We start from the raw sequence: 57,671 nt of genomic DNA on the forward strand, positions 1-57,671 counted from the left end.
GGTAGATCCGTCCGGAAGAACAATTTGACTGGACATTTGAGGTGAACCATTGGCTCGCGAGTCTTTCAGCATGTTCATGTCAGCCTCGCTTGCTTTGCGGGTTCCACCTGGATGAGTGTGATAGATAACTCGGCTGTTCTGTCCGACCGGAACCATGACACCTCGGGCTCCGCCTGAGTACAGCCAGTAAGTTCCACCGCCGCCAGCCTTGCCGGATCCAGCCCTGTAAACAAGAGCAAACTCTACACCGTGTTCTGTGCTTAGGGCCGCCATCTCGTTAGGGCTGAGTCTCCCCGGAACCTGAGCGCCCTTTGGTCCTGGGAGGGAGTCTCCCGTGGACGTGCCGCCGCGCTTGCCTGTCTCTGCGAGGGTAACCCGAGAGGCGCCCGAAGTATTCGTAGTGCTTGCCTTGCCCGATGTGCTCCCCGATCTGGCTGGCCTTGCGCCGCCGGTTGACGTCGTGTGGCTCTCGCCGGCCTGCGCTCCGCCCCGCCACGTCTCGTGGAGCGCTTCGCTGTCGTGGCGTGCTTCGGTGAGGGCGCGTTCGGACGTGGCCTCGATCTCTCTGGCCTGCCGCGCTGCCGCCACTTCGCTGTCGCGGCCGGCGGAGTAGATCTCGTCTTCGGCCGTTCGTGGGACCCAGCCGTTGCAGGCAAAGCCCGTAAGTCCGCAGGCCCACTGGCTCATGCCGTACACGGTGTTACGGACAAGGTTGCCTGATCCTGGGCCGACGGCGCCGCCGACCATGCCGCCGCCCCCGCCGCCGTCGAAGATGGATTTGAGGCCGCTGGGATCGCTGAGGGTGGTGGGGTTGTTGTCGGCGTAGGCGTAGCCGCCGGTGGCGAGCGGGTCGTCCGGGGAGAAGATCGGGTCGGTGGAGGTGAACCGTCCGGTGGACGGTTCGTAGTCGCGGGCGCCGAGGTGGACGAGCCCGGTGGTGTGCTCGACGCCGCCGACGAAGCCGCGGTTGGTTGGCCAGGTGATGCCGGTGGTGCGGGGGTTGCCGTAGGGGTCGACGCGGCGCCGGATGCTGGTGAGGCTGTTCGCGTTGATGGCGATGCTGCCGGTACCGTGCGGGTCGGTGGCCAGCCAGGTGAGGCCGCCGGATGTGGTGCGGGCGGCAACGCCGCCGTAGTAGCGGGTGGCTGTGGTCGTGCCGCTCTGCACGCGCAGGTCGAAGCCGGGCAGGAAGACGGTGGTGCCCTGCGGGTCGGTGGCGACAAGTTGGTTACCGTCGGAGTCATAGATGTAGCTGCTGGTGCCGGCGGCTTCCGTGATGGTTTTGAGGAGGCCCTCGTTGTCCCAGGCGAGGGTCTGGTTCGTTCCGGCGGCGATGGTCCGGGTCTGGGTGCCGCCGCTGGCGGTGTAGGTGTAGGTGTCACTGCCGGTGGCCGCGCCGGTGCTGTCGACCCTGGTGATGGCGTGCGGCCGGACGCTCGACGTGCCGGAGGCTGGGTAGACGTAGGTGCGCGTGGTGTCGCCGGTTGCCGCGTGCTTGGTTTCGGTGGTGCGGTTGCCGGTGCTCTGTTGATAGCGGTAGCTGGTCCAGTAGGGGTCGGCGCCGCCGATGGCGGTCTGTGCCGGGGTGGTCTGGCAGGTGGTGGCGGTGGTGGTCCAGGCCTCGGTCAGCTCGCGCAGGCCGTCGTACTGGAAGCATTCGTTGGCCACGATGCTGCTGGCGCTGGTCTCCTTGGCGGAGGTGATGTTGCCGGCGTTGTCGTAGGTGTAGGTCTGTTTGAGCCGCTCGTCCCAGTTGGTGGTCACGGTCTGGTTCTGTGACTCCACGAGCGTGCCGGTCAGCCGTCCGCTGGCTTGTTCGATGGTGGCGGTGTTGCGGATCTTCTTGGTGCCGGAGCCGAGGACCTGCTGGTAGGCCGGGCCCCAGCCGTAGTAGCTGGTGTCGGCGACGTACGTGTCCAGGCCGGACATGCCGAGTGTGCGGCCCGTGGTGTCGTAGCTGTAGGTAACCGTTTCTTGTGGCAGGCCGCCGGCCGCCGGATAGGTCGTGGAGGCCGGGGAGCCATCGACGTTGTAGGTCGAGCTCACGGTGTAGCTGCCGCCGGGGACTGTGGAGGTCAGCGGCAGGGTGGTGGTCACGCTCAGCGGGCGGCCCTGGGCGTCGTAGCTGTCGATCTGGCTGGTGTAGCTGTCGGCGTCGACGTATCGGGTGGACTTGGTCAGCGCGCCCTTGCGGATGGTGTCGTAGACCCAGTCCGCGCGTTTGAAGCCTGTGGTGGTGCTGTTGTAGACGCCGATGAGGCGGTCGAGGTCGTCGTAGGCGTAGGCGAGTTTGATGCTGCGTCCGTCGACGCTGCTGGTCATCCGGCCGGCGGCGTCGAACGTGTAGGAGCTGGCGCCGGCATCGGGGTCGGTTGTCGCCGTGATCTGGCCGAGCCGGTCGTAGGTGGTGGTCCACTGGTTGCCGGCCGCATCGGTGACCTTGGTGAGCTGTCCGAGGTGGTCGTAGCTGTAGGTGGTGGCCTGGGAGGCGCCGCCCACCGATCCGGTCGTGTACTGGCGCAGCTCGACCGTTTGGCCGAAGACGTCGTACGTCGTCTTCGACGGCGTGCCACCTGACGGTGGGACAACGGTGGTGCTGTTGCCGTCGTAGGCGGCTGTGGTCTGCCACCTCAGCGCGTCCGCCGAGTACAGCCCGGTGGCGGTGGGCCGTTCCAGAGCGTCGAACGTGGTGCGGGTCTGCTGCTGGACGTCGGCGTTGCTGAATCCGGCCAGCGTGGTTGCCGGGGCGGTGGTCGCGTCCCAGAAGGTTGTCTGTTGCCGGGCCAGGCCGCGGGCGTCGTACTGCGCGTCGGTGACGATCCGGCCGCCGTTGGCCTGCGCCGCTGGGGTTTGGGTCTGCCGCTGGCGCAGCCAGCCGTCGTACAGCAGCACCGAGGTCACCTGGTTGCCGGCCGGGTTGAGCGTTTTGGCGGTGACAGTGCTTGGCGTGGTGCTGCTCAATGCATACGCGTACTGCGCGTCGGGGGTCGCGGTCGTCGGGCGGCCCGGCGCCCATGCCTTGGTCAGTCTCCCGAGCGCGTCGTACTGGGCGGTGGTGGTCTGGTTGTTGGCGTCCAGCATCGTTGTGGTCGTGCCGTGGCCGGGCTCAACGGTGGTGGTCTGGACGTGGCCGAGCGGGTTGGTGACGGTCGTTGCGGTCACCGGCCCGCCGGTGGCGGGGGTGTAGCGGATCATGCTCTTGTGCTCGAGCGCGTCGAAGCTGTCCTGCGGCCGGCCATACTGGTCGTAGGTCGACCGGCCCTGCTTCGTCCAGCTCAGGGCGGTGCCGGTGACGGCGGTCAGGGCGTTGGTCTGGGTTGGCAGGCCCTGCGACGGCGGGGTTCCGGCGGCGCCGCCGTCGTAGAGCACTTGGGTGCCGGCCAGGTAGTTGCCGTCGTGCGGGCCGGTGGCGCAGTCCGTGGTCGTCGACTGCTTCGGGAAGGACAGCAGGTAGGCGCTGGTGTTGTAGGCGTAGTCGGTGTGCGTGCAGACGTCGTCCGTGCTGCTGGCGACGTCGCCCCAGCTGTTGACGTCGCTGGGCATGCCGTAGCCGTCGAAGGTGGTGTCCTGCTGCGTCCACCGCCATGACGACGTCGCCGCGATCCAGGTGGAGGTTTTGGTCTGGTTCTCCCGGACCATGTCGGCGTAGACGGTGGCGGCCGGGGTGGTGTAGGCGGCCCGGGAAGCGGTCGGCGTGATCGTGTAGCGGTGCACGCTGGCGTGGTCGACGGCGCCGTTGTTCAGCGCGTACTCGGTACGGGTCTGGCCGTTGAGCGCGCGGTGGTCCTGGGTGCGGCCGGTCCACTGCTGGCTCAGCGCGGTCGTGCAGGTCTGGATGGTCAGTTGCTGGGCGTGGATGGCGTTGCCGCCGGCGTCCAGGCATTTGCCGGAGTTGGGGTTCTTCAGCGTGCCGTCGGCTTGGGCGGTCCATTGCTGGGCGGTGGTCTGGTTGCAAGTGTGCAGTTGCACGACCGTGCCGTTGGCGGTGCCGCTGTTGAGCACGTCGAGGCACTTGCCGCTGTTCGGGTTCTTGACGCTGCCGTCGCGTTGCGGCTGCCACACGTCGCCGGGGTTGTTGTCCACGGTGCCACAGGGCTGGTTCTGGATCTGGGCGTTCTCGGTGGTGGACGCCGCAGTGGCGCAGCGCACGTTCTGGGTGAGCATGAGCTCGCTGCGGTCGGTGGGCATCCAGATCTGGTTCCACCGGCCGGTGCAGTCCCACAGGTTCGGGGTGCCGCTGTTGTTCAGGTTGTAGCTGCTGATGTCCAGGCAGCGGCCGGAGTCGGGGTTCTTCAGCGTGCCGTCGGGCTGGCGCAGCCACCGCTGGGCGACGCCGCCGTTGCAGGTCCACAACCAGACCGTGCTGCCGTTGGTGCCGCCGTGGGTGTCGAGGCATTTGCCGGTGGCAGGGTTCTTCAGTGCCTGGGTTCCGTCGGTGAGCCGTACCCACTGCTGGAACGCCCCGCCGTAGCATCCGATGGTCTGCAGCGCCGCGCCGTCCTCGCTGTGCCCGTTGACGATGTCCAGGCAGAGCGCTCCGGTGGTGTTCGTGCCCCCACCGGCCAGGCCGATCGGGATCTCCGAGGCTTGCTGCAGCGGCTCGATGGTGAACGCCGAGCGTTGGTTGTACAGCGTCTGGGTGTCGTCGCCGCTCTTCTTCGCATCCCCGGCCAGACCCCGGTGGTAGATCGTTTTGGTGACGGTCTGCTGGCCGGTGACAGTGCCGTGGGTGACGGTGACGGTGGGGTAGCCGCGCCAGTCGGCCCAGGCGGTGTGTGCGACGTTGGCGATGTCGACGTCGTCGTGCGCCCAGAGCGAGGTGTCGCTGGAGCCGTCGGTGGCGTAGTCGTAGGACCAGGTCTCGTCCGGCGAGCCGCCGGTGGCGTCGGAATCCGTCACCGACAGCACCACGTACTTGTTGAAGTAGCCCCACCCGGCCGCCGCGGCCGGCGGCTTGTACCACATGGGGAAGCAGCGGGACGGGTTGCCGTCGCCGTAGATCTTCGGCCAGCCGTTGATGCACTGCGGTCCTGAGTAGGTGACCGTGGTGGTCCCGCCGACACCGTTGTAGACGTGCTTGATCCGGAAGTGGTTGAACTTCGCCATCGAGGCGGTGTAGTCGGTGCGGTTCGGTTTGGCTTCCCCGTCGAAACGGACCTGCGGTTCGGCCAGGGTGGCGCCGTCGGTGGCGTACCCGGTGTGGGTCAGGCCGACCAGCCACAGGTTCGGTTTGGTCTCGTTGTCCGGGTCGACGGCGAAGGTCTGCTCGAGATCCCACTTGTCGACGTTGCGGTAGGCGCCTGGCCCGGTCGACACCTGGGTGCGGACGGCGGACAGCCGGACGTGGGAGAAGTGCACCGGTGCGGTGATGTCGACGCCGGAGGGGCACGCCGCGCCCGGGTTCGCCGGGTCGTAGTTGCAGAATTGGTCGATCGGCGAGTCGGCGTAGCCCTGGCTGGACGGGTCGGTCGGTGGCCAGGTGGGGCAGTTGTTCCAGCACCGCTCGGCGTAGTCGAACGACACCTTCATCGGCGCGGTCGCGGAGGCCTCGGAGCCGGCGCGGGTGCCGTACTCGATCCGGTCCAGCGTCGCGGACAGGTCGTACGGCTGCATCAGGACGTTGGCGACCTTGTACTGGCCCTGGAACCTTGTGTAGAAGTACGTCATCGAGTTGCCGCGCGGATCCACGACATAGTCGAGGTTCCACCGCCACGCCTGCTGGCACAGCGACGCCGAGTCGGTGTTGCACGGCTCGCCGGTGTTGTTGCCGAACACCGGTTCCCGCAGCACCGACTTGGTATCCGCGGTGTCACCGAGGTACCGGTGCTGCCGGCCGAAGAAGTACTGGACACCGTCCAGGTCGGTGACCTTCCAGTACTCGCCGTTACGCGCGTCGTTGTGCGCCGCGGTACTGTCGGTCAGGTTCTCGATGCGCAGCTTGTCGTCACTGCTGGCGTGCCAGACCCCGCTACCGTCCTGGACCAGCTTCACCGCGTGGCCGCCGAGCACCAGCGTCACCGCACCGGCGTTCACCCAGCAGTTGTCGGGAGTCGTACCGCCGTCGTCGGTGCAGGCCCGAAACGACCGCTCCACGTAGCCCGCACCGTCGAGCTGCCAGCCCTCGCCGACAACCGACGCCTGCCCGGTCTTCGCCGCCGTCTGCGCATCCACGCTGCCCGACGAATACCTGAAGGCCACCTGCGGCTCGGGACCTCCCAACCCGTCCGGGGCCGTCACCGGGTAGTGCAAGGTGAAGTCGCCAGCAGCAGTGCCAGACGCCCAGGAGTAGGACAGGGACAGATCCGTGGCCGTCCAGTCCTCCGCCGAAGAGCCCGATCCGGACGTGAGGGCAAACACGGTCGAGGACGTGGACGCCGACCCGACCACGGCACGGTCCGCGGTGAGTGTCTTGGCCGCCTCGTCGTTGGTCGCGTCGACCGGGGTCTGCACCTGGCACTCCGGCAGTTGCGGCGTGCTCAGCGCGCAGTCGGGCAACGAAACCAGATGCAGCCGCAGCCCGTAATCACCGCCGTAGGCAAACGCGAACTGCCCATAGTCCACCGACAGCCCTACCGTGGTACGGCCCGCCCAGCCGTCCCGGCGCGCCACCGACAACACCACCCCAGGCACCGCGACAGCCGCGGCGGTCTGCCGATCCGCCACCGTCACCCGCACCGGCACCACCGCCAGCGCCGACGTCGCCGCCAACTCCGCCCTCGTGCGCGGCGCCGCGTCGGCCGACACCTGACCAAACACCCGTACCGGCAGACCGCCCGCCGCGAAGGTGCCACCGCTGGTGTCACCGTCCGCAGAGCCACCCACCGGCCATGCCGACGGCGGCGCATCGCCCGTGGCGTACCGGCCGAAGTCCGACGGCGGGGGCGCCTTCACCGGCACCTTCGACACCGGCACCGACATGCCTGGCGCCGCCTGAGCCTTCCCATCGCCGGGATTCGGCGCCGCCTCGGCGGGCACCGATACCAGGTTGGCAACCACCAGCGCCGCGACGGTCGCCGCAGCGACTACACCGACCCAGCGGGATGAAAAGCGAACCCGGATACGTGCAGCGGACATCGAAACCCCTGGCCTTGAGAGATGTCGAATTGCCAGCGCACGTTATGCGCGGAAGCAGGGACTCGAACAGACGTCTCGCGCATCGATCACCGGATGTAATCAGCCCGATTGCGCAGAAATTGACGCACCGAGCCATCAAATTACACTTGCCAGTGACCTAGATCACTGGAAGCAAGTACGAATCGTGGCGAGCAAATTGCCTGCCACTGCGTCCGGCGTCCCGATCCACCGGTTAGTCCCGACAATCCTCGGCCGTCCCGTTTCAGCCCGCCTGACCGACCAATGGCGTCCCGTACCATCAAGCGTTCCCGACCCATCAATGAGGTAAGGGTGCAGTATTACAGGGTTCGGCAGATTGATTCCGCTTTTGGAGATCCGAAGAACGGCCAGACCACAATTCGGCTCTTGCTTCTTTCGTCGTCATCGTCCCGACTGGGGATCGCGACAGGTTTCGGGCCAAATTCCCCCGTTCATGCCCATACGCCGGGTGCGCTCGCGCTCCCGCTCACCGCGCCGATCCGGCTGCGAGTCCCAGAATTCCTCGAACTCTTTGGCCATCTCCTGCTGGCGGACGACGCCACCGATACAACTTGTGAAGCGGATGCGTCTCGAGGAAGCCATCGACGGTTGGCGAACCCGCCTGCTCGCCACCGCCGGTCGCCACCATCGCCGCGGCGTGCGGGTACCGTCGGCGTGACCAACTCGCATGGGAGCCACGCGGGCGTCACAGCGAATACCACCGGGCCATCGGGTACGCCGAGTCCTGCTGTGCGCCCAATCCTGCCGCCGACGCGACCGGAGCTGCGTGCCTGCTCGCTGTGATCGGTGCCGAGCTCGTCGCCGCAGACGGGTTTGGTCTCGGTACGATGTGGACGGTCAGAGCTTGACGTTGCCGGCGCCCTTGAGGGGTTTCGTGAGCGTCCGGTTGTCGAAGGTTGTCGCGTAGCAGCGGGCGGACCGGTCGCCGTTGTCCCATGATTCGCGGTCCGTGGGCCACCAAACGCTGCGGATCTGACGGTGGTTGGCCAGCTGTGATCTGGTCATGCCGAGGTACTTCGCGACCACCGGATCGCAGTCCGCGCCGAAGACGACGTGCATCAGGTCGGTGGTGTCCGGGTATGCCCGCGGACCGGTGACGACGATGCCCGCGAATTCGAGTTGGTGGGCGGAGGTGCACGGCGCCGGCAGCAGACCGTGCACGGGGCGGAGATCGTCCGGCTCCTCCGGCCAGATCGAACAGCCCTCGGCCAACGGTGGCGTGTCGCCGCTCAGCGCCGCCTTGAGCGAGCCCTCACGCTCGATCATTTCCGCATCTTGATCGAAGGTGTTCGCCTCGATCAGGTCGCAGTGGAAGAACCGGGCGCCGGCGGACCACTGCTCGCCCGACGGCGGCAATACCCGGAGCCGGACCCGGCCGGTATGCCGGTCGCCGCCGAGAAACGCCGCGCTGGCCGCGTCGCAGGCCGTGTACGCCTCGCTCAGGTCAACGCCGGCGGCCGGCTGCTCGTACCGTGCGGCTGGACCCGTCAGCTCACCGACCTGGATGGTTTCCGTGATATGCCGCACGTCGCAGGAGTCGACGAGCCGCATGTCCGCGGGCCTGAGATATGACATCCGCCGGCTCGAGACCTCCGGCGCGTAGCAGTCCCCGACGCGGGGCTGCCTGAATCGCGGCGCCGGCGAGGACGACGGCACCCCACCTCCACCGGCCTGGCCACCGTCCGGCGAACCGGTGCAGCCGGCGGCCAGCACAACCATCAGCGACGCGAGGATCGACAACAACGCCCGGGCGGGGCTGGGGATGGTCACGAGTCGCCACTGTCGTCCGCTGCTGGACCGATCGATGAACACTGGTCCCGGGCACGCACCTCATCGGCGACGACGGGCCGGGGCAACGCGGCCCCGACCTCGCCGGCATGATCGGGCCACGGTCCACAGCCCCGGCCTGGCGCATGCCGCCACGGCACCGGCTGGCGCTCACGCGGAACGGTGGTCGCCCAGGTCCACAATCGGTGCCTGCTGGTTGTGGGCGTCGACCGGCGGTACGGAACCTGGAGGCGAACCTGCACGAGTGCGTGCCTTCCGGTCGCCGGGGCTGCCGCACCCGCACTGGCGGCGCGCCGGTGCGGGTGGCTGGCGTTCAGGGACGGTGATCTTCGGCTTCGTCGCGGTGCCGGAGGGCTGCGGACGGACCACGAAATCGTCGGCCGGCACGATCACGGTCTCCTCGCCGGTCTCGAGCACCAGCATCGGCACACTGTCGGGTACGTCGTACTCCTCCCGTTCGGGGAAGGTCGGCATCCGGGCGGAGATGCGGACCGGGCCCGCCACAGCGATCTCCACCTGCGGCTTGGCCACCCGCACGTGCGTGCGCCGCCCGCGCTCCGAGTGGACGATACCCGTCAACCGCAGTTCGGCCAGCGCGTCGCGGACCGCGTCCCGGCCTGTGCCGTACTCCTTGGCGAGATAGCCCTCGCTCGGCAGGTCCGCGCCAGCGGGGAACTCACCGCTGGCGATGCGCGCGGCGATGTCCTCGGCGATCTGGCGATATTTCGTCACCCCGGAATACTTCTTCGCCTGCATGGCCCTAACCTACATCATTAGGGCCATGTGGCCCTAATGATGTCCTACGTTTTGGGATATGGCGCGGTAGCATGCTGCGGGACCCAGCCGGTGATCTGCGCCTGCAGGGTGGCGGCGAGGCCGGCGTCCGGCGTCGAGGCGGCGGCCACCTGCGCGTAGAAGCCCATCATGCGGCGCAGCACCCCGATGTTGTCGTGGTACTCGGCGAGCATCTCGGTGCGCCGTAGGGTGCATGGCCAGGGCTCACCGCAGCCGCCGCACCGCCATGTCGCGCGCTGCAGGGCATGCCGCAGACCCGTCCGGCGATCCCGCCGGAGCCGCGGGGTGAGCATCATGACGGTACCCCCGTGCCGCAGCCTACCGCCCGGTTGTCAGACCGCAGGTCGCCGGTGCGGTGGGTCCGTCCCCGCCGGCCGCGGCCGGCGGGGAATGCTCGGGGGTGCCGGACGTGTGGCGGCGGCGATGGCTGGCGGGTGGGCCGGCGCGGCTGCCGGACGCTTCGGGTCCGGTCCCGCCGGGCCGGCGGGGTCGCCCGGCCCGGCGCAGGCCCGCGCCGCTGCTCGGTGGCCGGCCGGGCCTGGATGGTGTTCCCGGTGCCGGGCGGTCGCTGAACGCGGTTCGGTGTCATCGGCCGGACCGGACCTGGTCGGGTGTGTAGCGGCTGCCGGCCGTGGCGGCGGCCAGGACGGCCAGGATGGCGTCGCGCAGGCCGGGCGCGGTGGCGATAGTGGCGCGCGAGGCGGTGGTGTGGTCACTGCCGTCGATGTCCATGACGGCGGCGCCGGCCTCGCGGGCGATGACGGCGCCGGCGGCCATGTCCCAGGCCCGGTTGCCGAAGGTGATCGACGCGTCGACGGTGCCGTCGGCGACGAACGCCAGGTCCACCGCCGAGGAGCCAAGCAAGCGGACGCGTTGTGCGTGGTCTGCGAGATGGGCGTGCAGCCGCAGCGACACGCGGTTGCGCTCGTCGGCATGGGCCCCGGCGCCGGCGTCGCCGATGGTGACCATCGCCTGGCTGAGGTCGGTGACAGCGGACGGGCGGATCGGCGTGCCATCGCGCCACGCGCCCAGCCCGGACGCGGCCCAATACCGCCGCCCGAGGTACTGCAGATGGATCACGCCGATGCGCGGGGTGAGCCCGTCGACGAGCGCAAGTGAGATGCCGCACAGCGGCAGGTTCCGGATGAAGTTGGCGGTGCCGTCGACCGGGTGGAGGATCCATCGGGTCGCGGTGTCGTCGGCGTCGCCGCCGAGTTCTTCGCCGAGGAAGCCGATGTGCGGGGTAGCCGCGCGGAGCGCGTCGCGGATCCGCTGTTCAACGGCCAACTCGACGTCGCTGACCATGTCGCGGACGCCCTTGGCATGGACCTGCGCTGGCCGCCCGTCGGACAGCAGCTGTTCCGCGTCGCCGACGACCTGTCGGGCAATGACCAGCAGGTCCTGCAGTTCGGTGGTCGTGTAGTGCATCAACGCTCCCTGGGAGTGGCCGGCGCGGTCAGCGCCGGGTTGCGGAACCTGCCCGGCTGTGCCGCCATCACGATCACCGCCGACATCGACACCTCAGTCCTGCTCGAGTTCTGCCGCGCCCGCGCGGGCGGCGCCGTGCGGATCCAGATCGGTGGTGAGGTGGGAGATGGCGTAGGGCTGCTGATGTGTCGGGCGGCCGGTGCAGACGCCCGGCCGGGGTAGTCAGGGCGGTGCAGCCGCCGGTGCGATGCCCATGGCCGCGCAGGATGGCGGCCTGGCGCTGGCACAGCATGCTGAACCGGTGCCAGATGCCGTCTCCGGTGCCGGCCATGTCGTTGCGGGTCGGCGACCACACCAGCCGCGCCCGGACGGTCTGGTCGTGGATTGCCGGGGCCTGGCCGACCGCGAGCCCGGCGGCGAGGACAGCCACGCCGGTGAGCGCGATCGCGGTGCGGCCGCGGTGTGCGGTTCATGCGGCCACGGCGGGTCGGCTGGTGACCAGGACCAGGTGTGTGCCAGGGTCGGCGTCCGGCGTGGCCTGCAGGCCGGCCAGCCCGGCCGCGCCAGCCGGGCTGGCCAGGACATTCGCGGCGGCGAGCCGGTCGGCCGCGGCGCGCAGCGACCGGTCGCTCACGCCGTACACGCGCCCGTGGCGCAGGTGCACGGCGGTGAGCGCGGCGCGGCCGTGGGCCGCCGACCAGCGGGCCAGCGGCCGGTTGACGCGGGTTGCGGTGACCGCCGACCGGGGCAGGTCGCGGTAGCTGTTGGGCCAGCTGGCCAGGATCGCGTTGGCCCCGGACGCGGTAACCGCGAACAGCGGCGACGGCCAGCCGCGCGCGTCGAGGGCCGCCGCAGCCGCGACGGCCGTCAGGCCCCCGCCGGTCGGTACCCACACCGCGGTCGGCGGCTCGGCCAGCTGGCCAACGGCCCGGACGAGGGCCACGGTCAACGCACGCAACGCGACGTCGTGGTACGGGCCATCGAGGTTGCCGTCCGCGATCCCGCTCGCCCCGGCCCGGCGCCGGCTGTCCGCGATCGCGTCTTCGTAGCCGCCGTCCGCGTCGACGACCTCGGCGCCGAACGCGCGGGCGGCCTCGCCGTGCTCCCCCGGCCACCGGGCCGGTTGCACGACCGTGGCGCGCAGCCCGTTCCGCCACGCCGCATGGGCCACCGCGAGCCCGTACCCGCCGCCAGAGGCGACCGTGACCCGCCGGGCACCGTCGCGGGCCACGGCTGCGACCACCGCCTCGGCCATCGGCAGAGTGTGGCTGCCGGCGTAGTTGTCGGCCAGCTCGGCCACGACCACCTGCTGGTCCGCGCGGATGCCCGGCGCCGGCCGCAGGGCGGGTGCTATGGCGGTCATCGCGGACCCGCCCTGTGTGCTGCGGCGGACACCGTCGGTTCCGGACTGTTGGCAGTGGCAAGCCCAGCATCGGCCGCCGCGTCGAACGGGTCAGGCAGGCGGCCAACGGTGCGCCAGGTCGGATCGCCGTCGGGCACGAAGCCGCCACCGGCCAGGCCGGCGTCGAGGCCAGGCACGTGCAGCGGACCCCAGATCAGGACGATGTCCTGGCCGGTGCCGAACACGGCATCCAGCGCCGTCGTGTTGCGGTCGTCGATCAGGACCTGCACGGCGGGGTCCAGTATCCGCAGCTGCTGGAGCTGCTGGCCGACGTCCGCCGTAGCGGCCGAGCGCAGCATCAGCGCGGCGCGTGCCCGGTAGCGGGCCGGGCCGTCGCGGTCGCCGTCGGGCCAGTCGACCGCCCGCAACTGGGCGTCGGCCTTGTCCCGCATCGCCGCCGTACCGACCCGGCGAGTGATCTGCAGGTAGGTCAGGTCGTGGATCTGCCAGTGCGGCGGGTACCCGAGCCCTTCGACCTGGCCGATCCATCCCAGGTCCCGCACCCGCACCAGGTCGAGCTCCCGATACCGGGTCAGGTTGGCCACGACCGCCTGCTCGTCCGGTGCGGCGTCCGCGGTGTCGGCGTCGCCCAGCAGCGCTGAGCCTTCGCTGTGCACGACCGCCCCGTCACCGGTCAGCGCGTCGATCAGGGCACGCAGCCCGGCGAAGTAGGCGGGTTCACCGACGTGCATGGTGCTGATCAGGGTGATGCGCCGGCCGGTGTCCGGGTGGACGTAGCACTGGACCTGCGTTTGCAGCTGGTCCTGGCCGTGGCCGGTCAGGCGCAAGGGCGTGGCCATGCGGGTGTGCTCCTTCGGAATGGTTGCGGATCGGGTGGGACTTCAGCGGTGGCGCCGGCAGCGGGCCGCGGCCTCGTCGCGCCGGCGTGCGTGGCAGGCGGGCGGCGGGGTGGGGCGACGCCGGGTGCCTGGTCGAGGTCGCAGCGGCAGTAGGGCTGGCGGTGGTACCAGACGGTGATCAACGCGGCCAGGAATCCCGTCACGGCGTCGTGGCCGGGTTCGTCCGGCAACGGCAGATGGAGATCCGCGGCGACGGCTCCGGCCTCGTCCAGCCGCCCACACGCAGCGAGCACGCCGAACCGCTGCATCGTCACCGTCGTCGACGAGGACGAGCCGGGGTCGTGGCGGCGAGTCCATTCCTGCCGTGCCGCGGTGGCCTGGCGTACGGCGTCGGCGCACCCGCCGACGCGGTGCCGCTGCTGCACGAGGTCCATCCGGGCAAACAGGTGGGCATGGACGTCGCCGAGGTCGAGATGCAGCTGGATCAGCTGCCGCAGTAGCGACTCGACCTCCGCGAACCGGGCCGCAGCCGGCCCGGCGGTGCCGCCGATCGCAGCCGCAACCGGGCCGCCCGCCGTACCCGCAGCCAGGACCATCACCAACCCGGCGGTGATGGCGCGCGGGAGCCAGCGCACGCGGCCCGGCCGCGGCAGGCCCAGGCCCGCCTGGCGCCGCACCGCCGGGACGAGATCGATGGTCCGCATCAGCTGTCCTTGCGGGCCGCAGCGGCCCACGTGCCGGCGCGCTTCGGGTCTTCGACCAGTTCCGCCGCCGGCTCCGCGGTTGGGTCCGGGTGCCATTGGTGGGCCCAGACCACACCTGGTGCCACGACGGTCAGCCCGTCCAGGAAGCGCCGGACACCGGCCTGGTCGCGTGGCTTGCCGGGGGTCGCGGTCCGGTTCCGGTAGACCTCGGTCGCGGCGCTCGTCGCGGCGCTGCCGGCCGGGAATGTTTCGGCCGCGCCGTGGGAGATGGCGACGTAGCTGCCGCGCGGCAGCGCGGCGACCAGCTGCCCGACCGCGTCGTACGCCTGGGCGTCGTCGGGCACGAAGTGCAGGACCGCGATGAGCAGCAGCCCGACCGGCTGTGTGAAATCGAGCATCGACCGGACACCGGGATCCGCGAGGAGCTGCTGCGGTTGGCGCAGGTCGCCGCCCACCGCGACGGCACGCGGGTTGCCCTCCAGCAGCTGGGCGCCTTCCGCGACGGCGACCGGGTCGATGTCGACGTACACCACCCGCGCATCCGGCACGGTGGTCTGCGCGATCTCGTGGACGTTGCCGACGGTCGGCAGCCCCGAGCCGATGTCGAGGAATTGCCGTACCCCGGCGGCGGCCAGGTACCGGACCGCCCGGCCGAGCAGTGCCCGGTTGAGCCGGGCGACCATGGGCACATCCGGTAGCTGGGCGATGACCGCCTTGGCCGCGTCACGGTCGGCGCCGAAGTTGTGCGCGCCGCCCAGGTAGTAGTCGTACATCCGGGACGCGGTCGCCGCCGGGCCTGGTTCCAGCCCGCCGGTCCAGCTGCGATCATTCATCGGCGTGCCGCCCGCGAACGGTGACTGCGCGGCCGGTCGACGGCCGGCGCTGGGGCCTCGTGCTGATGCAGGCCGGTGGGAATCATGGGCGTCGCTCCCGGAACGTGTCGCGGATCAGAGGTTCGGCGTCGGTATCACCCCGCAGGGTGGCTGGGGGCGGTCCTGGCCGCCGCGGACGCGGCGGCCAGGACCGGGGATGCTGCTACTGCTGCACGAGGTGGAGCTTGAGCCGGTCCACGATTCGGGCGCGGGCTGCGGCGTCGGCGGTGTCGGCCGGTGCCGGCTGGTCCTGTGCGTAGGGTTGCGGTTGCGCGGGGTGCAGGATGGTGGACCAGACCCACGCCCGCAGCGGCGGGTAGGTGAGGTCGGTGTACACCGACGGTTCGCTGCAGGGGTTGGTCTCGCTGGTTTCGCGGCTACTGGTACCGACCACAGCCCACCCGGTGCCGGCCTGCTGCAGGGCGGGGCCGCCGCTGTCGCCGAAGCAGGTGCCCTTGGAAACGCAGAACTCACCGATGCCGATCGGACCATCGGCGCACGCCGCCGCGGGCAGCCGGACGGCGTCGCGCTGCTGCAGCAGCCGTGCGGGCTCGGCACCCGGCGCCGGCGGGAACTCGTCCAGTCCCCACCCGGTCAGCAGCACCGGCCCGCCCTCGGGCACCGCGACCGTGGCCAGCTGCGCCACCGGCCCCGGCACCGGCGAGGTCAGCTTGACCAGGGCGTAATCGGACACCGGCTTGGCGGGCCAGTTCGTGCCCCACGCCCAACCCGGCGGCAGATAGACCTGCTCGCCGGTAACCAGAACCCCGCCGCTGGTCCGGTCGAGGCTGCCGACCCGCGCGGTCACCGCAGCGCCCGGCACCGCCACCGGCACCGGCACCGGCACCTGTTCGCTGGCGCAATGCCCCGCGACCAGCATCCACTGCCGGGTGACCATCACGCCGGTGCAGAAGCCGGTCCCCAAGCCGGGGAACACGACCTGGACGGCGGTCTCCGCGGCGTACAACCTCGGCGCTGGCGAACCGCCGACGATCGCGGCGGCGGGCCCGGCCGGGAAGACCACTGCGGCCATGGCGGCGACGATCGCGGCGAGCACCGCCAGGATCATCGGCCGTCGGACTTGTCTCAACGTCTCTCCTCGTGGATCGAAGGTGCGGGATGGTGCGGCCCGGCCCCCGTGCGGGTGCCGGGTTGCTGGTGGCGGCGGTGCCGGGTTGTGGCCGCCGGGGAGCGGGGGCAACGTGGGTTACCCGAGCCGGCGCCGCGGTTGCAGCCGCCCTCGGACGGCGGGGTCGATGCCGGGCGGCAGCAGCACGCTGTGCAGCTGGGGCAGTTGGTTGCGCAGCCTGGTTCCCCGGTCACTGGCGGGGCCTGGCTCGAGCGGGAGCGGCTGCCAGCGGACCGTCCGCACGAGCCGGACCTGGGCCTGGCTGGGCACCGCGGCCGGCACCGCTGCCACGGCCGCGACAGGCCCGACTGGCCGGCCGGGACGAGCGGCGGCGGGAGCGGCTGGGCCGGATCGCGTGGCTGGTGGCGGCCCTCCCGTGCTTGCCGGGGCCGGGCCGACGCCGGCGAGGACGGCCACGGCGAACGCCGATGGGATGCGGTGCCGCACGACGCGTCGCGTGCTCGGATGCGAGCCGGCGTGGTGTGCCAGCCGTACCGGGCGGCTGATTCGCCGGAGCGCGCCGCGGTGGCGGATAGGGCGGCGGGTCACGCGAGGTGCTCCAGGGCGTCGTCGAGCCGGTTGATGACCGTGGTCGTGGCGGCCAGCGGCAGCGCCGTGTCGCCGAGGGTGGCGTCGGCGAGCGCGGCTGCCGCGGTGCGCAGCTGCTGCCAGCCCGTCGCCCACCGCTGGGCTGGCAGGCCGTTGCAGGGGCCGTCCCCGAGCTCGTCACCGCCGCCGGCGGCGTAGGCGGCGAGCAGGCCGGTCCAGTCCGGTCGCATCCCGCCGGGGCCGGTCCACTCGATATGCAGCGTGGCGAGGTCGAGCAGGACCGGCGCGAGGGCCGCGCGGGACCAGCCGACGATGGTCCAGCCGTCCGTGGTGCGCAGCATCCGGCTCGGGTGGAGCTGGCCGTGGCACAGACCCACCGGCTGCCGGTCGGCGCAGGCCGCCCGCCGCTGCGCCAGGCTGGCCAGCGCGAACAGCCGCTGCCGCAGCTGCCCGTACAGCCGCTGGCCGCGCTCGGCGAGCTCATCGAGATGGTGCAGGGCCAGGTGCGGCAACTCGGCGAGCTGCGCGCTGCCGACCACCGGCAGCGTGCCGGTGTCCACCACAGCGCTACCGGCGCGGTGCATCCACGCGATCAGCGCGGCGGCCTCGGGAAGCGGCAGCGGCACGGTGCCCGGATCGGGCTGGCCGAGGTCAACCATGACCAGCCCGTGCCAGCCGCCGGTCACCGTGTCAGCAACCACGCCCGGGACCGGCAGCCCGGCCGCGTGCAGCGCCCGCAGCAGCGGGCCCTCGGCGCAGGCGCTCCTGGTATGCCGGGTCCGCTTCACGATCACAGTGCCGTCGGCATGCTGGTAGCGGCAGGTGACGCTGCGCGCATCGGCCCGCCCTACGTCGGCGCCCGATGCGATGTGCCGGGCGGCCGCCTCGGCACCGAACACCACGCCGAGGACCGCCTCGTCGATCAGGTCGGCCCCAGCCGTGCCGCCAGTCAGCCTGAACCGGGTCACCGGCCGGTCTCCGCGTCAAGCCCAGCCAGCAGCAGAGTGCGCCACAGCGCTGCCGCCGGCATTACCGCCGCGATGGCGGGGGCTGGGTTCAGCCAGCCGTCCCGGTCGTCACGATCCGCAGTGCCGCCGCGCCCGGGGAGCGGGGCCAGGGCGGTGGACCGGGTGGCCGGGTGACCGGCCCGGGAGACCGCCCCGTCTCTGCCCAGGGCGGTCTCCCGGGCGGTGGCGCCGCGGCGGTCAGCGGGGGACGCGCCCAGCCGCACCGCGGGAGTGGATGCTCGTTGACGTCGCGATGACGGCATCGCCTGATCCGCCCGGAAGCGCCGCTGCGGCGACCGGATGTTGCGGTCCAGGCTGGTCCAGGTCGCCGGTGATGCCGCCGGCACCGGCATCACCACAGCACCGCCGCCGGCTGGGTTGCGCCAACCGTCCCGGTCGTGGCTGCGCGGCGAGGCGGCCGTGTCCCCAGCTGTCCTGATGCTGCCGTTGTGGAAGATCATCGTTGCTCCTGCTGGTGCGGTGGTTCGGCAGCTGGCGTGTCCAGCAACAGGGTCGTCGGCGCCGCGGCCGGCGAGGCCGGCAACGTAGGCAGCGGTGGAGGCTGGGATCGGTGCTGCGGCGGCGAGTTCGCCCCGGGCGTGGACCGTGGCTACGACAACGCAGTAGCCGGTACGCGGTTCCAGGCCGGTGATGCGGTCGCCGGTCGCGGCCAGCCTGGTGCCGGGCTGCGGGGCGCTGCCCGGTGGTGATGGCCATGCCGTGCTGAGCGTCGTCGGGCCGGAGCCTCTTGCCGGCGGTGGCGTTCGGCGGGCGTGCGGGATGCGGCGGGTCATCGCGGCCGCCATCCGGCGACCGATGGGTCGGCGCGATCGAAGTCGTGGTCGAGGTGGTGGACGCAGACGCGTTGGTGGCGCAACACCGCCGTCGCGATCGATGCCATAAGCTCGAGATACGTCTCGGCGCGTGGTTCGCTGCCACCGGGATGCTCCGGGTCGGCGGCAGCCACCACCGCCTGCGCTTCGCCGACCCGGCCGCAGGCGTGCAGCAGCGTCGCCAGCTGCCACACCATCGGGACCGACGCCTCCTCCGCCGGGTCATGACGGGTGGTCCACTGCTGCCACACCACGGTGGCCTCCCGGACGGCTTCGCCGCAGCGGCCCGCCATGTGCCACTGCACCGCCAGATCCATCTGGGCCAGGTGCTGCGCGTCGATGTCGCCGCGGTCCCGATGCCGCCGGATCAGCAGGCGGCGCAGCTCGTCCGCCTCCTGGAACCGGCCGCGGCGCGCCAGGACCAGCGCCAGGACCTCGGTCGCGGTGACCGTGGCCGGGTCGTCGCCGCCGTGCAGCCGCTCAGCCGCCGTTCGGGCGTATCTCGCCCAGGCGATCGCGTCAGGCACCCGGTCGAGGGCCGGCTTGGCCAGGGTGGCGTACAGCATCGCGGCGGCGATCACGTCACCGTCAGGGCCGGCCGTGGCCGGATCGAGCGTGCGCAGCGGGTCGGCCAGCGCCGCGGCGGCGTGCCCGGGTTCGCCGGCCTCGTCCAGGGCACGGGCAAACGCCAGGACGCTGTCCCATTCCACCGGCGGTTCCGCGGTCACCGGCCACCCCGCGCGTCCGGGTACGGCGTGGCAGCCACGCCCTCGCCTGCCGGTTGGACAATCGCCTGGTCGAGACGACGGGCGCAGACCTGTTGGTGGTGCCGCACACTCAGAGCCAGCGTCGCCGCCAACAGGCGGTACACGTCATACCCGGCGTCGCCGGGCTCCGGCGGCTGCAGGCCGACCGCGGCGGCGATCGTTGCCGCCTCGGCGAACCGGCCGCACGCCAGCAGCATCGCGTTGAGCGGCAGCGCCACGGGGAGCGAGCAGCGGTCCGTCGGCTCGTGGTAGACGATCCACTGCTGCCACACGGCCATGGCGTCGCGCACCGCATCGCCGCACCGCCCGGCTGCATGCTGCTGCTGCGCCAGGCCCATCCGGGCCAGCAGATGCGCATCGATGTCGCCACGGTCGAGGTGCAGCTGGACAAGCTCGCGGCGCAGCTGGTCCGCCTCGCTCACCTCGCCGCGGATATACAGCAGCCGCGCGAGGACCTCGGTAGCCGCGACCGCGACCTCGTCACCGGCGCCGTGCACGGCGTGCGCCGCCCGGCGGGCGTACCGGGCCCAGGCGATGCCGTCCGGGACCAGCCCCGGGACCGGATCGACCATGTGCGCGTACAACACGGCAGCGGCGATCACCCGCTCATCCGGGCCGGTCGTGGCCGGGTCCAGCGGGCTGAGCAGACCGGCCGCCAGCGCGGCGGCGTCCGCGTCCTCACCGGCGTCCGCCAGGGTGTAGGCCAGGTCGACGATGCTGTCCCACGCGGCCGGTTCCGGCATGCTCATCGGACGGGCTCGCTGTTCGCCGGGCCGTACCGGGCAACCTGCCCGGACGGCGGTGTCGGCGCGGGCAGGCGGTGCAGCGGCCACCAGGCCAGGCCGCCGGGCAGTGTGCGCTGCCGCTCGGCGACCCATCCGCAGGCGCGCAGCAGCCGGACCAGATCCCCGTCGAATGCTGCGGTGTGCGCCGCGGCACGGGCGGCGTCGAGATGGTGGTGGTACCGGGCGAACAGCGCCAGGGCCCGGCGTCCGGCGGGCACACCGGTGCCGGCCACGGCGAGGATCAGCAGCAGCTGCCCGGCGGTGCCGGCGGGGACCGTGCTGTGCAGGGCGTCCTCCAGCTGCGCCCACCGGCGGGCGTAGCCGGGGTCCACGACGGCGCGGCGGGTTGCTGCCACCCGGGACAGGCCTGCCGGGGCGGTGGTCCAGGCCAGCACGCCGCCGCGGTCCTCGAGCACCAGCGCGCCGCCGGTGGCCACCGCGGACTCCACCAGCAGCGCCACGTCCCCGGTCAGCGGCTGGACGGTCCCGCCGGGAGTGAGCCAGCCGGTGACGAGCGGATGCTCCGCGAGGGTGTCGGTGAGGCTGTCCGCCGCGATCCAGGCCCACGCCGGCCCGTCGCGCACCACATGGACCTGCGCCGTCGTGGTCACCATGCCGCACCGTCCCGGCCGGTGCCCGGGAGCCGCCGCAGCCACTGCAGGGCCAGCCCGGGCGCGGCCTGGTCCACGTGGTCGGGCCGGTACCCGGCGGCGGTCAGCAGCCGGTGACCGGCCAGGTCGGTGGCAGCCGCCCACCCCGCCGCGTGGGCCGCGTCGAGGCCGGCATGGTACGCGTCGAGCACCTGCCGTGCCACGCCCCGGCGGCGGTGGCCCGGGACAGTGCCGACCGCGAGCAGGTACGCCGCCGGGCCGGCGGCCGTTGCGGCGGCAATGCTCGGCCGCCGCGACACGCCCAGCGCTGCGGTGGCGAGGGTGTTCGCGCCCGCCTCCAGCACCGCGTCGTCGATGGCATCCTCAGCGTCCAGGTCGGCGGGCAGCCAGATCGCCGCGCCCGCGCCGCTGGCGTGCACGTCCACCGCCCCGTGGATGATCGCCCAGCCGGCCAGCACGGCGAGGCCACGACGCAGCGCCGCCCGGCGGGCGTCGTGGTCCGCTCCGAGCAGCACCGCGACGGGAGATGCGGCGACTGCGGCGGCCGCGAGGACACCGGCGACGGCTGCGGCCTCCGCGGCCGTCGCGACGCGGCGGACACCGATGTGCAGCGCTGCGGCGGCGGTGGGGCGAGGACGGTCAGCGACCGGGTCGCGCGCGCCGGCCCGCGGGACGGATCGCGTCGGCACATCGGACATGGCTGCTCCAGATCGTGGGAACATCGGCTGCGGTCGCCCGGTGGCGGGCAGCCCCGGCCGGGCGCCGGGGCCGGTGCGCTGAGCCGGTGGCCCCGGCCGGTGCTTCGCGGCGCATGCCCGCACCGCCGCACGGCCGGGCCGGACCGGCATAGGGATGGAGGGAACGGGTCGGTGTGTGGTCATCGCGGTGGCCGCCCCGACGGCTGGCCCGGCGGCGGGTCCGGCTGCCCCCGATACGCCTGGCCGTCGTATGCCGGGTCGTGGCCGGGCAGGCGGCGCACGGTGCCCCGGTCGAGCAGGTGCACGTCGGTGGTGCTGGCGCGGACGGGGGCCGGATCGGTGGCGGTGAGCAGCACCGTGGTGCCGGTGGTGGCGAGGGTGGGCAGGAGCGTGTCGATGTCGGCGGCAAGGGCGGCGGCGAGTCCTTCGGTGGGCTCGTCGAGCAGCAGCACCCGGGGCTGGGTGAGCAGGGCGCGGGCGACGGCGAGCATCTGCTGTTCGCCGCCGGACAGCTGCCGGGCCTGATGCCGCAGGCGTGCGGCGAGGGCGGGGAACAGCTGCAGCATCGTCTCGGCGGTGTGCGGGCCGGGCCGGGCGGCGATGGTGAGGTGTTCGGCGACGGTGAGCGTGGCGAACACCCGGCGGCCTTGCGGGACGAGGCCGAGTCCGGCCCGGGACCGGCGGGCCGCGGAGTGGCCGGTGATGTCGCGGCCGTTGAGGGTGATCCGGCCGGCGGCCGGGCGCAGGAGTCCGGCGATGGTGTGGATGAGGGTGGTTTTCCCGGCGCCGTTGGCCCCGGCGACCGCGCAGACCTGCCCGGCGGTGACGGTGAGGGTGAGCTGGTGCAGGACGGTGCCGCCGTGGTAGCCGGCGGTGAGCTGCTCGACGGTCAGCATCCGGGCACGCTCCGGTCGGGCCTTGGGTAGGCGGCGGCGACCTGGGGGTGCTGCCACAGCGTGTCCGGGGTGGCGGTGTGCAGGTGCCGGCCCTGGTGCAGGGCGGTGACCGTGCCGCACACGGCGGCGACGAGGTCGAGGTGGTGCTCCACCAGCAGCACCGTCACCGCTTCGGGCAGCGTGGCGAGCTGGTCGGTGAGCAGGTCGCGGTCGGCGCCGGTGAGGCCGGCGGCGGGTTCGTCGAGCAGCAGCAGCGCCGGCCGGGTGGCCAGTACCGCGGCGAGTTCGAGGAGCCGCCGCTGCCCGTGCGACAGCGCCCCGGCTGGGGTGTGGGCGTGCGGGGCGAGCCCGGCCGTGTCGAGGGCGGCCATCGCCGTCGCGCGCAACCGGCGGTACCGGCGGCCGGGCCACTCGGGCCGCCGCTGGTGGCCACGGTCGTGGGGCCAGAGCGCGGCGACCATGTTGTCGACGGTGGACAGGCTGGGCAGGACGGCGGGGGTTTGGTGGGTGCGGCCGATCCCGGCGCGGGCCCGGCGGTGCACCGGCCAGCCGGTGATCACCTGGCCGGCGTAGCGGATCTGCCCGCTGGCGGGGTGCAGGGTGCCGGCGATGAGGTTGAGCAGGGTGGTCTTGCCGGCGCCGTTGGCGCCGATCAGGCCGTGCCGGGACCCGGCCGCAATCTGCAGGTCCAGATGGTCGACGGTGGCCAGTGCCCCGTAGCGGTGGGTCAGCCCGGCAAGGTCCAGGGCCGGTGCGGCGTGGCCGGCGCTGCCCGCGGCGGTCACGGCCGGGCCTCGATCCGGGCGGCAGCCGCGGCGGCGCGGGCGCGGCCACGGGCGCGCAGGGCACGGACCTGGCCCGGGACCCGGCGTACGGCGGAGACGGCGCCGTCGGGCAGCAGGAACACGCACAGCAGATACAGGCCGCCGACCAGCGCTGGGCCGTGCCCGGCGAGCGGCCCGCCGGCCACGTCCCGGGCGCCGATGATCACGGCCATGCCGAGGACGGTGCCGGTGATGCTGCGCCCGCCGACCGCCCCGGCCAGCAGCGCGATCGCGGCGACGTCGAACCCGGCGTCGGCTGGGGTGATCGCGTGCTGGACGGTGACCAGCAGCCCGCCGCCGACCCCGGCCAGCGCCCCGGCGGCCAGGTGGGTCGTGTAGTGGTAGCGGGTGGTGGGGTGGCCGGAGGCCTGCATCCGCGGCTCGTGGTCCCGCACGCCGTGCAGGAGCATCCCGGCCGGGCCGCGCAGCACCAGCCACACCACGGCCAGGCACAGCCCGGCGACGGTGAGGCAGTACCAGTAGACGGCCCGGTCGGTGCCGAGCCCGCCCAGGCCGGGCAGCGGGCGGGGCGCTGGGAGGAAGGTCAGGCCGTTGGTGCCGCCGGTCAGGCTGGTCCACTGGTCGGCGGTGGTCACGGCGAGGCTGCCGACCGCCACCGACACCATCAGGTAGACGGTCCCGCGGGTGTGGACCAGCAGCAGCCCGGTCAGCGCACTGCACCCGGCCGCCGCGGCCGCGGCGGCGGCGAGCTGGACCGGGCCGAGCGTGGTGAGGGGATGGTGCAGGCCGGCGAGGATCGCGGCGGTGTAGGCACCGACCGCGAACGGGGCGGTCTGCCCGAGGGTGGGCAGGCCGGCATCGCCGGTCAGCACCGACACCGACACGGCCAGCAACGCCAGGGCCAGCACGCGGGCCGCGGTCGCGGTGGTGTAGGGGTCGGCCCAGTACGGCAGGCTCACCCCGGCGCCGGCGAGGCCCACGGCGGCGAACAGCCGGGCCGTGGCCTGCTTGCGCAGGCCCGGCCGGACCCGGCCGCCGTGTCCCGCCGCCGGGCGGCCGGCGGCGAGCGCCACGACCGGGGCCGGGGCGGGGGCTGGCGGGATCGGGCGGGTCATGCCGGCCTCCGCACGGTCAGCCGGGTCTTCCAGCGCGGGTGCGCGGCCACGGCCAGCACGACCGCGAGCGCGGCCATCAGCACGAACGGCGCGGCGCCCGGGACGAGCGCGACGCCGAGGGTCTGGACCTGTCCGACCGCCAGGGCGGCCAGGAACGCGCCGCGGATGCTGCCCAGCCCGCCGAGGACCACCACGACCAGGGACAGCAGCATGATGGCCGGCGCGGTGCCGGTACCGGGGCCGATGATCGGCGCGCCGAGCACCCCACCCGCGGCGGCGAGTCCACCGGCCGCGGCCAGGACCCCGATCTGCACGGCGGCGGGCCGCACGCCGATGGTGGCCAGGATCGGCCGGTCGTCGACGCACGCCCGCACCAGCGCGCCCGCGCGCGTGCGGTAGACGACCAGATGCAGCCCCGCCGCGAGAGCGATCCCGACCGCGATGAACACCAGCCGATACGTCGGGTAGCTCACCGTGCCGGCCCGCAACGATCCGGCCAGCGGCGTGGGTGGGGCGGCGGGCAGGTCGTCGGCGCCGAAGACGGCGACGAGCAGGTCCCCGCCGATGCCGGCCACGCCGAGGGTGAGCATCACCTGGGCCAGGTGGCCGCGCCCGGCGATCGGCAGGTGCGCGACCCCGAGCCCGGCGCCGGCCGCGGCCCCGACCGCCACGGCGGCGGCCAGGGCCGTGCCGAACCCGGCCAGGGTCGCGGCGGCCGCGGTGGTGGTGAACGCCGCGGTGGTGAACGCGGCGGCGGTGTAGGCGCCGAGCGCGTAGAACGTGCCGTGCGTGAGGTTGAGCACGTCGGCCACCCCGAACGCGAGGGTCAGCCCCGCGGCGGCGGTGAACAGCAGCAGCCCGAACGCGACACCGTCGACCAGGTTGAGCCCCCAGGTCGTCGCCACCGTTTTCCTCCTCCATGCGGTGCGGTCGTGGTCACATGACAGGCCCGGCCGGTGCCGGCGTGCGGCCCAGGCCCGGGTGTGGTGCAGGGTTCGGGTGGTGCGGTGCGCGGCCCGCGCCGGGCGGCGGCGCGGGCCGCGCACCAGCCCGGGCGGCTACGCGGCGGGCCGCCGGCCCACGGTGGAGACGGTCAAATTGCCGCGAAGGTGGGTGGCCGGGTCGCGCAGGCCCTCGGTGAGGACCGCGATGTCGTCCTCGGTGAACCCGTTGGCGAGGAACTCGCCCTTGAGGTGCTGCAGGTTCGACACCACCAGCAGCGCCCCCGCCGTGCCGCCGTTCCACGAGCGGGCGGTGACGGTAGTGTCGACCTCGACCAGCCCGGCCTCGACCATCGCGGCGTGCACCGCATTGGCCCACGCCGGGTCGTGGCCCTTCCCGGCCAGGACGGTGCCGATCAGCACGTCCTGGTAGCGGTCGTACAGTTCGGCGACGCGCGGGTCGGTGGCGGTGAGCACGCCGCGGCGGTAGCCGGTCTCCCACTCGTCGAGCACCAGCGCCCCGCCGGGGGCGAGGGTGCCGGCGACCTGGGGCAGCAGGGTGTGCCGGGCCGGCACGTGGGTGAAGCACAACCTGCTGAAGATGAGGTCGAACGGGCCGTCGGGCAGCGGGTCGTGGGCGATGTCGTGCTGCAGCACGGTGACGCCGGTCCGGGCCGGGATGTGGCGGGGGTTGATGTCGGTGGCCAGCACACTGCCGGAGGGCCCGACCCGGGTGGCCAGCCAGCCGGCCATGGTGCCGGCGCCGGCGCCGATCTCCCAGCAGCGGGCGCCGTCCAGGTCCAGCCAGGCGATGCCGGCGATCCGGTCCTGGCTGCCCGGGTCGAGGATGGCCGGCAGGTAGGTGTGCTGGTCGGCGGCGTGCGGGTTGTCGTTGCTGAAGGCGTAGGTCGTTTCGGGCATGGTGGTGCTCATGCGTGAGGTCTCCCGAATCCTGCGAAGTGAAGGGGTGAAGGGGCGAACGCGAGTCCGCCAGGTGCCGGGGGTCCGGCTCCGGGTGATGCCGCCGGGCATCACCCGGCCGGTGCGCCAGGTCAGTCGTTGAGGACGGTGAGCTCGCGTTCGGTCACGTTGGCCAGCACCGAGCCGTCCTGGCGGACCGTGCGCAGGTACCACTGCTGCGCCGGTACATGCGACGTCGAGAACTGCCAGGCACCGCGCGGGCTGTCGATCTGCCCGAGCCGTCCGATCGCCGCGTTCACCGCGGCCGGGGTCGGGCTGGCGCCGGCCGCGCCGATCGCCCGGTCCAGCACCAGCGCCGCGTCCCAGCTGGTCATCGCGTTGTACGACGGCGACTTCCCGCTGAACTTCTGCTGGTAGGCGGCCACGAACGTACGGTTCGCGGCGTTGTCCAGGTCGACGGCGTACGGAGCGACGGTCTGCACGCCCACCGCGGCCGGGCCCTGCGCGGCCAGGGTCGCCCCCTCGGTCACCGCACCCGACCCGTACAACGGGATGTCGGTCAGCCCGAGATCCTTGTACTGCTTGACGAACGCAATCGCGTCCCGACCGGCGTAGAACGCGTACACCGCCTTCGCCCCGGAGGCCCTGACCTTGGACAGATACGGCGTCCAGCTCGTCGTGGCCGGATACGGGGTGTAGGTCGGCTTGTTGTCGACGAGTTTCCCACCCAGCGCCGTGAACGTCTTGGAGAACCCTTCAACCTGGTCGTGGCCGCCCTGATAGTCCGGGCCGAACGCGGCTACCGGACCGTCCACTTTGGACTTCACGTACGGGGCGAGGGCCTCACCGAACTGGGTGGAGATCCACGACGTGTGCCACACCTGCGACACATCCGGCAGCGTCGTCGGCCGCCCGCACGACCCGACCAGCGGAATGTGCGCCGCGCTCGTCTGCGCGGCGACCGACTGCAGCGCGGCCGCGTTGACCACCCCGGTGACGGCGAGGACCTGGTCCTTCTTGACCAGCTTCTCCGCCGCCGGTCCGGCGGTCTGCGGGCCGTCGCCCTCGTCGGCCACGATCAGCTCGGCCGGGTGGCCGCCCAGCTTGTTGTCGTGGGTTTGCAGATACAGCTGGAATCCGTCGCGGAGCTCTTCGCCGATGGCCTGCAGCGGCCCGGACAGCGCCGTGACCATCCCGATCTTCACCGGGCTGCTGCCCCCGCCATCCCCGGTGTGCTGGGCACAGCCGGCGAGCAGCAGGGCGAGCACGCCGACCACCGCGATGCCACAGCGGCGGAAACCGTCGTGGTGCCCTCGGCCGTCTGGTTGGTCCTTCATCGGATGCCATGCCTCCAACATGTGTCGATGTGGTGTCAGTGGGCCGCGTGCTGGCCGGGGACTCCGGCCGCCGCCGGCGGGACGGACAGGGCATCGCCCAGGCGTTTGACGAGCCTGGTGCAGGCCGCGCCGACCCGGCCGATCTCCGGCTCGCTGCCCGTCACCACCGCGAGCGCGCCGGCCGCCGGCCCGGGAACGCCGAGAATCAGCACCGTCCCGACGAGCATGGTGACCGTGGTGTAGATGACCGCCTGACCGTGGAAATCCCGGCACAGCCCACCGGTGATGCTGGCCATCCCCGACACGCCCGCGGCGAGCCGCTCCGCACCGTCGCGATCGAGCCCAGCCGAGCGCGCCACCAGCAGACCATCGGCGGACACCGCAACGGCGTGCCGCACATCCGGCTCCTCATTGACCAGCGCCTCGAGAATCCAGCCCAGCTCGCCCTGCCGGTTGGCATAGGTGGCCATCTGCTCCTGGCTGGGCAAATGCGGGGCCATCCCCGCCGACGGGTGGGACATCACCGCGGTACTCCCTTCGTGTGTGGGTAGGCGTGCGCGGCCCGCAGATCAGCCAGCGCGGCCGCGGAGCCGGCCAGGGTCGCGGCCACGACGTTCGGGTCCAACTGCTCGACGGCAAGCTGCGGCTGGGCCGGCAGCTTGGCCTTCAGGCCCGCGTGCATGGTGGCGCCCGGCCGGCGCTTCTGTCCCAGCCGGCCGCCGGGTGCCGCGCCTTCGGACGGCGCGGCCGGCAGCATCGCCCGCCCGGCCAGCGAAGCACTGCCGGTGGCGGTGACCGGCTGCGGTTGCCAGGTCGACGCTCCAGTCAGCGCCGGCCGGGACGCCGCTGCCGCCTCGAGCTGCTCGGCGGGGACCGTCACCTCGGCGATCAGCCCCCGCGGCATGCCACGCAGCACCACCCGGGCCCCGATCCGCTCCGCCAGCGCGGCGACCACCGCCAGCCCGATCTGATCCCGGCTCGGCGGCAACTGCGGCCGGGCCAGCAACGCGTTGTACGCAGCCAACTGAACCGGGTCCATCCCCACCCCGTGATCCCGGATCTGCACCACGACCCGGTCCCCCATCAGCCACGCCTCGACCGTGACCGTCGCCTCCGGCGGCGAGTAGGTGGCGCCGTTGTCCATCAACTCCGCCAGCAGGTGCGCCAGGTGATGCACCGCCTCCGCCCGCACCGCGACCTCCGGCATCTGCCCGGCGAACACGATCTGCTGGTAGCCGCGGATCCGGCTCTGCCCGGCCTGCACCACCTGCCCAAGCGACGACGGCAGCGTGGCGACCGGCGCGGGCGACACCCCACACAACGCCAGCAAACCGTCGGCGAACCGCAGCGCCAGCGTCACCTCCAGGTCGACCTGGAACCACTGCGCCAGCCGGTCCGGATCCTCCTCATCCCGCTCGACCCGATCAGCGATCTGAGTCAGCCGCGCCCCCTGCTGCTGGATCCGCCGAGCCACCTCGGTCGTCCGGCCGATGTTGTCCGCCTGCAACCGGGTCTGCTCCCCAGCCAGCCGCACCGCCTCGTCGACGACCTGCCGGAACGCCGCCGCCACCGCGCCGATCTCATCGTCGCCGTCGGTGAGCACCAACGCCGTCGCCTGCGCACGGAACTGCTCCACCACTGTGGCCAGGTCCCGCCGCTGCGGGTCCTGCAACGCGTCGACCGCCTCCGGCAGCAGCCGGGACACCTGATACGAGCCGCGGCGCAGCCGGCGCAGCCGCCGGGACAGATGCCGGCCCACCCCCAGCGTCAGCACCGCGGCCAGCACCACCACCGCCAGCACCACCCCGACGATCACCATCGACCGCACCCGCGACGCCTGCCGCAGATCCCCGGTCGCGGCCAGCACCACCCCATCCACCCGGCGCTGCACCGAAGCGATCAAGTCACTGCGGGCATGGGCTGCTGCCAGCCACGGCGCCAGATCCACCCGCACCGCAGCCCCGGGCGCGGTCCCGGCGACCTGACCGGCGACCGACTCCGCCGCCACCACATCGGGGCCGGCGACCGTCGCGGCATACCAGCCCGCCCAGGCCGGATCCCCCAGCCCGCCGAACAGCCCCAACGCCTCGTCGTACCCCGCCCGGGCGGCCAGCATGTCCCGCTGCACCGCCGGGCTCAACGTCCCGAACGCCACCGCCCGCAGCACCGCCACCTGCTCCAGCGACAACGACTCCGCCGCCTGCGACAGCGCAGCCGCCGACCGGATCCGGTTCGCCAGCTCCGGCGACACGGCAGCCACCGCCGCCGCCTCCCGCAGATCCAGCAGCCCCGCCACCACGATCCGATACGAGAACGCCGCCGCCGCCACCGACGGACCCGGCACCGCCACCACCCGCCGGCGCAACCCCTCCAACCCCGCCAGATACTCGTCCGCCCGGGCCACCGCATCGCCGATCACACCCGACGCCGTCACCGCCACACGACGCTCCCGGTAGACCACCAGCGCCTGATCCGTCGCCGCCACCGCAGCGGTAAACGCCGAGGACGTCGGCTCACCCCGACCCGGGGACTGCAACAGCAGCACCGCCGCAGCGCGCTCCTGCTGCAACGCCTGCACCACCGTCGAGCCCTCTGCGGCCAACGCCACCAGATCACCGGCCTGCCCGACCCGCACCGTGTCCCCGGCCAACGACACCCCGACCGCCGCACCCAATCCCAAGACCGCAAGCAGTGGCACAATGACCGCGATGGCGACCTTGGGCGCGATGCCCACATCGGCCAGCCGGCGCGGTCCACGCCGAACCGCCGCATGCTGCGGACCTGCCCCGGTCACGATCGCACCCACCCGCCCGCGCCCACGACGTGGGCACCCCCGGCTGCTCCGCGAGGCCCGCAGCGGACGGCATCACGACACGTCAGCTCCCGAGCGGGGCCGCCCTGCACCGCGCCCACCGACGGCATACCACGCCCCCACGCCAAACCGGCACCCGCACCGGACCCAACGCCGGCCCGCGAGGCTGCAGGACCCAGCAGCACGCGACTCCCCTCCTGGACATCACCGAGCCCACCGACGGCGCAGCAACCAACGCGGTCCGCGATCGCTGCGCGCCCCAGGTGGGATCGACACATTGGGATCGATGCGGTCAACCATCACGGACGCGCCGACAGGTGGGAATACCCACCTCGTGTTCCTCTACCTGTTCCCCGACGTGTTCCACCGAGGATCGACCTGCGGCTACACGGCGATATCGCCAACAATCAAGATCCACTCGGGAAGATGTTCCGCTACAGTCGAGCGGGTCTCTGCCATGCGTACGCTGCGCTGGGCGCAGCGGCGTCACCGGCATCAACGGTCATCGCCAAGCCCGGCGCCCGTTGAACGGAAAGGCGCAAACCCCCCCTTGGGGAGTCGCGCAAAGCTACAACGACGTATGTTGAGGACCGCTGGGGCGTGCCTGATCCGGCCGCCGCAGAGCTGAGGTTCGGCAGGCTGGTGGGCCGGCTCACCCCGCCGGCGGCGGTGCGGGGCTACGCAGGTCCATTGACAGGGCCTGGCGGATGTGCTCGTGCAGCGCGATCCGGTTCTCCTCAAGGTCGGTTGCGGTCTCGTCGCTGCCGCCGGCGCGGCCCATGACGATGTCGAACCAGCCGGCCCGGTCCTTAACGACGCGGAACATCTTCTCGTCGTGGGTGCCGGCGAGGTAGGGCTCGTAGACCTCGATCTTCGCGCCCTCTCGCGCGGCGAGAGAGCCGATGCGATCCAGCCGTCCGGTGCGCTGTTCCAGCTTGCTGGGGTTCCAGTCCAGGTCGTGGTGGATGACGTGGCGGCACTCGTGGTGCAGGTCGATGCCCTCGCCCATGACGGAACTGGCGACGAGGATGTCCGGGGCGAAGGGCGTGTTGAAGACGCTGATGAGCCGTTCGCGATCCTCTCGCCGCGTTTCGCCATAGGCGCGGCGGACTGGCGAGAGGCTCGCCCCGCGCCGGCCGGTCTCCCCCTCGTCGGGTAGCTCGCCGAGCAGTCGGGTGAGCATCTTCGTCCGCTGGCTGTCGGTCATGGCGGCCGTGCGCGCGGCGAAGCCTTGCCAGCGGCCCAGCAGGTTGACGCCGATCGGGTTCGCCCCGGAGATGCCGCGCAGCAGACCGTCCGCGTCGAGTTCGGGTGACAGCCGGGTGTAGCGGACCAGGAAGCCGCCGGTGCGGAGGTTACGGATGGCGGCCTCGGCCAGCGCATCGGCGACATCGGGCCGCCCGTCCGCGGCTTCCCGCAGGGAGTCGCGGAGCTCGCCATGGACCGTGGCATAGCTGGAGGTGTCGCGGCGCAGCAGACGTTGCGACAACCGCAGCAATTCGGTGTCCACCCCGGCGACGTCCACCTTCAGCGCATCTGCAGCGTGTTTGGTGATGAGGTCGTCGATCCGCGAGCGCAGCGCGGCTTCAAGGGCGGCGGTGGTGCGGATGTACCAGCAGAAGATCAGACATTTCCGTCCCGACTGCCAGAGGTCCACAGCGCGTTCGACCGTGGCCGCGATCTTGGGGTGCGCCGCGCGTCGATGGTCGGAGGCGAGCAGCCGGGTGATCTCGTCGTGGTACCACTGGGCCGGGGAGCCGATGCCGGGGTGTGGGCCCGGCTCGCCGGGTGCGGGCGTGTGGTCGGGCGAGGTTTCCTCGGGTTCGGCGTCCGAGTCGAGCGGCCCCTGCGCGGTATCCAGCCGCAGGTAGGTCTCGTAGGACGATGCGATGCCGTAGGCGAAGTGTGGGCGGGCGGCGCCGTGCGCGTCGGCGGCGACCGCCTGGGCCCGGGCGGCGAGCAGGAACGGCAGCGCGTCGCTCTCGCGGATGGCCAAGCCTCCGCTGGCCGAGGTGTGACCCGGCACGATCGAGCCGCCGGAGCGGTAGCGGCGCCCACCGGGCGGGCGTTCGTGGCGGATCACCCATACCCGCAGTTCCTCGTGCATGGCCCGCCGGGCCGCCACGGCCAGCTGGGCGTCACGCCAGGCCCGACGCACCGCCGTGCTGCCCACGTCGGCCGGCGGTGGATCCCCGACGCTCCACCTATCGAAGGCCGCGACATCATCGGGCCCGAGCTTCGACCATGACTCGTCGAACGCGATCGCCGTCTCCTGAGCCCGCTGCAGCCGTTCCCTCAGCCGGGCCAGCCGATCATCGAGGTTCTCCCTTGGCGGCGGCTCCATCGCAACGACCGCGGTCAGTCGGCGAAGAATGTTGATCAGCTCATCGTGGCCGAGTTCGAACGGTGTCGCCGTCAGCAGGAGGATCCGCTCGAAGATTCCCTGCAGCGCCCCGTCCTCGTCGTTGCCCTCCTTCGGCGTGAAGAGGCGGCTGATGAGCGTCCCGTTGTTCTTCAGGGCATGAGCCTCGTCGACGACGAGCAGCCGCCGTCTGGTCCCGTGTCTGGTCAGCACCTGTTTCCAGACGCCCTGGGTGGCCTCGTTGAGCGCCCTCCGGACGGTGCGGAGCCGGGTCTGGATGTTTGGGGAGGAGTTCTTCGGCAGAGCCAGCAGCGCCGCCCATACCTCGCTGAGGTCGAGGTCCTCGGCGACCTCCATCAGGGCCCCGGGCACTGGTTCATCAGCCAGCGCAATGCCCGTGTGCCGCTGCCACACCGACGCCCATTGGCCGGGATCTCTGGCAAGCAACCGCTCCACGAGCAACGGGGTGAACCGGGCATCGGGCATCAGGCCCGTCTTTCCGGTACTCGACTTGACGATCCTCGCCCTGACCTCCGCCGCGCCGGTGCGGTGACGGGTGGCGTAGTAGGCCAGCGCCAAGTGGATGAAGGTGTCCTTCAGGCTCGCGGTGAGGGCCTGATGCGTCACCACCACCAGGTGGTGACGCCGTTCGGGCGGGTCGTCGAGCGCCTTGAGCAGATCCTCGCCGCTGCGCAGCGCCGCCGGCACGCAGCGCAGCTCAGGTGCGCCTTCGGTGAGCAGCGACTCGGCGAACTTGTTCCATTCGTTGACCCACTTCTCGGCCACGTTCGCGGGTGCGAAGACGACGACCTGGCCGAGTTCGGGCTCGCCGAGGATCGTCGTGGCTGCGACGGCGAGCGCGACGAATGTCTTGCCCATCCCGACCTGGTCGGCGAGCACGACACCCTCCTGCGACTGCGACCACAACCGCCGCACGATGTCCTCGGCGGTGCGCCGCTGCCGAGCCCAGTCCTCGGCGAAGGCGTTATCCAGGTGGATGCGCAGGTAGCGGCTCAGGAGTGAATGCATCGGCCAGCTTCCTGCAGCGCTCGGGCCACGTAATCCGCGAGATCGCCAGTTGCACCATCGATACGCAACCGCAGCTCCTCGAGATGCTTCAGCGCCTCGTCGACCAGAGCGAGCCCGGCTCGTTTGTCGATGTGCCGCATCGTCTCCGTCCACGCCACCCGCCCCAGCGACAGAGCGACCTCGGCGAGAGTGAACAACGCTGCGGCCCGTTCCGTCCCGCTCGCCAGATGCTCCGTGACGACCTTCTCCGCGATGAACCGAGGGCCTAACGGACTGGTCAGCCGGGCCTCGAGCGTGTCCACCGTGACCACCGGCTCCGAGAGCCGCCGCTCCAGCCCTGCGAGCGCGGCGGCGAGCTTGCGGCCACGGCGGAGCAGCACGCTGTGGGCGTCGAACCGGGCCAGCGGGTCGCTGATGATCCTGCCGGTCTGCCCGACGGCGACCCGTTCCCGCAGCTGCCGAAGCAACTGCGTGGTGGTCGCGCCCGTGGCGAGAGCTTCGATCAAGTGGAACGAAGCCAATTCGGAGAGCGCGGGCCCGGGCGGAAGCTGGTGCCGGTCGTCGGCGACGACCGCCCAGGTCCCCTTCGCCGCGTCCCAGGCCACGTCGAGGAAGAAGGGCAACTGGTCAGGCACAAGCGGACGGACGACCATGTCCGGCGAGCCGGCCGCGACCCACGTGGCCCGGTCCAGCAGCCCCTGCCCGTCCGGGAGGCGAACACTCCAGTCGCCGTCGGGCGGGTCGTCCCCCAGGCCCAGCCACAGCTCCCACCCCGCGTCACCGCACACAAGCCGGCACAACCCGAAGAACGAGGGCAGCGCCGCCAGCTCCTCCGGCTCGTCCTCGTCGGCAGGCTCCTCATACGCGGCTGTATCCACGATCGGCTCGCCCACCGGCACGAGCCCGGCCAGAGCCTGGCCCTCCGGGCTGTCGAGCGCGGCGCCCAGCCACACGTTGAGCTCCCGGTGGCGCCTGCGCGGATGCAGGCCGAAGCCCGCCTCGGTGTGGTTCGAGCTGCCGACCAGCACCGCCAGGAACTGGTTGTTCTCGACCACCAGGGTCTTGGCGTGCAGCACGCGCGGCTCGTCGTCGAGCGGGCCGAGTTGCACCACCTCGTTGACGTACTGCTTGTGTGACGGCGGGAACGGGATTTCTCCCCCGGGACCTACCGTGACCGCGACGCACTGTCGGCGCTGCGCGGCGGGCCGGCCGGTGAGCAGCCCGGCGACCTGGGTCAGCACGGCCGGGCTCTTCTCATCCCAGTACGCCGAGACATGGGTCGCCCGGAGGGGTGCGTTGCCCTGCCACACCTCGTCCAGGTGCGACAGCGGCCCGGTCCGATTGTTGGTCGGGGCGAGCGCCGCACGCAGCCGGGCGCGCGAAGGAGGCTGCGTCGCCACACGGGAACGAAACAACCCAAGGGTGGAAACCGCATGCCGCCGGGTCGGGATGTCCGGTTCCAGCCCGGGCACCAGGTCCAGATAGGACTCGATCTCCGCGGCGATGCCGTGCAGGACGTCGCGCGGCAGGATACAGGTCTCGCCGAGGTCGGCGGCCATCGCCAGCTCGATGTTGTGCCGGTAGCCGGCCGCGGTCAGGTTGGCCGATCCGATGATCACTCGGGTCGCGTGCTGCCAGAGCAGGAGCGCCACCTTGCTGTGTAGCAGACCCCCGGGCACCAGGCAGTGCAGCACATCCCACCGCAGCGACGAGCGCTCGGCCGGGGCACCTCGGTCGGCGAGCACGGTGACGGTCGGCTCGCGTAGCCGCTCCTCCAGTTCGACTCGCGCGACGATGTCGTCCGCCGATCCGGTGTCCTCGTCAACGCTGGTCACCGCCAGGAACCGGGCCAGGCAGTTGCGCTCGAAGAAATCCGGCTCCAGCGCGAAGGTGGTCGCGAGCATCGCGACCGGCGCGCCGGCCCCTTCCGGCCGGTCCCAGAACTCGAGCAGGGGTGTGGGTTTCACGCACACGCCCGCAGGAAAGAGACCAAGGTGTACAGCCGCATCGGGTGAGCCCAGACGTCGTCGCTCAGGTCCGGGTCTTGCTTGCGGTAGGGCGTGCGCACCACCCACCGGTGCTTGACCGGATCGATCCACATCCGCTTGCCCTTAAGTTCCTGGATCTGCTGGTGCCGTGCGATGAGCGCATCGACGAACTCCTGCGCGCCCATCGGGTGGTCGAACTCGCGCAGGCAGTCGACCGCCTCATGTGCGAGCCCCTCGTCGAGACGGGCCACCGCCTCAACGGCCGACCTGGTCAGATCGCCCAGCCGCGCGGCCAGGTCGGAGAGGCGCGGCGTCGCCATGCCCTGCGCGATCGTGAACGCGCCGCCCAACGAGACCGCGTAGGCGAGCAAACGCCGGAACGTGTTGTCGATCGCCGTCGCGGCAGTCTCGAACTCGACCGCCGCGTGCAGCGCGTCGTGGGCCGCACCGCGCGAACGGGAGAGCAGCGACAGCGCAATCTCGCGCTGGGTGGCCTCCGGCGGCGGCATGCCGTCGCGCAGCAGTGCGGTCAACTCGTCGCGCACCGGGTGCCGGCTGTGCACGACCAGTCGCAGCATGACGGCGCGCTCCCGAGCCCTGGCCTCGCCAGGCGCGCAGACGGAGGCCAGATCACTCAGGAACCAGCCAGTCGGTGGGGCGACGCAGCGGCCGTGGCGCAGCGCCTCGGCGGTCTGCTTCACGATCTCACGGCGCAGCTTGATACCCGGCATGCCCGGCCCGCCGCCGACAAACCCGGCAAGCCCGTGGTCGGCCTCCCACTCCAGGAGCAACTCTTCGGCGTGCGGCCCGGGCAACCCTCGCGGGTCGAGCACCTCGGCATCCCGGGAGAACGGACGGTACACCCCGGTAAAACCAAAGTTGCGGGGTCCGGAAAGGTAGTCGGCCGCCGACAACCGGCGGGACAGACTCTTGGCCCGCCTGGCCTTCTGGCTGCCCGGCACCCCGCGCAGACGGTCGGCCCCCGGATAGCGCACCAACGCCTCGACCACCAGCCACTCGAAGGCGATGTCGAACGTCGTCTTCTCGTCGCTGGAGACCACGCCCAACAGGTCCTGGCACGCGAATGCCCCTACCGCCGACAGCGTGACGAACCGCGGGTGGCTCATCCGCGCTCGCAGGCCGGGCAACAGCCGGTCGGCAATCCTTTCCGCGACAGCCGCAAGACCCAACGGGTCGAGGCTCCCCTCACCGACCGCCCCAGGGTCGTACTCGGAAAACCGCGGCAGCTGCTCCAAGATCCCGGCCGCCACGAGCCCCGACACCTCCCAGTCGAATGCGAGCGTCGATTCTCGCATGATCCCGACCGACCGAAGCAACGGCACGCGTGTGCAATCTCGCTCAACCGAGTGTCGACAACGCTCCGAAGACCGGCCGGGCGTTCCGGCTGGGCCCGAGTTACCGGCCGGGCGCGTCCGCGAGCTCGGCCCGGCTCATCCGCTGACCGGGACGTCGCGGTGACGGCAACCGAAGCCGCGCAGCCCTGAACTGGTCGTTCGGGATGAAACGGCATGGAGGTCGACGCGACCGCGTAACCAGCTGGACGCCGAATCATCCGGCCGTGCCGGGCCCGTCGCATCTCTGACCTGCCGAAACAGGGTGGTCCACGATGCCGGTTGCCGTACCGGCGAAAGCGAGCGACCCTGCCCACGTCATGAAACGCTGCCAGGAGGCCCTGGTGGTGGAGCGTTCCGCCATCGGCAATCATGGACGGATGCGGCTGCTTGTCCTCGGCGGTACCTGGTTTCTCGGTCGCGCGCTGGGCGAGCTGGCGCTGGACTCGGGATGGTCGGTCACGACGTTCAACCGGGGTGTCTCAGCCGCCGACCTTGAGGGCGTGGAAGCGATCCGGGGCGATCGCGAACAGGTCGCGGACCTGCGCCGGCTTGCCGAGCACGGGCCGTGGGACGCCGTCGTCGACACCATCGGGTTCGTGCCTCGCCAGGTGCTCGCCGCGGCGACCGCGCTGGCCCCGGTAACCCGCCACTACGTGTTCCTGTCCTCCGTCAATGTCTACACCGGTTGGCCCAACGAGCCGCTGGACGACGCGTCGCCGTTGTTCGTCTGCCCGCCCGACGCCGACAGCGACTTCGGCGCAGAACTCGGCTACGCCGGGCAGTACGGTGCGCAGAAGGCCGGCTGTGAGCGGGCCGTCGCGGCGGCGCTCGGCGCCGACCGGACCACGATCCTGCGCCCCGGCGTGATCCTCGGCCCGCACGAGTACGTCGGCCGCCTGACCTGGTGGCTCACCCGCGCAGCCCGCGGCGGCCAACTCCTGACGCCCGGACCACCGGACCGGCCGATCCAGCCGATCGACGTGCGTGACGTGGCCGCGTTCGCCCTGCGCTGCGCGGCCGGCGACTACCCCGGCTCCTTCAACCTGGCCGCGCCGATCGGGCACGCGACCTTCGCCGACCTGATCGACGGCTGCATCACCGCGACCGGAGCCGACACTGTCCCGGTGTGGGCCGACCCGGACTGGCTGCTACGGCATCAGGTGGAGCAGTGGACGGAGCTGCCGCTGTGGCGGACACACGACGGCGTGTGGAAGATCAACAGCTCACGGGCCGAGCAGGCTGGCCTGCGATGCCGTCCGCTCATCGAGACCGTGACCGACACCTGGGCGTGGATGACCGGCGGCGGGACGGCGATCACCGGCAGCGGCGAGGCAGGCCGCGCCGCCGACCACGGCCTCGCGCCCGACCGCGAGCGCGAACTGCTGCAGGCGTGGACCCAACGGCAGGACTAGGCCGGCGGCAGCTCGGGGGTGACCGCCGCGGTCGCGGCGAACACCGCGGCCGCCTCGGCGATCTCGCGGGCCGCGGGCACCGGCCGCCACCGGCCGGCCGACACCAAGGTCTGCACCCGGTGGACGCGTCCGAGCAGCCCGACCCGCCGCCAATCCGGCGGCATCGACCACAGCGGCACCAGCGTTTCCCGAGCAGCATCCGCGTCGCCGGCCAGGACCTGGCACGTGGCGAGGTCGGCGCGGGCCTCAGCCTCAACGGTCGACCACGGCTCCAGCGTCACCCCGGCCAGGGCGTCGAGCGCCCGCTGAGCGGCGGCCGTTGCCTCGTCGGCCTGCCCGACCTGCAGCCAGGCTGTACTTGCGCTGCGGGCCTGCTGCGGCACCGTGTAGCCGAACTCGCCACCGACGAGATCATGTAACTCGTCGCTGCCCTTCGTGCTGCGCGCGTCGTCAGCCACGGCGAGGGCCTGCCGGACCGCGTCTACCGATCCCCGATGCGACCAGGCGCGGGCCAGGATGCTCGCCGCACGTACCCGCGCGACTCCGGCCGGCGCGTGCTCCACCGCCTCACCGGCGAGGCGAACGGCCTCCTCGGGCTGGTTCGTCCAATACGCGATCGTGGCCCGCAGTCCGCGGGCGTACGCCCGGACACCCGCGTGGCCGATGACCTCACCGTACTCTTCCGCTGCCTGCGCATACTGGTGTGCCGTCGACCACAGTCCAAGATCGATACTGGCGCTCGCGAGCAGCGACACCGCCTGCGCCGCCACAAGATAGAGATCGTTCAGCTGCGCTGGCCGCTGGGTGTGCGACAGCAGATCCACGGCCCGGTTACGGACCTGCAGCGTGCGCCCTACGACGGCGGCCGGCGCCAACGTATCGAAGGCACGAGCGACGTCACGCATGTCGTGACGCACTTGATCGAGGACCTCGTCGTCCACCGCCCACGCCCCTGCTTCCCTGGCATGTTCGCCACACACCCATGCCGCGAACATGATCGCCTGCTCCACTCCAACGTACCCGTCGACAGCGGCCAGGCCCGCCGGACCAACCGGCACCGCCCGCGGGCGCACCGGCGGCGACCCGGAAGGCAACGGCATCGAACCGATCCGCGGCAGGTGCGCGACGCCCGCCATGCCGACACTGCGCCATGGCAACACGTCCGTGACCCCGACATCGGTCTGGCGCGGACTGTACAGCCCGATCTCCGCATCGGTCGTGGCACCAAGCACCCGCCGCAACGCGGTCCGACGCTCCTCATGCGGCCACCGGGTCTTGCCCCGCTCCAGTTTGCCGACCCAGTGCTCGGTGACATAGAGATGATCAACGCTGCGGCCAGTGGTGTTGACCTCGTCAATCGCGACGTTCAGGGCGTCCGCGAGTTCGGCCCGGCTCATGCGCTGACCCGGCCTACGCGGGGAAGGCAGCCGAAGCCGGGCATCTCTGAGGTGCTGGTTCGGGACGAACACGGCATCCTCACGATGAGGCATCCACGTCACCTCCAGATCAATCGCAGCAGCGGCGCCACGGCCTCACCGGGCCCTGAGGCCATACGCATCGACGAACGAAATCATCACACCACGCCAGCAACCAATGGCAAAGGGCGACCGCGCGAGTCGGGCTCGTTGACGGCCTGGCGCTCTTCCGTGCCTCCGCGGAATCGTCAGTGGCGTGTCCCCCGCTCCGCACCAACTGTCAGGGATTGATTGGGTTGTACAGTGAGCCCGCTCCCAAGTCGGCGCCGCCTTGGTGCCCACCTGGTTACAGCCGTCGCCTCCTGTGCCCGATGAGCGGTGGGAGGGGTGGCGCTGCAGCGCCGGGCTGAAATTCTATGCACACCTGTACGCATCGTCGCTGGCCGCTCACAATAGAGGTCACTGAATGGAGGTGCTGTCAGTGCCGCATCGGCCGGACGCCGTGTTCCCCCCGAACCGGGAGCTTCGCTCTGCGCGCCTACGGCTACCGTCGACAAGCCGGCCGGGCCAGCGGATGAGCCGGGCTGAGCTGGCGGATGCCGTGAACGTCGCGATTGATGAGGCCAACACCACCAGCCGTAACGTTACGCACCTGTATGTCACCGAGCATTGGGTTGGCAAGCTGGAGCGGGGTAAGACCCGGTGGCCGCATGAGGAGCGTCGGGCCGCGTTGCGGCGGGTGCTCGGTGCCGCGACCGATGCCGAGGTCGGGCTTTACAGTATGCGCCTGACCGATGCAGGGTATGACCCAGAGTGGGACGATGGCGACATCGACCGACGAACAGTCCTTCGGGCAGGCGTCCTCGGCGCGGCGCAGGTGCACGCCGCGTTGACGGTTGTCGACTTGGCGCATTTGGTGGCTGCGGTTCAAGACGCGCACCGGTATCTCGATCATGACATCGTCGGACACCTACGGGAACGTCTTGGCGCTTGCACCGCGGCCGACGGAACACACGGTCCAAACAGCTCGTTGCCGGTGATGCTCGGGCTGCTCGGTGTGGTCGAGCGGCATGCCATGGAGGTTAAGCCCGGAGTCAGGAGCGAGTTGCTTGCGGTCGGCGCCCGTGGCGCCGAGTTCACCGGCTGGCTCTACCGTGATCTCGGTCAGCCAGCCTTGGCGGCCTATTGGCGGCATCGCGCCGCGAGTTGGTCGTCGGCGATCGGTGACGAGACGATGCGCGCGTATGTCCTGCTGAAGAACAGTCAGGCCGCCTGGGACCGGCGAGACGCCGCCGACATGCTCGAGCTGATCCGGCAGGTGCACGAGGGTCCGTGGCGGTTGCCGTCACGGGTACGCGCGGAGGCGCTACAGCAGGAGGCCCGCGGTCAGGCGATGGCGTCGGGCCGAAAGACCGTCGTGGAGGACAAGCTCGGCGAGGCCAGAGCGTTGCTGCTGCAGCAGGCCGTCGTGGAACAGGCTGACCATACCGGGTTGGCCGAACATTACGACCAAGCGTTGCTGGGCGTGCAGACGGCGATGTGCTATCGCGAGAACGGCCAGATCGAGCGGGCGAGGGCACTCTACGAGCGGTGGTTATCGCCGAAGGTGTTTTCGCGTCGCGATTACGGCTACTTTCTCGCGCTCAAAGCCGAAACGATCGCCGTAGACGGTGATCCTGACGCTGCCGCCGAGGCGGGCACGACGGCACTGGCCATCGCTGCGGCCACGGACTCGATCCGCAGCCTGGGGGAACTCCGGCGGCTCGCCGGTCGGCTCGCGCCAAGGTCAAGCCGACCGGCCGTTGCGGCGTACCTGCACGCGTTCGGCGCCGAACTGGACCTGCGTAGGCTACGTCAGCCAGTCGGTTAGCGTGCGGATCACCGACGCCTGCCAGGCGAGCGTCTGCGGGTTCTGGTAGGCCGGGTCGTTGTCGACGGCGATGCCGTGCTGGGCACCGTCCACCTCGACGAGTCGTGTCTCGGCCCTGATCTGCTGAATATACCGGCGTGAGCTGTCCACGGGCACGAACGTGTCGTTCGTACCGTGCACGAACAGCGTCGGCACGTCGATGGCGGCAAGCTCCAGGTCTGGGCGCAGGTAGAACACCTCGTTGAGCAGCGGCCGGCCGAGTCGGAACGTCGGTGAGTGGGCCAGGGATCCTTCGGCGGCCAGCGTCCGGCCCGCTTCCTCGTCGATGTGGTCGTCGGTCCAGTACGGTTTGTCGTCGATGAACCGTTTCTTGTAGTTGATCAGTGGGTTCAGCAGCGCGAGCCGGTGGAGCACGCCAGGGTGTCGGGCGGCGAAGAAGGCGCAGAGGCCGCCGCCGAAGCTGGTACCGAGCAGACTGGTCCGCGGCGCCCGGGTGACGAGTTGAGCGTGTTCGATCGCTGCCCGGATGTCGTTGGTGATGGCCGAGAGGGTCAGTTCCTCCTGGCGGCCGTCGCTGGCGCCGTGTCCTCGAAGGTCGAACCGCAGGGAGGCGGCCCCTGCGGCGGCAAGCGCCTCGGCGATGCGGACGAAGAAGCCGGCCTCGTCCCGGTTCGCTCCGCCGCCGTGCACGAGCACGGTGACGACCTGCGCTGATGTCTGCGGTGTCATCAGGTTCCCGCGCAGGATCGTGCCATCGAGGCTGCGGAATTCTATGTCCATCGGCATTCTCCAGAAGGCATACCCACGGATGTTCCGTGGTCGCTTGTCCACCCTAGGCGGCCGGCGCAGCCGTCCCGAAGCGGGCAGTAACCGCGGACGGCCCGGGCTGCTGGGTGCTGGTCGACGTGGCGGGAGAAGCGTAGGGGGTACGTGAGGTGGAACATGAGGTAGGCATTCCCGGCGGGCGAGGAAGCAGTCAGGCTCGATCGGGTAGGACCGCCCCGCGGCAGCTCATCGCCGATCACCGGCGAGCCACGTATTGTGCCTCGACGCGAGCCGTGGGGAGACCTGCTGGCGTGCTCCGGTCGACCAGTTCGGTGACGTGGCGAGTCCCGTCATGCGAGACCGGGTTGACCATGGGGAAGACGGCGGGCCATTCGAGTTCGGGCGGCCCCGGTGGAGAGAGGGAGAGTGGCGCCGGCATGAGTGTCGACACGATCAGCAGCGATGACCTGCGTGCTGCGATGGTTGATGCGCTGATCGCCGATCATGCGGGGAAAGGGCTGACGATGCGGCCGGATGTGGAGGCCGCGCTGCGGGTGGTTCCCCGCCATCTGTTCACGCCGGACGTGCCGCCGGAGGAGGCGTACCGCGCCGACCATTCGGTGATCACCAAGCGGGACGGCGACGAGACCGTCAGTTCGGTGTCGGCGCCGTGGCTGATCGCGGAGATGCTCGGTCAGGCGGCCGACGCCCTCGGCGGCGGCTTCGCCGGCCGGCGGGTGCTAGAGATCGGCTCCGGCGGGTACAACGCGTCCTTGCTGCGTGAGCTGGTGGGGGCGTCGGGTTCGGTCACGACCGTGGATATCGACCCGGACGTGACCGAGCGGGCGTCGGCCTGCTTGGCGGCGGCCGGCTACCGCGATGTCACCGTGCGGTGCGCGGACGCTGAGCAGCCGATCGGCCCGGGCGGCTCCTTCGACGTGATCGTTGTGACGGCTGGGGCTTGGGATGTCCCTGCGGCCTGGACGTCCCAGCTCGTCGAGGGCGGGGTGCTGGTGGTGCCGCTGCGGACTTTCGGGATGACCCGGTCGTGGGCGCTGCGCCGGACCGGCGGCCGGTTGATCAGCTCCAGCCAGCGGTTGTGCGGGTTCGTGTCGATGCGCGGTGCCGGGGCGCACGAGATGCGGTACGTCGATATCGCTGATGGCGTGCACCTGCGGCTGGATGAGGGCCAGCAGGTGGATGCCGACGCCGTCGGGGGGCTGCTGGCCCAGCTGCGGGTGCAGGCATGGGCCGGGGTCAGCCTGCCGCCCCGGACCATCCTGGCCGATCTGGATCTGTGGCTGGCGGCGCGCGTCATGGATGGCGGGGAGCGGTTCGTCGTGCTCACGGCCCAGCAGGAGGCCATCGACGCGGACGTCGTCGCCCCGGCGTGGCGGTTCGGCACGCCCGCCGTCCTGCATGAGGGCACGTTGTGCTACCGGTCGGCGTTGCGCTGGAGCGACGACCTGTTCGACCTCGGCGCGTGCGGCCACGGGCCCGACGCCGCCGCGGCTACGGAGCGGATGGTCGAGCAGATGCGCGCGTGGCTGGACGCGGGCAGCCCGCCGCCGGTGTTGCACATCCTGCCCGCGATGACTCCCGACGGCGACCTGCCGGCCGGGACGGTGCTGGACAAGCGGCACAGCCGCATCGTCCTCACCTTCACCTCCATCCCCGCATAGGAAGGCAAGCACGTGGACGAAACGGAAGGCTCGGAGTTCCGGCTGGACCTCACCCTGGTGGATGCCGGACCGGCGGCGACCGGCTACGCCACGAACACCGATGACAACTGCGGCTCGGGCAACACGGGCTCCAATGCCTGCACGGGCCGCTGCGACGCCGGTTCCTGACCGGCCTGTCCCCCTCTCGTGTCCGGGCCCGGCGTGTAGCGCGCTGGGCCCGCCGATCCGGTGGTGCAGCATGGTTCCTGAGGCCGGTGCGGCGCTGATCCGCCTCGCCGCGTATCCAGACAGTTTGGTCCTGCCGGCCTGGCCGGACCTGGCGACCGGCGAGCCCGCGCAATGGCGGGAGTGGCTGTGCGAGGTGTGGCGACTGCCGGGGTTCGCGGTGGCCGTCACCGGTGCCGCGCCGCAGCTGGCCGACCAGATTGCCCGCGCGGTGCTCGGCGAGCCGGTGCCGCGGCAGCGGCTGCACCGGCTGGTCGAGTCCGCGGTCCGGTATCTGCTGCGGTGGACGACCCGCGCGACGCCGTTTGGCACCTTCGCCGGCGTGGCACCGGTCGGGTTCGGCCCCCGCGCAGGGGTGCAGGTGGGCGATGCACATCACGTGATGGCTCGCCCTGACGGCGAATGCATCGCCGAGCGCGCCGCGCGGGCCGAGCAGCATCTGGCGACGCTGCGCACTGTCGCGGTGATGACGAACCCGCTGGGCTACCAGCGCGGTGCGATGTGGGTGCTGCCCTGCGCCCGCAGCGACGGCGACCGGCGATGGGACGTCGAGATCCGGGTGACCGGTCCTGTCCGGGCCGCCGTCCAGGCCGCGAGTTCCCCGATCGGGTTCGCCGAGCTCGCGGCGAGGATCGCCGCGCCTGCCGGCGTGGCCAGGGCGGAGCTGTTGCTGGCCGAGTTGGTGCAGGCTGGGGTGCTGCTGTCGGCGCTGCGGCCGGCGATGACCGTCACCGATCCTGCCGCCTACATGATCCGCTCCAACGCTGTTGCGGATCCTGGGGGCCGGGTCGCGGTCGATCTTCGCGCCGACGCCGCCGTGACGCTGCCTCCGGCGGTGCTGCATGAGGCGGGCCAGGCCGCGTCGACGCTGATCGCGCTGGCGCCGCCGTCGCCCGGCTGGGCCGAATACCACCATGCGTTCATCGAGCGGTGGGGCCCGGGCGCTGCCGTGCCGATCCGGGACATGCTCAACGTGCTGGGGTTCCCTGCCGGGTACCGGGGCTCCACCCGCCGCGCCGCTTCAGCATTCACCGAGCGCGACCGGCTGCTCGGCCAGCTCGCGCAGCAGTCCGCGCTCGACGGTTGCGCCGAAGTGGTGCTCGACGATGCGCTGATCGGCCGGCTGCGCGGGGACGACGACCGGCCGCCGGTCCCGCACACCGAACTGCGGTTCACCCTCGCCGCCGACACCATGACCGATCTCGAGCGCGGCACCTTCACCCTGACGGTGCTCAGCGGGTCCCGCCACGCCGGGGTCGGCGCCGGCCGGTTCCTGCACCTGCTCGCCCCCGCCGAACTCGCCTCGTTCCAGCAGGTCTACCAGCGCCTCCCGACCGCCCTGCCCGGCGCGGCCACGGTCCAGCTGTCCGGACCGCCGCTGGACGCCCGCCTGACCACCGTGGCCCGGACACCCGAGCTGCTGCCCGTCCTGCCCCTGGGCGAGTTCCACCCAGCGCCGCAGTGGACCCTCGGGGATCTCGCGGTGACCGGCGACGGGCAGCGGCTGTGGCTGGTGTCGCAAAGCACTGGCCGGCCCGTCGAACCGCTGGTGTTTAACAGCGTGCTCCTGGCCGGCCTGCAGCAGCCCCTGCTGCGGTTCCTTACCGAGATCTGGATGGCGTTCACGGCCCCGTGCAGCCGGTTCGACTGGGGACACGCGGCCAGCCTGCCGTTCCTGCCCCGCCTCCGCCGCGGCCGCAGCATCCTGCACCCCGCCCGGTGGGTCATCGACCGCACCGCGCTGCCCACCCGCACCGCCGGCTGGCCGCGCTGGCGCGACGCCTGGCAACAGCACCGCCACCAGCGCCGAATCCCGCAGCAGGTCCTAGTCGGCGACGACGACGTGCGGCTGCGCCTCGACCTCGACCACGACACCCACCTCCCGGTGCTGCGCAGCCACCTCGACCGGCAACCCCGCACCGCACTCACCGAAGCTCCCGCGGCTGCGGGCTGGATCGGGGGCCGCCCCGCCGAACTCCTACTCACCCTCACCCACCGCGCCCAGGCAGCCCGGCCGGCCCGGCGGGTGCGGGCCGCCGGCACCATCCAGCACCGGCCAGGACCGTCGTCGCCGTGGCTGCAGGCACACCTGTCCGGCCGCCTCGACGACATCCTCCACGACCTCGCCCACCGCCCCGCCGGGCACCTACCGACCGGCTGGTGGTACCTGCGCTACCACAACCCGCAACCCCACCTCCGGCTCCGCATCCCGCTGCCCGACCCCAGCCAGTTCACCGACATCGCCGGCCAGCTCATCGACTGGGTACAACAGCTGCACAACGACGGCGTCCTGCACGACTACAGCCTGCACACCTACCGGCCGGAAACCCGGCACGGCACCGGCGCAACCCTCGCCGCCGCCGAAGCCGTGTTCGCCGCCGACTCCGGCACCACCCTGCACCGGCTGGCCAGCGACCGGCAGGCCACCACCACCGCCGGAATGATCACCATCGCTGACGGCTTCACCGGCGACGGCCTGCACTGGCTCGCCACCCACATCCCTCAGCACTCCGGCCCCCGCCTGGACCCCGCACAGCTCCGCCTCTCCAGCATCCCGTTCCGCGACGAACGACTCGCCACAGCACTGGCCACCTATCGATCCCTCGCAGACCATGACGGGCTCGACACCGACCAGGTGCTCGCCGACCTGCTGCACCTGCACCACGCCCGCATGATCGGCGTCGACACCACCTCCGAACGGCACTGCCTGCGGCTGGCACGGACCATCGCCCACACCGCCCACGCCAGGCAGACACCATGACCACCGGACAGTCCCTCGCAGACGGCGCGGCCGGCGTCGCCCTGCTGCACCTGGAAACCGGGAACTGGCCAGCGGCCACCGAGGCACTGCGCCGTGCCACCACCGGCGGCGTCAGCATCGCCGACGGCGCCAGCCTCTTCTACGGCGCACCCGCGCTCGCATTCGTCCTCACCGCCGTAGAACACCCCGGGCTCACGCAAGCACGAACGATCGCCACCGACGGCACCGCGACCGTGACCCGCCGACGGCTCGACGCCGCGCACCGCCGCATCGACCGGCACGAGCAGCCGCACTCCGCCGAGTACGACGTCATCCGCGGGCTGACCGGGCTCGGCGTCGCCCTGCGCCGGCTCGGCAACCACGAGCTGCTCCGCCACGTCCTGGACTACCTCGTCCGGCTCACTGAACCCCACACCGACGGCCTCCCCGGCTGGTGGTGCTGGAACGGCCCCGACCGCAACCAGCCACCACCCGCCGGCGGTCACGCCAACTTCGGCATGGCCCACGGCATCACCGGCCCCCTCGCACTCCTCGCCCTCACTCTCCGCGACGGCACCCTCGTCGACGGGCACACCGCAGCGATCACCCGCATCTGCCAATGGCTGGACACCTGGCAGCAGCACACCGACGGCAGCACCTGGTGGCCGCAGACCATCACCCGCACCGACCTACACCACGGCACACCGGCCCAACACGGCCCGCTGCGACCGTCCTGGTGTTACGGCACCCCAGGCATCGCCCGCGCCCAGCAACTCGCCGGCCACGCCCTGCGCGACACCGCCCGGCAGCACCTCGCCGAAGCCGCGTTCACAAGCTGCGTCACCGATCCCGCACAGCTTGCCCGCCTGACCGACCGCAGCCTATGCCACGGCACCGCCGGACTCCTCGCCACCGCCCGGCGCATCGCCGCCGACGCCCGCACCCCCACACCCCTCACCCCGCTCGAACTACTCCACCTGCAGCACGCCCCCGCCGTCGATGAACCGGCCGGGCTCCTCGACGGCGCCGCAGGCGCCGGCCTCGCCACCGCCGCGAGCACCGCCACCGCGTGGGACGTCTGCCTCCTGCTCGCCTGACGAAAGGCCCGACATGGACGAACACGACCCGTGGCAGCAGATCAACATCACCTACCCCGGCGCGACCAGCCAGGAACGCGAACAGCACGCCATCGCCCACCTCCGCCAGGTGCTGCCCGCCGCCGAAACCGCCGGTCTCATCACCACCTGGTGGTTCATCCGCAAAGGCCCCTGGCGCGTCCGCTACCTCCCCACCCAGCACCACCACAGCCACGACCTCGCCCGCCAGCTACTCACCGACCAGATGACCTGGACCAGCGACATCTACGAACCCGAGACCCACGCATTCGGTGGCCGCGACGCCATCGACACCGCACACACGCTGTTCCACCACGACAGCCGCCACCTCCTCACCTACCTCCACCAGCACCCCACCGACCGGCGGGAACACACAATCATCCTGTGCACCACACTGATGCGCGCCGCTGCCCTCGACCTCTACGAACAAGGCGACGTCTGGGCACGCGTCGCCAACCACCGCACCGAACACCTCAGCCACCCACCCGCCCCCGACCCCCACACCTGGGAAACGTTCACCGGCGACGTCCGCCGCCTCATGACCGGCACCGCCCGAGCCACCAGCGACTGGCACACCGCGTTCGCCACCGCCGGAACGAACCTGCGACACCTCCGGGAAACCGGCACCCTCACCCGCGGACTCCGCGCAGTGATCGCCCATCACGTCATCTTCCACTGGAACCGCATCGGGCTCCCCGCCCGAACCCAAGCCGCACTGGCCCAAGCAGCCAAAGAAGCCATCTTCGGCAGCACACCAGCGCCGCCGAGCCGACAATGACCACGTCCGGGAACCGGACACCCAGCGCCGAGCAGCCCTCGGGACAGACACGCCTCGTCCGTCGTTACGCAAGCGACGGCATCCCATCAACGCACCGCGCAGGAGCGAACGTGCACATCACCGTGCATCACATTGCGCTGACCGCCGCAGACCTCGGCCGCAGAGCCGCTTCTACGACGCGATGCTCGCCGCGCTCGGCTACCAACGCCACGGCGGTCTCGACAGCCCGCTGGTGTATGCCGGTGACGGCCCGGACGTGCTGGTCTACGCCGTTGAAGGCGCCGTAACCGCACCACACCGACATGGCCAGCCCGGGCTGCAGCACATCGCCCTCGAAGTCGACGAGCCCGCACTGGTCGACGCCGTGTTCCGCATCGTGGTTGACGCCGGCGGGACGATTGTGCACCAGCCGCAGTTCTACGACTACATGGACGGCTACTACGCCGTCTTCGTCGAGGACCCCGACGGCTCACGGCTCGAGGTCGTCCACATCCCAGCAGGTGCAGCATGACCGAACTTGCAGAACCGACCATGCCCGCCGCTGACCTCCGCGCACGCCTCGCCGACGCGTTGATAACGACCGGCTTCATCACCACGCCCGCGGTGGAGGCCGCCTTCCGTGCCGTCCCGCGGGAGGCGTTCACCCCGCCCGGCACCGACCTCATCGACGCCTACGCCAACAACATCGTGGTCACCAAACGCGGCCCGGACGGCAAGACCACCAGTTCCATCTCGGCGCCGTGGCTGCAGGCGTACATGCTGGAGACCGCCCGAATCCGGCCCGGCACACGGGTGCTGGAGATCGGCTCCGGCGGGTACAACGCCGCGTTGATCGCCGAGCTCGTCGGCCCCGAAGGGAGCGTGGTGAGCATCGACATCGACCCGCAGGTCGTCGCCCACGCCCGGGCCACGCTCGCCACGGCCGGGTACGAGCAGGGCCGCGTGGTGCATGCCGATGGCGAGTACGGCCATGCCAGCGGCGGCCCGTACGACGCGGTCCTCGTCACAGTCGAGGCCAGCGACATCGCACCCGCCTGGACCGAGCAGCTCGCCCCCGGCGGGGTCCTGGTTGCACCGGTACGGATGCGGGCCAACACCCGCTGCCTCACCCTCGAACGCGAGCGCGACCACCTGGTCGCGACCGCGTCCCTGCAGTGCGGATTCGTGCCGATGCAAGGCGACGGGCAGAACCCGACCCGCCGGGTGGCGTTGCGCGGCGAGGACGCCGTCCTCGTCCTGGACGACCCGACGACCGAGGTCGACATCGCTGCCCTCCGAGCGGCCCTCGACGGGCCGCGCAGCGAAGTGTGGTCGCCGGTCACCCTGCCGATGGACGCCTCGTTCGAGGCGCTGCACCTGTGGCTGGCCAGCCAGCCCCGCCCCTACGGCGTGCTCAACGTCGACCGGGAACGCACCGCCGGACTGCTCGACCCGCAGGACCGGTTCTTCTGCCCCACCCTGCTCACCCACGACAGCTTCGCCTACCTGACCATCCGCCGGCACGACGACGCGACATGGCAATGCGGCGCCCACGGCTTCGGCCCCGACGCCGCCACACTGACCAGCGACCTGATCGACCTCGTCGCTGCCTGGGACCGGCTGCACCGCACTGGGGTCCGCCCGGCCATCACCGTGTACCCCCATGGCGCCGCGCTGCCCGCCACCGAACAGCTCCGGCTGGTCGTGGCCCGCCGCCACACCCAGATCGTGATCACGTGGCCGGGTGACAGCCGATGACTACCTTGCTGATCATTCGCGGGAACTCCGGCAGCGGCAAGACCACGACGGCCCGGGAGATCCGCGCCCGCTACGGCCGCGGCTGCGCCCTGATTGAACTGGACCAGTTCAGACGGGTGGTCCTCCGGGAGCACGGCGGTCTCGGCGACGACGCGGTCGCGCCGGGGTTCATCGGCATGTCCGCGCGGTATCTGCTCGGCGCCGGCTATCACGTCGTCGTCGAAGGCATCCTGCCTACCCGTGGGTACGGCACCGTGCTACGGCAGCTGATCGCCGAGCACCCGGGCCCGAGCCACGTCTACTACCTCGACGTCGGTTTCGAGGAGACTCTGCGCCGCTACCGCACCCGGGCCGAGCCGATCCCGGTTACCGCCGACGAGATGCGCAGCTGGTACGTGCCGCACGATGTGCTGGGGGTGTCTGGGGAGCACGTCATCCCGGAGACTTCGACGCTGGAGCAGACCGTGGCCACGATCTCGGACACCAGCAGCCTGGCCGCCATGGCGCCGATGACGCCGTGCCCGACCCGGTGCCCGCGCTGCGCGCAGAAGCAGATCAATGGCGGCAACGCCGCGCCAGCCGCGGCCGGGCGGCACGAGGGGCTGGCATGCGAGGAGGCGCAGTGAGCGCGGTGCAGGGGATCACCGTGGCGGCGCTGGCGATCGTGCCCGGCTCGGACGGCACGGTTGTCTTCGTCCGCCAGCAGCGCGGTCCGTTCGCCGGATCCGCGCCCGAGTGGCCACCACCGCCGGCACGTCCCGACTGTTGATCACCGCCCGCAACTCCGCGATCTGGCCCTCGGTCAGCACCACACCAGCATCAACCATTCACCTACATAACGCAACCAGAATCACGTGACACTAGCACTTTCGTTCCGACAATTACGGCCGCTACACTGCTGCGCCTACGGAAGGTCATTGTTTCCGGCGGTCGGAACGTCCCGGATGCGAGGCTCAGGATGGCAGCGGAAAAGCACCTCACGAGTCGCGCGTTCGGTGATTACATCGGCGTCGTACGGCACATCATCGAGCCGCAATTGCTCGCCCTCAACCTCGGCGAGTCGCAGATCGCCGAACAGTCCATGCCGGAGTTGAAGGACTCGCTCGACCGAATCAACGCGGCGATCGAACACCCCGAGCAGTTCGGCGTGTGCGGGATAAAAGTGACGCGGAGCTGGGTACCGTGGTGTCGCGGTCGCCGGGCGAGGGGACCTTCACGGTCGGCGCCCTGCCGGTCCTGCTCCAGCGCAAGAAGGACATCCTCGACTGGATGCGCATCCTCGCCCCGCAGGAGCAGCTCGCCGACGCGCAGGAGGTCGTGGCGGAGAAGGTCAGCGACCCCGAGGTCCGGGAGCAGTTGAACGCCTTGCTCGAGAGCTTCGCAGACAAGCAGCGGACGCTCGCGGAGGAGTCGTAGAAGTCGAGCCAGTCCGCCCTCGACGCGGCCCTGATCGAGATAGAGGTGAAGGAGCGGAAGTGGCGCATGCGCCGTTCGCTCCTGGAACGTGAGCCGGTGGCGGCCCTGATCGGAGCCATCATTCTGGTCGCCATCGCGGTGGCGCTCATTGTCGGAATGTTCGCGAAGGTGGCCGTGCCGGAGGTGTTGGCAAACGCGTTTCTGGTCATTCTTGGCTTCTTCTTCGGGCAGCCGACCTCGGGCGGAAAAGCCGCCCCGGAAAACGGGCGGACCCGCGAGCCGGGAGCCGAGGGGTAACGGCCGGCTCGGGTGGGGCGCGGCCATCGGATTTTCGGGCGGATGTCTTCGGATGATCGGCCTTGGCATTCCGGGAACGGGGTTCCGTAGCCTGATGTGAATGCCGGTTCCACCGGGCATTCGTCGCCGATCATCTGAACGGAGCCGAGGGCCTTGGCAGCGGAAATGTGGCGGCAATTGCGGGTCGTGGCCGCAGAGCGGGGCTGGGACGACGTCGCGGCGGCGGCCGGGTGGCTGGCCGGTGACCCGGTGATGCACGCCCTGGTGCTGGCGGCCGCGAGGGTGGCCGAGCCGGGTGGGCTGGCGGCTCGGTGCAAAGCGGACGCCACGGCCGATCTTGCCGCGGGCGACCCGTCCTGGTGGGCCGAGAAACTCCTGATCGCGCTGCCGGCGGCGGTGCCGGAGGACGCGGCGCCGGAGCTGTTCGCCGAGGTGCGCCGGCGCTGGGCCGACCGTCCGCGGGGCTCATGCGTGGTGGTCACGGTCCTCGAGCCGGGCGACGCCGACGTGCGGCGCAACGACCGGACGCTGCGCCGGCTGCTCGGCGACACCACCACCGACCATCTGGTGTGGAGCCCGGACGGGCCGGCCGGACCGCTCGCCGAGCGCCTGGCCGCGGACGCCGAGCAGCTCGCCGGCTTCCTCACCGCCGAGCCCGACGAGCGGTTCCGCGAGTACCAGCGGCGGAATTTGATCGCGGCGCTCGACGAACGGATCGGCGCGACGCCCGAGGCCGGCGAGCGGGCGGCCGTCGCGCCCGCCGCTCCCGCTGCTGCCGCTCCCGTCGTCGGCCCGGCTCGGCTGCACACCCGGGCCCAGGCCTGGCTGCGCCGCACCGAGACCGAGCTGCTGGCCGGCATCGACGCCGTCGAGCAGCGGCTGAACCGCGAGACCACGGCGGGCACGCTCGATCGGGCCCGGCTGGAGGGGCGGACCATGGCCGCCTTCGAGGAGTGGCGGCGGCGGGCCGAGCGCGAGTTCCCCGACCGCTGGGCGGACCTGCTCGACGAGTTGTCCGCGCCGGGCGAGTCGCCGGCGCCGGTCCTTCCGCAGGCGCTGCCCCGGGCCGTACCGCCGCCTACCGCGCAACCCCGGGCCGGCGGCTCGGCCGGCCTCCGGGATGTGGCCGCGCCCGTCATCGCGAGCGCCGTCGCCGCGACCGCGCTCTCCGCCTTGACCAGCAAGCGCAACGCGGAGATCGGCGCGCTCGTGGCCGGGGCGGTCACCTTCGCCGTGCGGTGGATCCGCCGGGTGGACGCCCGGGACAACGCGGTCACCGCCGAGCGCATCGACGGGCGGCGGTACGTCGGCGAGGCCGCGGCCGCCGCGCGGCAGGCCGTGGGTGAGGTTCTGCGGGAGACCGTCGTCCCACGGGTGGACGCGCTGGTCGCGAGCCTCGCCGCCGATCCGCCGCCGCCACCAGCACCGGCACTGGCCGGCGATCGGGGAGCCGATCTGCTGCGTGCGGCGCGCCGCGCGCTCGCCGCGCCCGACCTCAGCAGCCGAGAGGAGCAGGAAGCATGAGCCTGCAGGATGAGATGGGCGCGGCCCGGCGGATAGCGCAGAGCGCCCGCGAGGCGATCGACGACCTGGCCGGGGTCGGCCGGGAGCTGGAGAACGAAGCGGCCGTCGAGCTGCTGACCGGCATCGGGGAGAAGCTCTCCGACGACACGTTCGCGCTGATGGCCCTGGGCCGCTTCAACGTCGGCAAGTCCACGCTGATCAACGCGCTGCTGGCCGGATCGCTCGACCTGGCCCGGCCCGATCAGGGCATCGTGCCGATCGGTGCCGAGGCGACCACGCCGACGCTGATCCTTCTGGAGTACTCGGACGACCCGTACGTCCGCGTGACGTGCGCGAATGGCGCGGAGCGAGACCAGACGCTCGACCAGTTCCGCACCGGCTACGTGCTCGACAGCAACGAGGCCCGCAACGCCGAGCAGTTCGGCGAGATCACCACCTGCCGCATCGGGCTGCCGGCCGAGCTGCTGCGCCAGCGCGTCGCCATCTACGACACCCCCGGCATGGCCGACAGCCTGGGCCGGGATGAGATCACCCGGGACGCGCTGCAACGCTGCGACGCGGCGATCGCCGTCTACCGGATGGGCGAGTACGGCCACTACGAGGTCGAGGCCGAGCACCTCGCGCGCGAGGAGGAGGTGCAGATCTTTACCGTCGTCAACAGCTTCGGCCAGCCGGTGACCGACGCCCGGCACCAGTCCGTGTGGAACAAGCTCGTCCTGCCGCGCACCGGCATCGAGTACGCCGGGCAGGACCTGGCCGGGCAACGGGTCTACTTCGTCGACGCGCAGGCCGCCCTGCTGGCCCGCGCCGCTGGCGCCCCGACCGGCGGCACCGGCCTCGACGAGCTGGAGCGCGACCTCGCCGACTTCCTGCTCACCGAGCGGCAGAGCCGGCACATCACCCGGTACGTGGCCGCCGCGGTGGCGCAGACCGAGGTCCTGGGACGGGCGACCGCGGTGGCCATTGAGATCGCCTCCCGGGAGACCCGGCCGGATCTCATCGAGCGGCTCGAAGCCCTGCGGCCCCGGCTGGCCGAGATCGCCCACCGCCGCGATCGCATCCCGCGTACCGTCATGCGCGCCCGGCGGGCGGCGATGTCCGCGGTCCGCACCGACTTCAGCCGCCTCATGTACGACATCGAACGGCGGCTGCCGGGCGTGCTGCGCACCGCGCCGCTGCCGTCCTGGCGCGAGTCCTTCGTGGGCAGCAAGTTCAACGCCATGCGCCAGCGGAAGCTGGTGGACGAGATGTCCGAGGTCGCCCGCAAGTTCGCGGCCGACGCGGTGCGCGACTGGCGGGAGACCGCGCGCGATCTGGTCGCCGAGCAGATCGACGAGCTGCTCGAGTCGGTGGCCGTCGAGCTGCAGGAGATCCAGGACGAGTACGCCGACGCGTTCGCGGCCCTGGCCGGCTGGAGTCCCGACCAGATCCGCGGCGACCAGGCGGTGCGCGGGGCGGAACGCTGGACCGCCGGACTGGTCGGGGCGCTCCTCGGCGGCGGACCGGTGGGCGCGATCGCCGCGGCCGGGGGCGGCAAGAAGGCGGTCGTCTACGGCCTCGCCGCGCAGATCGCCGCGTACGCCGGCCTCGCTCTGGCCGGCGCCACCGCGCCGGTGGTGCTTCCGGTTGTCGTCGCCGCGGGCATCGTGGCGGCCCTGGCCGGCGCGAACCTGACCCGCGACAAGCTGGTCGAGTCGTTCCTGGCCAAGGGCCTGCCCAGCCTCATGGAGGAGTTCCGCAAGCACGAGAAGGAGCTCACCGACGAGATCTCCCGTACCTTCGACCGGCTGAGCGACGAGCTGACCCGCAACGCTGCCGCGCTGGTCGCCGCCGAGGAGCGCAACTTCGACGCCGTGGCCGCGCAGAACGGCCAGTCCGACCAGGAGCGCGAGGCCGGGCTCAAGGCGCTGGCGGCACTCCGGGACCGCATCGACAACGCCCGCGTCACGCTGGAGTCGCTCGCCGCGGCGGCCGCCTACGGCCTGGGCGACGAGTCGTGACGGTGCTCGCGGCGAACCTGTCGGCGCATCGTCGCGCCACGCGGGACGCCCGCGCCGCGATCGACACGCTCGCCGGGGTGGCCCGCTACCTGGACGACGGCGAGGCGGCCCGGGCTCTCGGCGAGGCCGCGGACCGGCTCGCCGGCGATGCCTACGCGCTGATGGCGCTGGGCCGCTTCAACGCGGGCAAGTCCACGCTGATCAACGCGCTGCTGGCCGGGCACGTCGTGCCGGTCGGCGACGAGGCCACGACGCCGACGCTCATCCGGATCGAGTACGCCGAGAAGGCGTACGCCCGGATCGTGCGCGACGACGGGGACCGGGAGCTGACCCTCGAGCAGTTCCGGGCCGGCTACGCGCTGGACAGTCACGAGGGGACCAACGCCGCGCGCTTCGGCGGCGTGGTCGCCTGCCACGTCGGCGTGCCGGCCGAGCTGCTGCGGCAGCGCCTGGTCCTCTACGACACCCCGGGCACGGCCGAGACCCTGGACCGGGACGAGACCGCTCGGGCTGCCCTGCTGCGCTGCGACGCCGCTCTGGCCGTCTACAAGATTGGCGAGTACGGCTTCCGCGAGGTCGCTGTCGAACGCGCCGCGCGCGAGGCCGGGATCCAGATCTTCACGGTCGTGAACACCTTCGGCGCACCGGTCACCGAGGACCGCCGCGCCTCCGCCTGGAACCGGCTGGTGCTCCCGGCCACCGGCATCGAGTACCAGGGGCAGAGCCTCGCGGATGCCCACGTCCACTTCGTCGACGCCCGGTCCGGCGCCGGCCTCGACGATCTGGAGGCGGACCTCGCCGAGTTCCTGCTGACCGAACGGGACGAGCAGCATGTGCGCCGTTATCTGCGCCTCGCCCGGGGGACACGCGAGCGGCTGATCGTGACCTGTCGCGCCCGGGCGAGTGAGCACCGGGCGGCCGCCGATCGCGCGGAGCAGGATCTGCGGTCGCTCGAACAGGAACTCGAGCGGGTCCTCGCCGACCAGCACGGCGTCCTCGACGGCGTGCGCACCGCCGAGCGTGAGACCGCCGACGAGATCCGGCGCGACTTCCGGCGCGAGCTCGGCCTGGTGACCGCCGAGCTCCGGCAGCGGCTGCCGGTGGCGTCGCTGCCCAGCTGGCGGAGTGGCGGTTTCATCGCCCGGCGGGCCAACGCGCTGAACCGCGCCGCGCTCAGCCGGGAGATGGCCGAGGCGGCCGGGAGGTACGTCGCCGAGCGGTTCCGGGTGTGGAGCGAAGACATGGCGGAGGAGGTCAGGTTCCGGGCCGGCGAGGTCCCGGGGGTCGTTCCGCCGGCCGGCCTCGACCGCCACGTCGCTCTGCGCGGACTGCCGCTAATCGGTGCCGTCCTGCGGTGGGATCTTTCCCTGATCCCGGCCGTGTACGCGACCCTGGCGGTGACGATCATCCTGTCGATGGACGCCACGGTGACCAAGGGCGACCTGGCCAAGTGGTACCTCGGCGAGCCCTGGGACGAGCTGCGCGAGCGCCTCGCCGAGTACGAGCGGCACCTGCTGCGCTATGCGACCGCGGTCTTCGAGGCCTGCGGCGGAGCGGCCCGCGAGCGGGCCGACGCGACGATCGCAGAGACGCGCGCCCGGATCGAGGACGAGGCCCGGGAGCTGACCGTCCGCCTGGACCTCCACCGCGCCGAGGTGACCCGGCTCGACCACCTGGCCTCTGACCTCGACCGGGCCGCGGGGGCACTGACCGTCGCGGCCCGCGAGGCCACGGCCGACGAGGCGGCGAGCGCGGCATGACGAGCGGCCTGCTCGCCGACGCCGCCGACCTGCTCCGGGCCGTACGCCGGCAGGCCGGGCCGCTTTGGGACCGTCCGCTCACCGAGCTCGAGCGGCGCACCCGCCGGCCGTTG

51 protein-coding genes (2 of these 51 running past the window's edge) are annotated in these 57,671 nt (G+C 71.8%); 20 read left to right on the forward strand and 31 right to left on the reverse strand.

Annotation, left to right across the window (positions count from 1 at the left end; translation table 11 throughout):
• Positions 1–6,561: the 5' portion of a ricin-type beta-trefoil lectin domain protein gene (locus ACQPXD_RS48345; protein ID WP_432830593.1), read on the reverse strand. The gene continues 81 nt to the left of window position 1, outside the view; only the first 6,561 of its 6,642 coding nucleotides appear in the window; the start codon lies at positions 6,559–6,561; its stop codon lies beyond the left edge, outside the window.
• 13 nt (positions 6,562–6,574) lie between these two features.
• Between ACQPXD_RS48345 and ACQPXD_RS48350 the strand changes: the two genes are divergently transcribed.
• Complete coding sequence (locus tag ACQPXD_RS48350) at positions 6,575–6,748, forward strand: hypothetical protein (protein ID WP_432830595.1); 174 nt, start codon at positions 6,575–6,577, stop codon at positions 6,746–6,748.
• A 48-nt stretch (positions 6,749–6,796) separates the two neighbouring features.
• Positions 6,797–6,934 carry a hypothetical protein gene (locus tag ACQPXD_RS48355; RefSeq protein ID WP_432830597.1) on the forward strand — a complete coding sequence of 46 codons (138 nt, stop codon included), beginning with the start codon at positions 6,797–6,799 and terminating at the stop codon, positions 6,932–6,934.
• A gap of 1,016 nt (positions 6,935–7,950) precedes the next feature.
• Here the strand turns inward: ACQPXD_RS48355 and ACQPXD_RS48360 are convergent.
• From ACQPXD_RS48360 to ACQPXD_RS48375, 4 genes are all read right to left on the reverse strand, one after another.
• Positions 7,951–8,883: a septum formation family protein gene (locus ACQPXD_RS48360; protein ID WP_432830599.1), complete on the reverse strand. Its 933-nt coding sequence runs from the start codon at positions 8,881–8,883 to the stop codon at positions 7,951–7,953.
• A gap of 168 nt (positions 8,884–9,051) precedes the next feature.
• Positions 9,052–9,657, reverse strand: a complete 606-nt coding sequence (locus ACQPXD_RS48365; protein ID WP_432830601.1) for a GntR family transcriptional regulator — start codon at positions 9,655–9,657, stop codon at positions 9,052–9,054.
• Between the two features lie 44 nt (positions 9,658–9,701).
• Positions 9,702–9,869, reverse strand: coding sequence for a hypothetical protein (locus tag ACQPXD_RS48370; protein WP_432830603.1), 168 nt, complete (start codon positions 9,867–9,869; stop codon positions 9,702–9,704).
• A gap of 412 nt (positions 9,870–10,281) precedes the next feature.
• Positions 10,282–11,124 (reverse strand): inositol monophosphatase family protein, encoded by an 843-nt coding sequence (locus tag ACQPXD_RS48375; RefSeq protein WP_432830605.1) that lies wholly within the window; start codon positions 11,122–11,124, stop codon positions 10,282–10,284.
• Positions 11,125–11,139: 15 nt separating this feature from the next.
• Between ACQPXD_RS48375 and ACQPXD_RS48380 the strand changes: the two genes are divergently transcribed.
• On the forward strand, positions 11,140–11,346 hold the full coding sequence (locus ACQPXD_RS48380; RefSeq protein WP_432830607.1) for a hypothetical protein: 207 nt from the start codon (positions 11,140–11,142) through the stop codon (positions 11,344–11,346).
• A gap of 247 nt (positions 11,347–11,593) precedes the next feature.
• Here the strand turns inward: ACQPXD_RS48380 and ACQPXD_RS48385 are convergent, their stop codons facing one another.
• From ACQPXD_RS48385 to ACQPXD_RS48495, 23 genes are all read right to left on the reverse strand, one after another.
• Entirely contained in the window at positions 11,594–12,487 is an 894-nt protein-coding gene (locus ACQPXD_RS48385) for a pyridoxal-phosphate dependent enzyme (protein WP_432830609.1), read from the reverse strand.
• Entirely contained in the window at positions 12,484–13,326 is an 843-nt protein-coding gene (locus ACQPXD_RS48390) for a hypothetical protein (protein ID WP_432830611.1), read from the reverse strand. The genes ACQPXD_RS48385 and ACQPXD_RS48390 overlap by 4 nt, the downstream gene beginning before the upstream one ends.
• Positions 13,305–14,030 carry a hypothetical protein gene (locus tag ACQPXD_RS48395; RefSeq protein ID WP_432830613.1) on the reverse strand — a complete coding sequence of 242 codons (726 nt, stop codon included), beginning with the start codon at positions 14,028–14,030 and terminating at the stop codon, positions 13,305–13,307. The genes ACQPXD_RS48390 and ACQPXD_RS48395 overlap by 22 nt, the downstream gene beginning before the upstream one ends.
• A complete protein-coding gene (locus tag ACQPXD_RS48400; protein ID WP_432830615.1) occupies positions 14,030–14,863 on the reverse strand; it encodes an SAM-dependent methyltransferase in 834 nt (277 codons plus the stop codon). The genes ACQPXD_RS48395 and ACQPXD_RS48400 overlap by 1 nt, the downstream gene beginning before the upstream one ends.
• Positions 14,864–15,065: 202 nt before the next feature.
• Positions 15,066–15,992: a S1 family peptidase gene (locus tag ACQPXD_RS48405; RefSeq protein WP_432830617.1), complete on the reverse strand. Its 927-nt coding sequence runs from the start codon at positions 15,990–15,992 to the stop codon at positions 15,066–15,068.
• A gap of 117 nt (positions 15,993–16,109) precedes the next feature.
• Positions 16,110–16,322 (reverse strand): hypothetical protein, encoded by a 213-nt coding sequence (locus ACQPXD_RS48410; protein WP_432830619.1) that lies wholly within the window; start codon positions 16,320–16,322, stop codon positions 16,110–16,112.
• Positions 16,323–16,576: 254 nt separating this feature from the next.
• Positions 16,577–17,548 (reverse strand): phosphotransferase family protein, encoded by a 972-nt coding sequence (locus tag ACQPXD_RS48415; RefSeq protein ID WP_432830621.1) that lies wholly within the window; start codon positions 17,546–17,548, stop codon positions 16,577–16,579.
• Positions 17,545–18,048 carry a hypothetical protein gene (locus tag ACQPXD_RS48420; RefSeq protein WP_432830623.1) on the reverse strand — a complete coding sequence of 168 codons (504 nt, stop codon included), beginning with the start codon at positions 18,046–18,048 and terminating at the stop codon, positions 17,545–17,547. The genes ACQPXD_RS48415 and ACQPXD_RS48420 overlap by 4 nt, the downstream gene beginning before the upstream one ends.
• Before the next feature lie 329 nt (positions 18,049–18,377).
• Positions 18,378–19,148, reverse strand: a complete 771-nt coding sequence (locus tag ACQPXD_RS48425; protein ID WP_432830625.1) for a tetratricopeptide repeat protein — start codon at positions 19,146–19,148, stop codon at positions 18,378–18,380.
• A complete protein-coding gene (locus tag ACQPXD_RS48430; protein WP_432830627.1) occupies positions 19,145–19,936 on the reverse strand; it encodes a hypothetical protein in 792 nt (263 codons plus the stop codon). Before ACQPXD_RS48430 ends, ACQPXD_RS48425 begins: the two co-directional genes overlap by 4 nt.
• Complete coding sequence (locus ACQPXD_RS48435; protein WP_432830629.1) at positions 19,933–20,586, reverse strand: hypothetical protein; 654 nt, start codon at positions 20,584–20,586, stop codon at positions 19,933–19,935. Before ACQPXD_RS48435 ends, ACQPXD_RS48430 begins: the two co-directional genes overlap by 4 nt.
• Complete coding sequence (locus tag ACQPXD_RS48440) at positions 20,580–21,281, reverse strand: hypothetical protein (protein WP_432830631.1); 702 nt, start codon at positions 21,279–21,281, stop codon at positions 20,580–20,582. Before ACQPXD_RS48440 ends, ACQPXD_RS48435 begins: the two co-directional genes overlap by 7 nt.
• 179 nt (positions 21,282–21,460) lie before the next feature.
• A complete protein-coding gene (locus ACQPXD_RS48445) occupies positions 21,461–22,177 on the reverse strand; it encodes an ABC transporter ATP-binding protein (RefSeq protein WP_432830633.1) in 717 nt (238 codons plus the stop codon).
• On the reverse strand, positions 22,171–22,962 hold the full coding sequence (locus tag ACQPXD_RS48450; protein ID WP_432830635.1) for an ABC transporter ATP-binding protein: 792 nt from the start codon (positions 22,960–22,962) through the stop codon (positions 22,171–22,173). The genes ACQPXD_RS48445 and ACQPXD_RS48450 overlap by 7 nt, the downstream gene beginning before the upstream one ends.
• Entirely contained in the window at positions 22,959–24,077 is a 1,119-nt protein-coding gene (locus tag ACQPXD_RS48455) for a branched-chain amino acid ABC transporter permease (protein ID WP_432830637.1), read from the reverse strand. The genes ACQPXD_RS48450 and ACQPXD_RS48455 overlap by 4 nt, the downstream gene beginning before the upstream one ends.
• Positions 24,074–24,982 (reverse strand): ABC transporter permease subunit, encoded by a 909-nt coding sequence (locus ACQPXD_RS48460; protein ID WP_432830639.1) that lies wholly within the window; start codon positions 24,980–24,982, stop codon positions 24,074–24,076. Before ACQPXD_RS48460 ends, ACQPXD_RS48455 begins: the two co-directional genes overlap by 4 nt.
• Positions 24,983–25,135: 153 nt before the next feature.
• Complete coding sequence (locus ACQPXD_RS48465; protein WP_432830641.1) at positions 25,136–25,951, reverse strand: class I SAM-dependent methyltransferase; 816 nt, start codon at positions 25,949–25,951, stop codon at positions 25,136–25,138.
• A 119-nt stretch (positions 25,952–26,070) separates the two neighbouring features.
• A complete protein-coding gene (locus ACQPXD_RS48470) occupies positions 26,071–27,276 on the reverse strand; it encodes an ABC transporter substrate-binding protein (RefSeq protein ID WP_432830643.1) in 1,206 nt (401 codons plus the stop codon).
• Between the two features lie 35 nt (positions 27,277–27,311).
• Positions 27,312–27,797 carry a roadblock/LC7 domain-containing protein gene (locus tag ACQPXD_RS48475; RefSeq protein WP_432830645.1) on the reverse strand — a complete coding sequence of 162 codons (486 nt, stop codon included), beginning with the start codon at positions 27,795–27,797 and terminating at the stop codon, positions 27,312–27,314.
• Positions 27,797–29,932 (reverse strand): nitrate- and nitrite sensing domain-containing protein, encoded by a 2,136-nt coding sequence (locus tag ACQPXD_RS48480; RefSeq protein ID WP_432830647.1) that lies wholly within the window; start codon positions 29,930–29,932, stop codon positions 27,797–27,799. Before ACQPXD_RS48480 ends, ACQPXD_RS48475 begins: the two co-directional genes overlap by 1 nt.
• 808 nt (positions 29,933–30,740) lie before the next feature.
• Complete coding sequence (locus ACQPXD_RS48485; RefSeq protein ID WP_432830649.1) at positions 30,741–33,479, reverse strand: DEAD/DEAH box helicase; 2,739 nt, start codon at positions 33,477–33,479, stop codon at positions 30,741–30,743.
• Entirely contained in the window at positions 33,464–35,383 is a 1,920-nt protein-coding gene (locus ACQPXD_RS48490; RefSeq protein ID WP_432830651.1) for a phospholipase D family protein, read from the reverse strand. Before ACQPXD_RS48490 ends, ACQPXD_RS48485 begins: the two co-directional genes overlap by 16 nt.
• A gap of 59 nt (positions 35,384–35,442) precedes the next feature.
• Positions 35,443–36,783 carry a hypothetical protein gene (locus ACQPXD_RS48495; RefSeq protein ID WP_432830653.1) on the reverse strand — a complete coding sequence of 447 codons (1,341 nt, stop codon included), beginning with the start codon at positions 36,781–36,783 and terminating at the stop codon, positions 35,443–35,445.
• A 416-nt stretch (positions 36,784–37,199) separates the two neighbouring features.
• On the opposite strand from ACQPXD_RS48495, the gene ACQPXD_RS48500 reads away from it, so the two are divergent.
• The gene (locus ACQPXD_RS48500) at positions 37,200–38,234 is read left to right on the forward strand and encodes an NAD-dependent epimerase/dehydratase family protein (RefSeq protein ID WP_432830655.1); all 1,035 of its coding nucleotides are present in this window, start codon (positions 37,200–37,202) and stop codon (positions 38,232–38,234) included.
• On the opposite strand, the gene ACQPXD_RS48505 is transcribed toward ACQPXD_RS48500, so the two are convergent.
• Positions 38,231–39,631, reverse strand: coding sequence for a helix-turn-helix domain-containing protein (locus tag ACQPXD_RS48505; RefSeq protein WP_432830657.1), 1,401 nt, complete (start codon positions 39,629–39,631; stop codon positions 38,231–38,233). The two genes, ACQPXD_RS48500 and ACQPXD_RS48505, sit on opposite strands and share 4 nt — an antisense overlap.
• A gap of 619 nt (positions 39,632–40,250) precedes the next feature.
• Between ACQPXD_RS48505 and ACQPXD_RS48510 the strand changes: the two genes are divergently transcribed.
• Positions 40,251–41,519 carry a hypothetical protein gene (locus tag ACQPXD_RS48510; RefSeq protein WP_432830659.1) on the forward strand — a complete coding sequence of 423 codons (1,269 nt, stop codon included), beginning with the start codon at positions 40,251–40,253 and terminating at the stop codon, positions 41,517–41,519.
• On the opposite strand, the gene ACQPXD_RS48515 is transcribed toward ACQPXD_RS48510, so the two are convergent.
• Positions 41,499–42,299, reverse strand: coding sequence for an alpha/beta hydrolase (locus ACQPXD_RS48515; protein ID WP_432830661.1), 801 nt, complete (start codon positions 42,297–42,299; stop codon positions 41,499–41,501). The two genes, ACQPXD_RS48510 and ACQPXD_RS48515, sit on opposite strands and share 21 nt — an antisense overlap.
• A gap of 422 nt (positions 42,300–42,721) precedes the next feature.
• On the opposite strand from ACQPXD_RS48515, the gene fxlM (ACQPXD_RS48520) reads away from it, so the two are divergent.
• The 9 genes from fxlM (ACQPXD_RS48520) to ACQPXD_RS48560 all read left to right on the forward strand — a co-directional run bounded on the left by fxlM (ACQPXD_RS48520) (position 42,722) and on the right by ACQPXD_RS48560 (position 51,330).
• Positions 42,722–43,966, forward strand: coding sequence for a methyltransferase, FxLD system (gene fxlM / locus ACQPXD_RS48520; RefSeq protein WP_432844228.1), 1,245 nt, complete (start codon positions 42,722–42,724; stop codon positions 43,964–43,966).
• 12 nt (positions 43,967–43,978) lie between these two features.
• On the forward strand, positions 43,979–44,134 hold the full coding sequence (locus ACQPXD_RS48525; protein ID WP_432830663.1) for an FxLD family lanthipeptide: 156 nt from the start codon (positions 43,979–43,981) through the stop codon (positions 44,132–44,134).
• Between the two features lie 70 nt (positions 44,135–44,204).
• Positions 44,205–46,952, forward strand: coding sequence for a lantibiotic dehydratase (locus ACQPXD_RS48530; protein ID WP_432830665.1), 2,748 nt, complete (start codon positions 44,205–44,207; stop codon positions 46,950–46,952).
• On the forward strand, positions 46,949–48,028 hold the full coding sequence (locus ACQPXD_RS48535) for a lanthionine synthetase C family protein (protein ID WP_432830667.1): 1,080 nt from the start codon (positions 46,949–46,951) through the stop codon (positions 48,026–48,028). The genes ACQPXD_RS48530 and ACQPXD_RS48535 overlap by 4 nt, the downstream gene beginning before the upstream one ends.
• A gap of 13 nt (positions 48,029–48,041) precedes the next feature.
• Entirely contained in the window at positions 48,042–48,824 is a 783-nt protein-coding gene (locus ACQPXD_RS48540; RefSeq protein WP_432830669.1) for a thiopeptide-type bacteriocin biosynthesis protein, read from the forward strand.
• 181 nt (positions 48,825–49,005) lie between these two features.
• On the forward strand, positions 49,006–49,335 hold the full coding sequence (locus tag ACQPXD_RS48545) for a VOC family protein (RefSeq protein ID WP_432830671.1): 330 nt from the start codon (positions 49,006–49,008) through the stop codon (positions 49,333–49,335).
• Positions 49,332–50,561: a methyltransferase, FxLD system gene (gene fxlM / locus ACQPXD_RS48550; protein WP_432830673.1), complete on the forward strand. Its 1,230-nt coding sequence runs from the start codon at positions 49,332–49,334 to the stop codon at positions 50,559–50,561. The genes ACQPXD_RS48545 and fxlM (ACQPXD_RS48550) overlap by 4 nt, the downstream gene beginning before the upstream one ends.
• Positions 50,558–51,187: an AAA family ATPase gene (locus ACQPXD_RS48555; protein WP_432830675.1), complete on the forward strand. Its 630-nt coding sequence runs from the start codon at positions 50,558–50,560 to the stop codon at positions 51,185–51,187. Before fxlM (ACQPXD_RS48550) ends, ACQPXD_RS48555 begins: the two co-directional genes overlap by 4 nt.
• Positions 51,184–51,330 carry a hypothetical protein gene (locus tag ACQPXD_RS48560; protein ID WP_432830677.1) on the forward strand — a complete coding sequence of 49 codons (147 nt, stop codon included), beginning with the start codon at positions 51,184–51,186 and terminating at the stop codon, positions 51,328–51,330. Before ACQPXD_RS48555 ends, ACQPXD_RS48560 begins: the two co-directional genes overlap by 4 nt.
• 135 nt (positions 51,331–51,465) lie before the next feature.
• On the opposite strand, the gene ACQPXD_RS48565 is transcribed toward ACQPXD_RS48560, so the two are convergent.
• Complete coding sequence (locus ACQPXD_RS48565; protein ID WP_432830679.1) at positions 51,466–51,693, reverse strand: hypothetical protein; 228 nt, start codon at positions 51,691–51,693, stop codon at positions 51,466–51,468.
• Between the two features lie 17 nt (positions 51,694–51,710).
• On the opposite strand from ACQPXD_RS48565, the gene ACQPXD_RS48570 reads away from it, so the two are divergent.
• From ACQPXD_RS48570 to ACQPXD_RS48595, 6 genes are all read left to right on the forward strand, one after another.
• Complete coding sequence (locus ACQPXD_RS48570; protein WP_432830681.1) at positions 51,711–51,977, forward strand: hypothetical protein; 267 nt, start codon at positions 51,711–51,713, stop codon at positions 51,975–51,977.
• A 45-nt stretch (positions 51,978–52,022) separates the two neighbouring features.
• Positions 52,023–52,274, forward strand: coding sequence for a hypothetical protein (locus tag ACQPXD_RS48575; RefSeq protein ID WP_432830683.1), 252 nt, complete (start codon positions 52,023–52,025; stop codon positions 52,272–52,274).
• 186 nt (positions 52,275–52,460) lie between these two features.
• The gene (locus tag ACQPXD_RS48580; protein ID WP_432830685.1) at positions 52,461–53,798 is read left to right on the forward strand and encodes a hypothetical protein; all 1,338 of its coding nucleotides are present in this window, start codon (positions 52,461–52,463) and stop codon (positions 53,796–53,798) included.
• Positions 53,795–55,798, forward strand: a complete 2,004-nt coding sequence (locus tag ACQPXD_RS48585; protein WP_432830687.1) for a dynamin family protein — start codon at positions 53,795–53,797, stop codon at positions 55,796–55,798. Before ACQPXD_RS48580 ends, ACQPXD_RS48585 begins: the two co-directional genes overlap by 4 nt.
• Positions 55,795–57,558, forward strand: a complete 1,764-nt coding sequence (locus tag ACQPXD_RS48590; protein WP_432830689.1) for a dynamin family protein — start codon at positions 55,795–55,797, stop codon at positions 57,556–57,558. Before ACQPXD_RS48585 ends, ACQPXD_RS48590 begins: the two co-directional genes overlap by 4 nt.
• Positions 57,555–57,671 carry the 5' end (the start) of a GTPase gene (locus tag ACQPXD_RS48595; RefSeq protein ID WP_432830691.1) on the forward strand. 1,398 nt of this gene lie beyond the right edge of the window, so only the first 117 of its 1,515 coding nucleotides appear in the window; it begins with the start codon at positions 57,555–57,557; the stop codon falls past the right edge of the window. The genes ACQPXD_RS48590 and ACQPXD_RS48595 overlap by 4 nt, the downstream gene beginning before the upstream one ends.

Source organism: Dactylosporangium sp. CA-092794 (assembly GCF_050948465.1).
Lineage (GTDB): Bacteria > Actinomycetota > Actinomycetes > Mycobacteriales > Micromonosporaceae > Dactylosporangium.

Bases quoted from the DNA above. Each gene is read 5' to 3' on its own strand.
- ACQPXD_RS48435 (WP_432830629.1), bottom strand. From the start codon at position 20,586: ATGGTGACCACGACGGCGCAGGTCCATGTGGTGCGCGACGGGCCGGCG.
- ACQPXD_RS48395 (WP_432830613.1), bottom strand. From the start codon at position 14,030: ATGCGGACCATCGATCTCGTCCCGGCGGTGCGGCGCCAGGCGGGCCTG.
- ACQPXD_RS48370 (WP_432830603.1), bottom strand. From the start codon at position 9,869: ATGCTCGCCGAGTACCACGACAACATCGGGGTGCTGCGCCGCATGATG.
- ACQPXD_RS48555 (WP_432830675.1), top strand. From the start codon at position 50,558: ATGACTACCTTGCTGATCATTCGCGGGAACTCCGGCAGCGGCAAGACC.
- ACQPXD_RS48530 (WP_432830665.1), top strand. From the start codon at position 44,205: ATGGTTCCTGAGGCCGGTGCGGCGCTGATCCGCCTCGCCGCGTATCCA.
- ACQPXD_RS48540 (WP_432830669.1), top strand. From the start codon at position 48,042: ATGGACGAACACGACCCGTGGCAGCAGATCAACATCACCTACCCCGGC.
- fxlM (WP_432844228.1), top strand. From the start codon at position 42,722: ATGAGTGTCGACACGATCAGCAGCGATGACCTGCGTGCTGCGATGGTT.
- ACQPXD_RS48490 (WP_432830651.1), bottom strand. From the start codon at position 35,383: ATGCTCGCGACCACCTTCGCGCTGGAGCCGGATTTCTTCGAGCGCAAC.
- ACQPXD_RS48470 (WP_432830643.1), bottom strand. From the start codon at position 27,276: ATGAAGGACCAACCAGACGGCCGAGGGCACCACGACGGTTTCCGCCGC.
- ACQPXD_RS48505 (WP_432830657.1), bottom strand. From the start codon at position 39,631: ATGAGCCGGGCCGAACTCGCGGACGCCCTGAACGTCGCGATTGACGAG.
- ACQPXD_RS48465 (WP_432830641.1), bottom strand. From the start codon at position 25,951: ATGAGCACCACCATGCCCGAAACGACCTACGCCTTCAGCAACGACAAC.
- ACQPXD_RS48515 (WP_432830661.1), bottom strand. From the start codon at position 42,299: ATGGACATAGAATTCCGCAGCCTCGATGGCACGATCCTGCGCGGGAAC.
- ACQPXD_RS48545 (WP_432830671.1), top strand. From the start codon at position 49,006: ATGCTCGCCGCGCTCGGCTACCAACGCCACGGCGGTCTCGACAGCCCG.
- ACQPXD_RS48500 (WP_432830655.1), top strand. From the start codon at position 37,200: ATGCGGCTGCTTGTCCTCGGCGGTACCTGGTTTCTCGGTCGCGCGCTG.
- ACQPXD_RS48385 (WP_432830609.1), bottom strand. From the start codon at position 12,487: ATGACCGCCATAGCACCCGCCCTGCGGCCGGCGCCGGGCATCCGCGCG.
- ACQPXD_RS48445 (WP_432830633.1), bottom strand. From the start codon at position 22,177: ATGCTGACCGTCGAGCAGCTCACCGCCGGCTACCACGGCGGCACCGTC.
- ACQPXD_RS48585 (WP_432830687.1), top strand. From the start codon at position 53,795: ATGAGCCTGCAGGATGAGATGGGCGCGGCCCGGCGGATAGCGCAGAGC.
- ACQPXD_RS48455 (WP_432830637.1), bottom strand. From the start codon at position 24,077: ATGACCCGCCCGATCCCGCCAGCCCCCGCCCCGGCCCCGGTCGTGGCG.
- ACQPXD_RS48420 (WP_432830623.1), bottom strand. From the start codon at position 18,048: ATGATCTTCCACAACGGCAGCATCAGGACAGCTGGGGACACGGCCGCC.
- ACQPXD_RS48535 (WP_432830667.1), top strand. From the start codon at position 46,949: ATGACCACCGGACAGTCCCTCGCAGACGGCGCGGCCGGCGTCGCCCTG.
- ACQPXD_RS48365 (WP_432830601.1), bottom strand. From the start codon at position 9,657: ATGCAGGCGAAGAAGTATTCCGGGGTGACGAAATATCGCCAGATCGCC.
- ACQPXD_RS48485 (WP_432830649.1), bottom strand. From the start codon at position 33,479: ATGCATTCACTCCTGAGCCGCTACCTGCGCATCCACCTGGATAACGCC.
- ACQPXD_RS48430 (WP_432830627.1), bottom strand. From the start codon at position 19,936: ATGAGCATGCCGGAACCGGCCGCGTGGGACAGCATCGTCGACCTGGCC.
- ACQPXD_RS48375 (WP_432830605.1), bottom strand. From the start codon at position 11,124: ATGCACTACACGACCACCGAACTGCAGGACCTGCTGGTCATTGCCCGA.
- ACQPXD_RS48440 (WP_432830631.1), bottom strand. From the start codon at position 21,281: ATGTCCGATGTGCCGACGCGATCCGTCCCGCGGGCCGGCGCGCGCGAC.
- ACQPXD_RS48495 (WP_432830653.1), bottom strand. From the start codon at position 36,783: ATGCGAGAATCGACGCTCGCATTCGACTGGGAGGTGTCGGGGCTCGTG.
- ACQPXD_RS48475 (WP_432830645.1), bottom strand. From the start codon at position 27,797: ATGTCCCACCCGTCGGCGGGGATGGCCCCGCATTTGCCCAGCCAGGAG.
- fxlM (WP_432830673.1), top strand. From the start codon at position 49,332: ATGACCGAACTTGCAGAACCGACCATGCCCGCCGCTGACCTCCGCGCA.
- ACQPXD_RS48400 (WP_432830615.1), bottom strand. From the start codon at position 14,863: ATGAATGATCGCAGCTGGACCGGCGGGCTGGAACCAGGCCCGGCGGCG.
- ACQPXD_RS48390 (WP_432830611.1), bottom strand. From the start codon at position 13,326: ATGGCCACGCCCTTGCGCCTGACCGGCCACGGCCAGGACCAGCTGCAA.